The organism is Arthrobacter sp. A2-55 (assembly GCF_025548615.1).
GTDB lineage: Bacteria > Actinomycetota > Actinomycetes > Actinomycetales > Micrococcaceae > Specibacter > Specibacter silviterrae.
Genome location: NZ_JAJLOZ010000002.1, coordinates 1 through 56,085, shown reverse-complemented (window position 1 = coordinate 56,085; position 56,085 = coordinate 1). Strand labels below are relative to the sequence as shown.

Annotated in this window: 56 protein-coding genes and 1 pseudogene (1 of these 57 only partly in view); 36 read left to right on the top strand and 21 right to left on the bottom strand. The window is 67.1% G+C overall.

Features of this window, described 5'->3' with window-relative positions:
- Window positions 1-76: the 5' end (the start) of a bifunctional 3'-5' exonuclease/DNA polymerase gene (locus tag LPN03_RS00925; RefSeq protein ID WP_262452614.1), read on the bottom strand. Its footprint begins 1,589 nt before the window's first position; the window shows 76 of its 1,665 coding nt (coding positions 1-76); it begins with the start codon at window positions 74-76; its stop codon lies off the left edge, out of view.
- A 192-nt stretch (window positions 77-268) separates the two neighbouring features.
- Here LPN03_RS00925 and ssd point away from each other — a divergent pair, with 192 nt between their 5' ends.
- From ssd to LPN03_RS00890, 7 genes and pseudogenes are all read left to right on the top strand, one after another.
- Window positions 269-1,465 carry a septum site-determining protein Ssd gene (ssd, locus tag LPN03_RS00920; RefSeq protein ID WP_262452612.1) on the top strand — a complete coding sequence of 399 codons (1,197 nt, stop codon included), beginning with the start codon at window positions 269-271 and terminating at the stop codon, window positions 1,463-1,465.
- A gap of 95 nt (window positions 1,466-1,560) precedes the next feature.
- Window positions 1,561-2,781, top strand: a complete 1,221-nt coding sequence (locus LPN03_RS00915; protein WP_410468540.1) for a TadA family conjugal transfer-associated ATPase — start codon at window positions 1,561-1,563, stop codon at window positions 2,779-2,781.
- Window positions 2,782-3,401: 620 nt separating this feature from the next.
- Window positions 3,402-3,755, top strand: coding sequence for a hypothetical protein (locus tag LPN03_RS00910; RefSeq protein WP_262452608.1), 354 nt, complete (start codon window positions 3,402-3,404; stop codon window positions 3,753-3,755).
- Between the two features lie 128 nt (window positions 3,756-3,883).
- On the top strand, window positions 3,884-4,339 hold the full coding sequence (locus tag LPN03_RS00905) for a type II secretion system F family protein (protein WP_262452606.1): 456 nt from the start codon (window positions 3,884-3,886) through the stop codon (window positions 4,337-4,339).
- Between the two features lie 212 nt (window positions 4,340-4,551).
- Entirely contained in the window at window positions 4,552-4,842 is a 291-nt protein-coding gene (locus LPN03_RS00900; protein ID WP_262452605.1) for a DUF4244 domain-containing protein, read from the top strand.
- 150 nt (window positions 4,843-4,992) lie between these two features.
- Window positions 4,993-5,568: a TadE family type IV pilus minor pilin gene (locus LPN03_RS00895; protein WP_262452604.1), complete on the top strand. Its 576-nt coding sequence runs from the start codon at window positions 4,993-4,995 to the stop codon at window positions 5,566-5,568.
- Window positions 5,552-5,881 (top strand): annotated as a pseudogene (locus LPN03_RS00890) (Rv3654c family TadE-like protein); the annotation flags it as partial. The gene LPN03_RS00895 and the pseudogene LPN03_RS00890, both read left to right, overlap by 17 nt.
- Before the next feature lie 81 nt (window positions 5,882-5,962).
- Here LPN03_RS00890 and LPN03_RS00885 read toward each other — a convergent pair.
- On the bottom strand, window positions 5,963-8,284 hold the full coding sequence (locus tag LPN03_RS00885; protein WP_410468541.1) for a DEAD/DEAH box helicase: 2,322 nt from the start codon (window positions 8,282-8,284) through the stop codon (window positions 5,963-5,965).
- Window positions 8,285-8,422: 138 nt separating this feature from the next.
- On the bottom strand, window positions 8,423-9,118 hold the full coding sequence (locus tag LPN03_RS00880) for a GNAT family N-acetyltransferase (protein ID WP_262452602.1): 696 nt from the start codon (window positions 9,116-9,118) through the stop codon (window positions 8,423-8,425).
- Window positions 9,119-9,197: 79 nt separating this feature from the next.
- On the opposite strand from LPN03_RS00880, the gene LPN03_RS00875 reads away from it, so the two are divergent.
- On the top strand, window positions 9,198-10,091 hold the full coding sequence (locus tag LPN03_RS00875) for a rhodanese-related sulfurtransferase (RefSeq protein WP_262452601.1): 894 nt from the start codon (window positions 9,198-9,200) through the stop codon (window positions 10,089-10,091).
- Window positions 10,092-10,095: 4 nt separating this feature from the next.
- Here LPN03_RS00875 and LPN03_RS00870 read toward each other — a convergent pair whose 3' ends face one another.
- The gene (locus tag LPN03_RS00870) at window positions 10,096-11,226 is read right to left on the bottom strand and encodes a hypothetical protein (RefSeq protein ID WP_262452599.1); all 1,131 of its coding nucleotides are present in this window, start codon (window positions 11,224-11,226) and stop codon (window positions 10,096-10,098) included.
- A gap of 205 nt (window positions 11,227-11,431) precedes the next feature.
- On the opposite strand from LPN03_RS00870, the gene LPN03_RS00865 reads away from it, so the two are divergent.
- The 5 genes from LPN03_RS00865 (at window position 11,432) to proC (ending at window position 19,326) form a co-directional block, all read left to right on the top strand.
- A complete protein-coding gene (locus LPN03_RS00865; protein ID WP_262452597.1) occupies window positions 11,432-13,138 on the top strand; it encodes a methyltransferase in 1,707 nt (568 codons plus the stop codon).
- Between the two features lie 123 nt (window positions 13,139-13,261).
- Window positions 13,262-16,021: a type I DNA topoisomerase gene (gene topA, locus LPN03_RS00860; RefSeq protein ID WP_262452596.1), complete on the top strand. Its 2,760-nt coding sequence runs from the start codon at window positions 13,262-13,264 to the stop codon at window positions 16,019-16,021.
- A 66-nt stretch (window positions 16,022-16,087) separates the two neighbouring features.
- A complete protein-coding gene (locus LPN03_RS00855; protein ID WP_262452594.1) occupies window positions 16,088-17,074 on the top strand; it encodes a Ppx/GppA phosphatase family protein in 987 nt (328 codons plus the stop codon).
- Between the two features lie 6 nt (window positions 17,075-17,080).
- Window positions 17,081-17,905, top strand: a complete 825-nt coding sequence (locus LPN03_RS00850) for a sugar phosphate isomerase/epimerase family protein (RefSeq protein ID WP_165182964.1) — start codon at window positions 17,081-17,083, stop codon at window positions 17,903-17,905.
- Window positions 17,906-18,309: 404 nt separating this feature from the next.
- Window positions 18,310-19,326: a pyrroline-5-carboxylate reductase gene (gene proC / locus LPN03_RS00845; protein WP_306987530.1), complete on the top strand. Its 1,017-nt coding sequence runs from the start codon at window positions 18,310-18,312 to the stop codon at window positions 19,324-19,326.
- 81 nt (window positions 19,327-19,407) lie between these two features.
- Here proC and LPN03_RS00840 read toward each other — a convergent pair whose 3' ends face one another.
- The 5 genes from LPN03_RS00840 to LPN03_RS00820 all read right to left on the bottom strand — a co-directional run bounded on the left by LPN03_RS00840 (window position 19,408) and on the right by LPN03_RS00820 (window position 23,385).
- A complete protein-coding gene (locus LPN03_RS00840; protein WP_262452590.1) occupies window positions 19,408-20,028 on the bottom strand; it encodes a methylated-DNA--[protein]-cysteine S-methyltransferase in 621 nt (206 codons plus the stop codon).
- Entirely contained in the window at window positions 20,025-20,633 is a 609-nt protein-coding gene (locus LPN03_RS00835; RefSeq protein WP_316254870.1) for an RNA polymerase sigma factor, read from the bottom strand. The genes LPN03_RS00840 and LPN03_RS00835 overlap by 4 nt, the downstream gene beginning before the upstream one ends.
- Complete coding sequence (locus tag LPN03_RS00830) at window positions 20,630-21,139, bottom strand: methylated-DNA--[protein]-cysteine S-methyltransferase (RefSeq protein ID WP_262452588.1); 510 nt, start codon at window positions 21,137-21,139, stop codon at window positions 20,630-20,632. Before LPN03_RS00830 ends, LPN03_RS00835 begins: the two co-directional genes overlap by 4 nt.
- Window positions 21,140-21,203: 64 nt before the next feature.
- Entirely contained in the window at window positions 21,204-21,890 is a 687-nt protein-coding gene (locus LPN03_RS00825) for a potassium channel family protein (protein ID WP_262452587.1), read from the bottom strand.
- Window positions 21,883-23,385: a TrkH family potassium uptake protein gene (locus LPN03_RS00820; protein ID WP_240902234.1), complete on the bottom strand. Its 1,503-nt coding sequence runs from the start codon at window positions 23,383-23,385 to the stop codon at window positions 21,883-21,885. The genes LPN03_RS00825 and LPN03_RS00820 overlap by 8 nt, the downstream gene beginning before the upstream one ends.
- Between LPN03_RS00820 and LPN03_RS00815 the strand changes: the two genes are divergently transcribed.
- From LPN03_RS00815 to LPN03_RS00795, 5 genes are all read left to right on the top strand, one after another.
- Entirely contained in the window at window positions 23,376-24,587 is a 1,212-nt protein-coding gene (locus LPN03_RS00815; RefSeq protein WP_262452586.1) for an acetoin utilization protein AcuC, read from the top strand. The genes LPN03_RS00820 and LPN03_RS00815 overlap by 10 nt on opposite strands.
- Window positions 24,588-24,717: 130 nt before the next feature.
- Entirely contained in the window at window positions 24,718-25,314 is a 597-nt protein-coding gene (locus tag LPN03_RS00810) for an ArsR/SmtB family transcription factor (RefSeq protein WP_165182958.1), read from the top strand.
- Between the two features lie 175 nt (window positions 25,315-25,489).
- The gene (gdhA, locus tag LPN03_RS00805; RefSeq protein ID WP_165182957.1) at window positions 25,490-26,830 is read left to right on the top strand and encodes an NADP-specific glutamate dehydrogenase; all 1,341 of its coding nucleotides are present in this window, start codon (window positions 25,490-25,492) and stop codon (window positions 26,828-26,830) included.
- A 338-nt stretch (window positions 26,831-27,168) separates the two neighbouring features.
- A complete protein-coding gene (locus LPN03_RS00800; protein WP_240902361.1) occupies window positions 27,169-28,593 on the top strand; it encodes an amino acid permease in 1,425 nt (474 codons plus the stop codon).
- Window positions 28,594-28,690: 97 nt separating this feature from the next.
- Window positions 28,691-29,950: an NAD(P)/FAD-dependent oxidoreductase gene (locus tag LPN03_RS00795; protein ID WP_410468539.1), complete on the top strand. Its 1,260-nt coding sequence runs from the start codon at window positions 28,691-28,693 to the stop codon at window positions 29,948-29,950.
- Window positions 29,951-29,993: 43 nt separating this feature from the next.
- Here the strand turns inward: LPN03_RS00795 and LPN03_RS00790 are convergent, their stop codons facing one another.
- Window positions 29,994-31,031, bottom strand: a complete 1,038-nt coding sequence (locus LPN03_RS00790) for a LacI family DNA-binding transcriptional regulator (RefSeq protein WP_262452582.1) — start codon at window positions 31,029-31,031, stop codon at window positions 29,994-29,996.
- Between the two features lie 447 nt (window positions 31,032-31,478).
- Here LPN03_RS00790 and LPN03_RS00785 point away from each other — a divergent pair, with 447 nt between their 5' ends.
- The 3 genes from LPN03_RS00785 (at window position 31,479) to LPN03_RS00775 (ending at window position 33,173) form a co-directional block, all read left to right on the top strand.
- Window positions 31,479-32,603, top strand: coding sequence for a 3-deoxy-7-phosphoheptulonate synthase (locus LPN03_RS00785; RefSeq protein ID WP_262452580.1), 1,125 nt, complete (start codon window positions 31,479-31,481; stop codon window positions 32,601-32,603).
- A 122-nt stretch (window positions 32,604-32,725) separates the two neighbouring features.
- Window positions 32,726-32,962, top strand: a complete 237-nt coding sequence (locus LPN03_RS00780) for a helix-turn-helix domain-containing protein (protein WP_165183291.1) — start codon at window positions 32,726-32,728, stop codon at window positions 32,960-32,962.
- A 112-nt stretch (window positions 32,963-33,074) separates the two neighbouring features.
- Complete coding sequence (locus LPN03_RS00775) at window positions 33,075-33,173, top strand: 30S ribosomal protein bS22 (RefSeq protein WP_003792170.1); 99 nt, start codon at window positions 33,075-33,077, stop codon at window positions 33,171-33,173.
- Window positions 33,174-33,229: 56 nt separating this feature from the next.
- Here LPN03_RS00775 and LPN03_RS00770 read toward each other — a convergent pair whose 3' ends face one another.
- Window positions 33,230-34,042 (bottom strand): HAD family hydrolase, encoded by an 813-nt coding sequence (locus LPN03_RS00770; protein WP_262452465.1) that lies wholly within the window; start codon window positions 34,040-34,042, stop codon window positions 33,230-33,232.
- 128 nt (window positions 34,043-34,170) lie between these two features.
- Here LPN03_RS00770 and LPN03_RS00765 point away from each other — a divergent pair, with 128 nt between their 5' ends.
- Together LPN03_RS00765 and LPN03_RS00760 are read left to right on the top strand one after the other, a co-directional pair.
- A complete protein-coding gene (locus tag LPN03_RS00765; RefSeq protein ID WP_262452463.1) occupies window positions 34,171-34,461 on the top strand; it encodes a glutaredoxin family protein in 291 nt (96 codons plus the stop codon).
- A gap of 148 nt (window positions 34,462-34,609) precedes the next feature.
- Window positions 34,610-35,314: a redox-sensing transcriptional repressor Rex gene (locus LPN03_RS00760; RefSeq protein WP_165183294.1), complete on the top strand. Its 705-nt coding sequence runs from the start codon at window positions 34,610-34,612 to the stop codon at window positions 35,312-35,314.
- A 25-nt stretch (window positions 35,315-35,339) separates the two neighbouring features.
- Here the strand turns inward: LPN03_RS00760 and LPN03_RS00755 are convergent, their stop codons facing one another.
- The 3 genes from LPN03_RS00755 to LPN03_RS00745 form a co-directional block, all read right to left on the bottom strand.
- Window positions 35,340-36,089 carry a hypothetical protein gene (locus LPN03_RS00755; RefSeq protein ID WP_262452461.1) on the bottom strand — a complete coding sequence of 250 codons (750 nt, stop codon included), beginning with the start codon at window positions 36,087-36,089 and terminating at the stop codon, window positions 35,340-35,342.
- Between the two features lie 104 nt (window positions 36,090-36,193).
- On the bottom strand, window positions 36,194-36,943 hold the full coding sequence (locus LPN03_RS00750; protein WP_262452459.1) for a DUF3824 domain-containing protein: 750 nt from the start codon (window positions 36,941-36,943) through the stop codon (window positions 36,194-36,196).
- 121 nt (window positions 36,944-37,064) lie between these two features.
- A complete protein-coding gene (locus tag LPN03_RS00745) occupies window positions 37,065-37,622 on the bottom strand; it encodes a YceI family protein (protein WP_165182009.1) in 558 nt (185 codons plus the stop codon).
- A 196-nt stretch (window positions 37,623-37,818) separates the two neighbouring features.
- Here LPN03_RS00745 and LPN03_RS00740 point away from each other — a divergent pair, with 196 nt between their 5' ends.
- The 5 genes from LPN03_RS00740 to ccsB all read left to right on the top strand — a co-directional run bounded on the left by LPN03_RS00740 (window position 37,819) and on the right by ccsB (window position 42,755).
- A complete protein-coding gene (locus tag LPN03_RS00740) occupies window positions 37,819-38,481 on the top strand; it encodes a histidine phosphatase family protein (RefSeq protein ID WP_165182010.1) in 663 nt (220 codons plus the stop codon).
- Between the two features lie 125 nt (window positions 38,482-38,606).
- Window positions 38,607-39,200: a TlpA family protein disulfide reductase gene (locus tag LPN03_RS00735; protein WP_205678179.1), complete on the top strand. Its 594-nt coding sequence runs from the start codon at window positions 38,607-38,609 to the stop codon at window positions 39,198-39,200.
- 47 nt (window positions 39,201-39,247) lie between these two features.
- Window positions 39,248-39,964, top strand: coding sequence for a cytochrome c biogenesis CcdA family protein (locus LPN03_RS00730; protein WP_165182086.1), 717 nt, complete (start codon window positions 39,248-39,250; stop codon window positions 39,962-39,964).
- A complete protein-coding gene (locus tag LPN03_RS00725) occupies window positions 39,964-41,670 on the top strand; it encodes a cytochrome c biogenesis protein ResB (protein ID WP_165182012.1) in 1,707 nt (568 codons plus the stop codon). Before LPN03_RS00730 ends, LPN03_RS00725 begins: the two co-directional genes overlap by 1 nt.
- Window positions 41,670-42,755: a c-type cytochrome biogenesis protein CcsB gene (ccsB, locus tag LPN03_RS00720; protein ID WP_165182013.1), complete on the top strand. Its 1,086-nt coding sequence runs from the start codon at window positions 41,670-41,672 to the stop codon at window positions 42,753-42,755. The genes LPN03_RS00725 and ccsB overlap by 1 nt, the downstream gene beginning before the upstream one ends.
- A 134-nt stretch (window positions 42,756-42,889) precedes the next feature.
- Here the strand turns inward: ccsB and LPN03_RS00715 are convergent, their stop codons facing one another.
- A complete protein-coding gene (locus tag LPN03_RS00715) occupies window positions 42,890-43,831 on the bottom strand; it encodes an endonuclease domain-containing protein (RefSeq protein ID WP_262452454.1) in 942 nt (313 codons plus the stop codon).
- A 373-nt stretch (window positions 43,832-44,204) separates the two neighbouring features.
- Entirely contained in the window at window positions 44,205-44,624 is a 420-nt protein-coding gene (locus tag LPN03_RS00710) for a PLD nuclease N-terminal domain-containing protein (RefSeq protein WP_262452453.1), read from the bottom strand.
- A gap of 71 nt (window positions 44,625-44,695) precedes the next feature.
- On the opposite strand from LPN03_RS00710, the gene LPN03_RS00705 reads away from it, so the two are divergent.
- Together LPN03_RS00705 and LPN03_RS00700 are read left to right on the top strand one after the other, a co-directional pair.
- A complete protein-coding gene (locus tag LPN03_RS00705; RefSeq protein WP_165182015.1) occupies window positions 44,696-45,025 on the top strand; it encodes a DUF4229 domain-containing protein in 330 nt (109 codons plus the stop codon).
- A 15-nt stretch (window positions 45,026-45,040) separates the two neighbouring features.
- Window positions 45,041-45,685 carry a TIGR03085 family metal-binding protein gene (locus tag LPN03_RS00700; protein WP_262452662.1) on the top strand — a complete coding sequence of 215 codons (645 nt, stop codon included), beginning with the start codon at window positions 45,041-45,043 and terminating at the stop codon, window positions 45,683-45,685.
- A 38-nt stretch (window positions 45,686-45,723) separates the two neighbouring features.
- Here the strand turns inward: LPN03_RS00700 and LPN03_RS00695 are convergent, their stop codons facing one another.
- From LPN03_RS00695 to LPN03_RS00680, 4 genes are all read right to left on the bottom strand, one after another.
- Window positions 45,724-46,602: a 1,4-dihydroxy-2-naphthoate polyprenyltransferase gene (locus LPN03_RS00695; protein WP_262452450.1), complete on the bottom strand. Its 879-nt coding sequence runs from the start codon at window positions 46,600-46,602 to the stop codon at window positions 45,724-45,726.
- Between the two features lie 76 nt (window positions 46,603-46,678).
- A complete protein-coding gene (locus LPN03_RS00690) occupies window positions 46,679-47,833 on the bottom strand; it encodes an AMP-binding protein (protein WP_262452447.1) in 1,155 nt (384 codons plus the stop codon).
- 14 nt (window positions 47,834-47,847) lie between these two features.
- Window positions 47,848-48,801, bottom strand: coding sequence for a 1,4-dihydroxy-2-naphthoyl-CoA synthase (locus LPN03_RS00685; protein ID WP_262452446.1), 954 nt, complete (start codon window positions 48,799-48,801; stop codon window positions 47,848-47,850).
- A 25-nt stretch (window positions 48,802-48,826) separates the two neighbouring features.
- On the bottom strand, window positions 48,827-49,261 hold the full coding sequence (locus LPN03_RS00680) for a VOC family protein (RefSeq protein ID WP_262452445.1): 435 nt from the start codon (window positions 49,259-49,261) through the stop codon (window positions 48,827-48,829).
- Window positions 49,262-49,399: 138 nt separating this feature from the next.
- On the opposite strand from LPN03_RS00680, the gene LPN03_RS00675 reads away from it, so the two are divergent.
- From LPN03_RS00675 to LPN03_RS00650, 6 genes are all read left to right on the top strand, one after another.
- On the top strand, window positions 49,400-50,008 hold the full coding sequence (locus LPN03_RS00675) for a GNAT family N-acetyltransferase (RefSeq protein WP_262452444.1): 609 nt from the start codon (window positions 49,400-49,402) through the stop codon (window positions 50,006-50,008).
- Window positions 50,009-50,701, top strand: coding sequence for a tyrosine-protein phosphatase (locus LPN03_RS00670; RefSeq protein WP_262452443.1), 693 nt, complete (start codon window positions 50,009-50,011; stop codon window positions 50,699-50,701).
- Between the two features lie 61 nt (window positions 50,702-50,762).
- The gene (locus LPN03_RS00665) at window positions 50,763-51,374 is read left to right on the top strand and encodes an RNA polymerase sigma factor (protein WP_165182023.1); all 612 of its coding nucleotides are present in this window, start codon (window positions 50,763-50,765) and stop codon (window positions 51,372-51,374) included.
- Entirely contained in the window at window positions 51,371-52,117 is a 747-nt protein-coding gene (locus LPN03_RS00660; protein WP_165182024.1) for a peptidase M56 family protein, read from the top strand. Before LPN03_RS00665 ends, LPN03_RS00660 begins: the two co-directional genes overlap by 4 nt.
- 183 nt (window positions 52,118-52,300) lie before the next feature.
- Window positions 52,301-54,631 carry an accessory Sec system translocase SecA2 gene (secA2, locus tag LPN03_RS00655; protein WP_262452441.1) on the top strand — a complete coding sequence of 777 codons (2,331 nt, stop codon included), beginning with the start codon at window positions 52,301-52,303 and terminating at the stop codon, window positions 54,629-54,631.
- An 80-nt stretch (window positions 54,632-54,711) separates the two neighbouring features.
- Window positions 54,712-55,278, top strand: a complete 567-nt coding sequence (locus LPN03_RS00650; RefSeq protein ID WP_262452439.1) for a dihydrofolate reductase family protein — start codon at window positions 54,712-54,714, stop codon at window positions 55,276-55,278.
- Here the strand turns inward: LPN03_RS00650 and LPN03_RS00645 are convergent.
- On the bottom strand, window positions 55,275-56,066 hold the full coding sequence (locus LPN03_RS00645) for a M50 family metallopeptidase (protein WP_262452437.1): 792 nt from the start codon (window positions 56,064-56,066) through the stop codon (window positions 55,275-55,277). The genes LPN03_RS00650 and LPN03_RS00645 overlap by 4 nt on opposite strands.
- Between the last annotated feature and the right edge of the window lie 19 nt (window positions 56,067-56,085).

Genomic DNA, 56,085 nt, shown 5'->3' with positions numbered 1-56,085 from the left:
CCGGGGTTCCGTCGTCGGCCCACAGCTGGACGGAGGCGGCGTGGCCTTCCGGGGCCTGGGCCAATAGCGCATACATGCTTCCATTCTCCACTGTGCGAACAAAGATTCGAATATTTGGGGCTGTTTGTGCCTGAAAATCTTCGCCTGGCCGGCTCCAGCGGCGGCACCTGGGCTATTGCGTCCTCCACACGTGGCACCTACGCAGGGGTTGTCCACATTTTGGGTGCAGCGGCTGGCGGGGGCGCCCGCCGTCGCCAAGAGTGAATCCATGACTACGCGAAACAGTGCCCGGCACGTACCGAACGGCAGTCCCTTGCCGGACGTTGCTGGCGCGCCGGGCAGGGAAGCCGGCAGGGCGCCCTGGCTCCCCGGGCCTGGCACGTCGGTGATGGTAATCACCGCCTCCCCGGCACTGCAGGGTGAGGTGGGCCGGGTGAGCGCGGCAGCCGCCGTCGGCCTGGTCATGGCGGACTCCGTGGAGCAGAGCGGCGGGCGGTGGGACGATGTGGCAGCCATACTGATTGGCAGCGACGTTGCCGGGGGCCTGCCCGGCTGGCGCGGCCCAACCGTGGTGGTGGGCACCTCGCAGGACTCGGCCTCCATGTGGCAGCAGGCCTCCAGGCTGGGCGCAGACAGGGTTGCCGTGTTGCCGGACTCGGCGCAATGGCTGGCCAATTACCTGACCCGGCTGCGAGATCCCCGGGAGGGGGCGGGTGTCCTCGGCGTCATCGGCGGCTGTGGCGGGGCAGGGGCGTCGACCCTCGCCACGCTGGTTGCGGCAGGGTCGTCGCTGCGCACCACCCAGACTTTGCTGGTGGACGGGGACGAGTGGGGCGGCGGGCTGGACCTGGCCGTGGCCGGTGACGGCATTCCCGGACTGCGCTGGCCGGATCTGCTCAATGCATCGGGCGCCATCAATCCGGAGCAGCTGGCGGCTTCCCTGCCGCAAAGCGGCGGAATGTCCCTGCTGTCGTGGGGGAGGGAACACGGTGCCGGAAGTGCTTTTGCAAATCTGCGGGCGCTGGCGGCCGCAGCCGAGGTGCTGCGTGCAGCGCGGGATGCCTACGGGCTGGTGGTGGTTGATTTAGGCCGCTCAGCCGAGTCGGTGGCTGCCTTGGGTGCCCAATGCGACGGTTTTGTCGTGGTGGTGCCCGGGCGCCTCCGTGCGGCGGCAGCCGCTGAGTGCGTGCTTCGGGAGCTGCCGCCTGCACCCGTTGGCGTGGTGGCCAGGGGTCCGTTGGGGGACGGCGTGGACGCACGGCTGGTGGCGGACGCCGTGGGATTCCCGTGCCTGGGGGTCATGCCGCACGTGAAGGGCATTGCTGACACCCTGGAATCAGGAAGGGGTGCCGAGGTGGCACGCCGCCGAAAGGTCCGCGCCATTGTCGAACCGGTGCTCGGCTGGGTTTATGGTGCGGATGCCCCGGTCGGTCCCCGTGCCGACGGCCGCAGGCCCAGACCATGACCCGGCACGCGGCACGGCCTTTTCCGGCCCAGCCCGGTCAGGGTCCGACCGGCGTGGAGCGGTTTCGCGATGGGCGGCCGGGGCAGATGGACCCGGTGTTGCTGGATACCGTCCGCCGCTCCGTGCTGGCCGAATCCGGCCCGGTGACGGACCTGCGGGTGGCCACGGCTGTGCGGGACAGCGGGCGGCTGCTGGGTGCTGCCGGTTCCCTGGCGGCCATGGACAGGATTGCCGCCGAACTCAACGGGCTGGGTCCGCTGCAGCACCTGGCCCTTGACCCCGAGGTGACAGACATCTTCGTCAATGCACCCAACTCCGTCTGGCTGGACCGCGGAGCTGGCCCGGAACGGGCGGCCGTGGACTTTGACGGTGAAGGCTCCCTGCGGGCGCTGGCCGTGCGCCTCATCGCAGCCGGGGGGCGGCGCCTGGACGACAGTTCGCCGTGCGTGGACGTGAAGATTGCCCAGGGGTACCGGGTCCACGCCGTGCTTCCGCCGATCTCCTCCAGCGGCACGCTGCTCTCCATCCGGATCAAGCGGCGGCAAGTTTTCACCATTGACGAACTTCAGGCTGCCGGCTGTGTGCACCCCGTCATGGCCGTTGTGCTGCGCAAGGTCATCAGCGCCCGGCTGAGCTTTCTGGTCAGCGGCGCCACCGGTGCCGGCAAGACCACCCTGCTCTCCACGTTGCTGGGGCTGTGCGACCCCGCCGAACGACTGGTGCTGATTGAGGATGCGGCGGAGCTCGAACCGGACCACCCACACGTCCTGACCCTTGAAGCCCGCCACGCCAATACTGAAGGCGCCGGCGCCATTGACCTGGAGGAATTGGTCCGCCAGGCCCTGCGCATGAACCCAGGACGGCTGATCGTGGGCGAGTGCCGCGGGCTGGAGGTGCGGGAACTGCTCATGGCGCTGAACACAGGGCACAGCGGCGGCGGTGGCACCATCCATGCAAACAGTGCCACCGACGTCCCGGCAAGGCTTGCCGCGCTCGGAGTACTTGCCGGCATGTCCACGGATGCCGTTGCGTTGCAGGCGGCAAGCGCGCTTGACGCGGTCATCCACCTGGACAGGACGGCCTCGGGCCGGGTGGTATCTGAACTTGGCGTGGTGGAACTTCAAGGCGGCCGGCTGCAGGTGGTGCCGGCACTGCACGTGGGGGACGGAGCCGGCATGTCCGATGGCGGGCGGGCGCACAGCACCGGGAGACAGGGTGCCCGCCGTGCGGCGATGGTACTGGACGCGGGCCCAGCTTGGCCGGGGCTGGCCCGGCGCCTGGGTCTCGATCCCGGCCTGGTGGCGGTGGCAGCATGAACGCCGCAGTGGTTTTTCTGTTCACTGCCGGCGCGTGCATCCTGTACTTTCAGCGGAAACGCCCGTGGCCGGGACAACAGCACGGGGCTGCCGGGGTGTTTGACCGTCCGGCCCCGTGGTGGCGGCCTGCTCGCGGAAAGCCGGGGGCTGCCATGCCAAGGCTGGTGCGCCAACTCTCCGCCCTGATGTCCACAGGACGCAGTGGACCGCCCTTGTGGGCGGCGCTCGCAGGCGTTCTCGCGGCCGAATATGGCATGGCCGACAGCGGTGGGACGTCCCCACGCGCGGGTTCCGTGCGAGTTGCCCGGGGAACCCCGGCCCTGCGGCCGGATCGCGGTAGGCTGCCCGGGCAGGGAACTATCCAGGTGGTACTGGCCATACAACGTGCCGCCATACTGGGGCTGCCAGCGGCAGACGCCCTGAGATTGGCCTGCCATGAGGGTGGGGACCATCCGGGGACGGACCCGCCACATCCGAGGCCGGTGGCTCCAGCCCGGACGGGCGGTGACGATGCCAGCCGGGGCAGCTTTGGCAGGAACTCGGGGCTGACGAACGAAGAGCGGCAAACCTGGTTGGAATTGGCTGCCTGCCTGGAAATATGTGAGGCGAGCGGTGCGCCGGTGGCGGCAGTCCTGGCCCGGCTCGCCGACCGCCTGGATGCTGATGCTGACGCCGCTGCAATGCGGGAGACAGCCCTGGCAGGTCCGAGGGCCACCGTCCGCCTGTTGACGTGGCTGCCGTTCATCGGGCTTGGACTTGGCATGGCCATGGGGGTGGACCCGGTGGGTGTCCTGCTGGGTGGGCCCTTGGGCTGGGCCTGCCTGGTCAGTGGCCTGGCGCTGGTGGCGGTCGGGAAATGGTGGTCGACCCACTTGATCGCCACGGCAGCCCGGGAACCGGGTGCCGCACCACGTCGAGGCCGCGACTTGGCGCGCCGGGGTGGCACGAGAATCGGGGGAGGGGCAGCACGATGACCTCAGGGGCAATCTTCGTGCTGTTGATACTTGCCGTGACCATTTTGTTTGGCATCCCGGGCCGCAGCTCATGGCCCCGCGGTGGGCGCTTCGGTGGTCCCAGCCCGCGGGGCCCTTGGTTGGAGGCCGTGGCGTCAGCTGGCCGGCACGGCCAGGGACTGGCGGACGTGCCGCTGCTGCTTGAATTGCTGGCCGCAGCCCTTGACGCAGGTCTGCCCATTCCCTGGGCACTGAGGCTGGTCGCCGGTGTCGCTTCGGAACCCATTCGCGAGGCCTTGGACAAGGTCGTGGCGGGGCTTCAAATGGGGGCCTCGTGGGAGCACGCCTGGGAAGGCGCAGGCGATGTGCGTCAGGCAGAACAGATCCAGGGAGCATTGAGCTTTGCCGCGCTCACAGGCGCCCCGGCGGCACCATTGCTGTTCGCCGAAGCCAGGCAGCGCCGCCGGCAGCAACAGCGGGATGCGGAAAAGCGCGCGGCGGCCCTGGGCGTGAAACTTGTCGTGCCCCTGGGACTGTGCTCCCTCCCGGCCTTCGTCTGCCTTGGGATCGTGCCGGTCGTGGTGGCCATGGTCCCGTCATTATGAACCGGCCGCAGCGTGAAGCACGCGCCATTTGCGCCTTTGGCTCCTCCACAAGGGGAGCTGGACAGCCGAGCATCCACGGATCGCACGGAGGGGCTTTCATGCGTCCCCGGGAACGGCAAATGTGGAACCCAGCTGATGCGGCGGCAGTCCCCAAAACGGGGACACGCCTTCAACCAACCAATCAGAATCACTACGAAGCACCAGGAGTTGACATGTACAGCAACGGATATCTCGGTGGAACGGCGCCGGCAGGCCTGGAGGCGCCCGGGCAGGACAACGTGCGGGAGATCTTCCCCGGTGCCATGGAAATGGCCCCCGTCGCCAACCGGAGGCGCACCACCGCACTGCGGGGCCTGGGCCTGGAAGCAGGCATGGCCACTGCAGAGTACGCGATCGCAACACTCGCGGCCGTCGGCTTCGCCGGCCTGCTGGTGGTGATCCTCAAAAGTGACGAGGTGCGGGGATTCCTGCTGAACATCATCCGCACTGCCCTGAGCTTTTAGCCCAAGGGAATTCAGCGCCAGGTCGGGGCCAGGTCGAGACGGACGGAAGAGGACGTGCAAGCAATGGCACTGAGCACGCGTGGCCAACGCAGAGGGACAGGGGGCGCCGTTAGGGGGTGGTGTTCAGACGGCACGGTGCGGGTTCCCGCAGTGGGCTCCGCACGCGGTTCCGTGACGGCCGAGCTGGCCGTGGTGCTCCCCGCTGTCACGGCGCTGCTGGCGCTGCTGCTGCTCACGGCTGCGGCGGCCACCTTACAATTGCGCCTGGAGGAAGGCGCGCGGGCAGGTGCCAGGGCCCTTGCCCGGGGCGAGTCCTCGGCCCAGGCCGCCGATACCGCCACCCGGCTGGCGGGCGGCCGCGTGGCTGTGTCCGTCGACTTGTCCGGCGGATATGCCACCGTGACCCTTACGGGGCACGCCACCGGGGTGCTTTCCGGAATCGTCCCCTGGCAGCAAACTGCCCGGGCAACAGCCAGGATTGAAAACTACGACCCTGCGTCTGCGGCCACCCGGGTCCGGGCCGCCCCGCCTGCGTTCGACTGCGGCGGAGGAAGGAATGTCGCTGCCGTGGGACGTACCAAGACTGCACTTTGGCGGTGGGTCAACGCGCCCCGAACCATGGCATCCGCGGCGGGCAAGTACGCCATGGCCAGTCCGCGCGGCCAGGCTGACCAGGGGGCCATGCAGTGCCAGACTGAGAAGGCAAGCCATGGGCACACGGCGTGAACAAGGTGCAGGAACAGTGGTGGCGGCGGGACTTGCCCTGGCCATCCTGCTGCTCTTGGCGGGGCTGCTGTGGCTTGGCCAGGCGGCCGCAGGGGCCGCCAAGGCGGCGACCGCGGCTGATCTGGCAGCGCTGGCCGCAGCCGATGCCGCCCGCGGCCTTGCTCCGGGCGAACCATGCGCCGTAGCCGCAGAGCTGGCAGTCCGCCAGCACGCGGTACTGGTGTCGTGTTCTGTCACTGGGGCCATGGCCGACACAGTCCAGGTGGAGGTGTCGGTACATTCCGGGCTGCCCTGGCCCTCCCGCGGAAAAGCACGTGCGGGCCCTCCGCCGGACACTATTAAGCCGGAAAGCGGCCGGCTGGACAGCGGCAACCCCACGGCTGTGAAGACATACTTACTTCGGGGCGGGGCCAGCATGCCTGAGGAGGGTGTCCAGGAGCAGCAACGCTCCGGCCTTGTCCAGGGGGTTGTTCTTGTTGCCGCACTTGGGGGACTGCACGCAGGACGGGCAGCCGGATTCGCACTCGCAGGCACTGATGGCGTCCCGCGTGGCACGGAGCCACACGCGGGCCATGGCGAATCCCCGCTCGGCAAAACCCGCCCCGCCGGGGTGTCCGTCATACACAAAGATGGTGGGCTGGCCCGTGTCGGCGTGGATGGCCGTGGAAACCCCGCCCACATCCCACCTGTCGCTGGAGGCAACCAGCGGCAGCAGCCCGATGGCAGCATGTTCCGCGGCATGCAGGGCCCCCGGGAACTGGGGTTCCACCAGGCCGCCGTCCACAAGGGTGCGGTTGTCCATGGTGAACCAGACCGCCTTGGTGAACAGGTCCCGGGCCCCCAGCTCAAGCGGTTCCTCACCGAGCACTTCGTTGGAGATGAACGCCTTGCGCTGGAAGGACACCACTTGCGTGGTGACCTGGACCTCGCCAAAGTGCATCTCCACGGGCCCCCACAGTTCGTGGCGCTGCGACTCCAGCACCGCAATCTGGGTAACGTCCCGGGCCGTGGTGTAGTAGTCGGGGTTCCCACGGCGGACGAGGGCACAGTGGTCCTGCTCGTTGAGTTCCTGGACCACGTAGGGCTCGCCCTGGTGAACGTAGACGGCGCCCTGATGCGCCTGGTAGTGGGACTGGGGGGAATCCATGGTGCCCAGGAGTGCCCCGGTGTCCGCATCGATGATGTTGATGGGGCCGCCGCCGTCGGCCCTGAGGTTGACCATGGCCGCAGCGCTCTGGGGGTGCGTCCAGAACCAGCCGGAGGGCCTGCGGCGCAGGTAGCCGTCGGCGACCAGGCGGTCCAGCAGGGCCGCAGTGTTGTCCGGAAACAGTGCCAGTTCATCGACTGTGAGGGGCAGCTCGGCCGCCGCTGCGCACAGGTGCGGGCCCAGCACATACGGGTTGGAGGGGTCGAATACCGTGGCCTCCACGGGCACATCAAAGATGGCTTCGGGATGGTGGACCAGGTAGGTGTCGAGCGGGTCGTCGCTGGCCACGAACGCGGCAAGCGCGTCCTGCCCCGCACGCCCGGCCCGGCCGATTTGCTGGAACAGGGAGGCCCGCGTGCCCGGCCAGCCGGCCACCAGGACGGCGTCGAGACCGGAAATGTCAATGCCCAGTTCCAAGGCGGAGGTGCTGGAAACGCCCAGCAGTTCCCCGGACCTCAGCGCCTTTTCCAGGTTCCGGCGCTCCTCGGGAAGGTACCCGGACCTGTATGCGGCAACCCGGCCGGGCAGGCTGGGGTCCACATCGTCCAGCAGGCGGCGGGTCACGCTGGCAATGGTTTCGGCCCCGCGGCGGGACTTGATGAACGCAATGGTCCGCACCCTCGCCGAGACCAGGTTGGCCAGCAGGTCTGAGGTTTCGGCGATGGCCGTCCTGCGGGTCTTGGCGCCGTTTTCGCCCTTGAACTCCGTCAATTCGGGCTCCCAGAACGCCACCGTCGTGGCGCCGTGGGGCGAGGTGTCCTCCGCCACGGTGGTGGCTGGGGCGCCGATCAGCCTCGAGAAGGACAGCCCCGGGTCCGACGACGTGGCGGAGGCTCCGATGAAGACCGGCGTGGCGCCGTAGTGGGCGCAAATGCGGCGAAGGCGCCGCATCAGGACGGCTACGTGCGAGCCAAACACGCCGCGGTAACTGTGGGCCTCATCGATGACCACGTACTTCAGCCGCCGGAAAAACCTGGCCCACCATGGGTGGTTTGGCAGGATCCCAAAATGCAGCATGTCCGGGTTGCACAGGACAAAATTGGCGTGGTCGCGGATCCAGCGGCGGTCACCCGGCGGGGTGTCGCCGTCGTACGTGGCCGGCCGCAGTGTTGCCAGGTGAAGCGACGCAAGGGCGGCCAGCTGGTCGGCGGCCAGTGCCTTGGTGGGGGAGAGATAGAGAGCCACGGCACCGTCGTCCTGAAGCCTGCCCGGATGCTCAAGCACCTGCAGTTCCGCCCGGTGGACGGCGTCGACGGCGGGCAGCTGGTACGCCAGGGACTTGCCGGATGCCGTTCCCGTGGCGATGACCACATGGTGGCCGCCGTGCGCTGCGGAGGCTCCCTCGATCTGGTGCTGCCACGGGGTGCCGACGCCCAATCGCGAATAGGCGCTGACCAGGTCTGCATGGACCCATTCCGGCCACGCCACATTGACTGCCGAACGGGCCGGGATTCTCCGGACATGCTGCAGCTGGGCGGGATGGTCGCCCCGCCCCAGCATGGCAATCATGGATTCGTTGGCCGGCACCCCATCATTGTGCCACCGCCGGCTTCCGCCAACCCCCGGGGAGGCCCCGCCGGGCCGCGGCCGGGCCCCCGTGCCGGCCCCGCCGGAGCCCGCCGGGCCTGGTGGTGCCAGACAGCAGCCCTACAGTTTCGCCCGGGGCACCAGCACAGTCACGGGGCTGATGCTGCGCCAACCCATTTTGTAGTACAGCCGCTGGCCGTCGGTGCTGGCCAGCAGCAGGCCGGTGGTCACGGGGAATTCCTTGGCCCGTGCTGACAGCGACTGCATCAGCGCCCGCCCGTAGCCGCGCCGCCGGTGGGCGGCATGCGTCTCAATTTGGTCAAACACCGCATAGTCGCCATAGATTGCCACTTTGCCGCTGGCCACGGTGACGGTCCCCTGCACAATGGAGGCGGCAAACCGGGCCTGGCAAACGGACGCCACCCTCCGGCCGCCGATCCGCCGCACCTGGAGGTCAAGGTCGGGGTCGCCCAGAAAGGCGTCCTGGTTGTCCTGGGTCTCCATCCTGACCATCATCATTTGTTCCGAGACGGAAAGCATGCCCAGCCCCGCCTCGTGTGCCTGACGGACATAGCGGTGCACGTCGGATCCCAGGACGCTCAGTGCCCGCCTGTCCGACTGGACCACCTGGGCGGCCAGCATGGCAAAAGGGGCGGGTTCGGGATTGCAGATGAAATACTCCCAGTCACCGCTGCGGTCCATGCGCAGGGCTGCGGGGTAACCGGTGCCGAAATCGGTCCGGTAGCTTCGAAGCGCGGTCCAACCTGCAAACCAGGCGTCCAAAAGTTCCTCAAGCTCCGTGGAACCAGCTGTCATGGTCCCAGCCTATGTCAGCATGGCGGCTCCCAGCCATCGCACAGGAGGGCATTTGCCCCCACCCCGTACGCTTAAATACGTGGCTTTGAACAAAATTGTGCTCTTTTACGGCTTCGCCCCCGTCCCCGACCCGGAAGCGGTGCGGCTGTGGCAGCGCGCCCTATGCGAAAAACTCCAGCTCAAGGGCCGGATCCTGATCTCCAAGGACGGCATCAACGCCACGGTGGGCGGGGACATCAAGGACCTCAAGCAGTACCTGAAAACCACGCGCGAGTACGCCGGGTTCAAGGACATTGATGTCAAGTGGTCCGACGGCACCGGTGACGACTTCCCCCGCCTGAGCGTGAAGGCCCGCGAGGAAATCGTCAGCTTCGGCGCCCCCGGCGAGCTCAAGGTGGATGAAAACGGCGTGGTGGGCGGCGGCACGCACCTCAAGCCGGAGGAGCTCCATGAACTCGTCGCGGAGAAGGAATCCAAGGGCGAGGAGGTCGTGTTTTTTGACGGCCGCAACGCCTTCGAGGCCCAGATTGGCAAGTTCAAGAACGCCGTGGTCCCCGACGTCGCCACCACCCACGACTTCATTAAGGAACTGGACTCCGGAAAGTACGACAACCTCAAGGACAGGCCCGTCGTCACCTATTGCACCGGCGGCATCCGCTGCGAAGTCCTGAGCTCCCTCATGGTCAACCGCGGCTTCAAGGAGGTCTACCAAATGGACGGCGGCATCGTCCGCTACGGGGAAACCTTCAAGGACAAGGGCCTCTGGGAAGGCTCCCTCTACGTGTTCGACAAGCGCATGCACCTGGAATTCAGCGACGAGGCCAAGGAAATCGGCCGCTGCATCCGCTGCAACACCCCCAGCAACAAATTTGAAAACTGCTCCAACCCCAGCTGCCGCAACCTCAACCTCTACTGTGCCGCCTGCGCCAGCGAGCCGGAAACGCTCCAATGCCCGCAGGGCTGCACGGACTGACTCCTCACACGGCGATCAGCTCGAGTTCCGGCCCCTCGTGCAACGCCAGGTAAACCCGGTTGCGGAGCACATTGGCCTCCGCCGAGGTGAGGGTCCGCTCCAGTGACTGCAGCGTCAGCCGCACCAGCACGTTGGCCTGCCCGGCACCAAGGCCCGGAAGCAGGCCCAGCCGGGACACGGCCGACGGCGGCAGCTGGTCCACCGGGGTCACGCCCAGCACCTCCACCCCCGCCAGCACGTCCGCGTCGGGACCCAGAGCGGAACGCGCCGCATCCCCCAAAACCTCGGCATCGACGTCGTCCGCGCAGACCAGCGACAGGTCCCGCCGGATGGGCGGCATGGCGGAAACCGGGCGGTAGGGGGACAGGTCCGCCATCTGGGCGGCGACGCGCGGGTCCGTTGAGCGCAGCAGCCGGATGTCGTCAATGCCCTTGCGCAGCATCAGGGCGCGGTCCAGGCCCATGCCCAGCGCCAGCCCGCCCCACCGGCGCGGTTCCAGCCCGGCCGCGCGCAGCACCGGGGCAGCCACCAGCCCCGCCTCGGCCAGTTCCAGCCATTCCCCGCCCACCTGGACGTCCAGCTGCACGCCCGCCGTGGTGTATGGGTGGGCAGTGGGGACGGCCCGCCACTGCGCGCCCGGCAGGACGGCGTCGACGACGGCGCCCAGCATGTCCGTCAGCTCCGGCACGCCCAGCAGGCCGCGCGAGCGAAGCCGCCACAAATCCACCTGGTGCGGGGTGCCCACGTGCGTGCGGTCCACGGCGTCGCGGCGGTAGACGAGGCCGGGCAGCACATGGAGGGTGTCGTAGCGGCCAAGCTCGCCCCGGAGTGAATCCAACACGGCCGGAACGCCCGCGGAGGTGTGGCTGCGGAGCATGACGGTGGGGCTGACATGGCGGGAATAGCGCGAATCGCGGGTGACGTCGTCGGGGCTGAAGCCGAGGCGGTCGTAGTTGTCGCGCACCGAGACCAGCGGGTTGGGGCGGTGTTCGGCGACGGGAACGCCCCACCGCGAGGCCAGGGCGTCCGTGACGGCGGCCAGGAGGGCGGACAGGGCGTGGCCTGAGGAGGGATCGCTCAGGTCCGGGATGCCCAGGGCGGCATTGAGTTCGGAAACGGATATTTCGGTGTGCATGGGGAATCCTTGAAGTCCGGGAGGGCGGTGGGCAAAAACCCCTCAGCCGCCGCCGGATGGACTCAGCGCGTCAGCGAAGCAGCCCATGCGGCCGGATGCGGCCGAGGGCAGGTAAATCGCTGGTTGATGTGCATGAAGCCATTCTACGCCCCCGAATATCCCGGGCCCTGCCGTCCGGCAGGGCCCGGATCGCTAGGCTTGTCCAATGACAGATTTCGCCGCCATCCCCGATGCCCCGCGCAGTGACAACCCGGCCCTCCTGCACGCGCTCGCCGCCGACCTTGCCGCCCTGGACTACACGGTCGACGGCGTGGCGCGGCTCCTGGGTGCCGAGGCCTCCGAGGCGCTGGCCCGGGACCAGTGGGTCCCCGCCTCCCTGGTGCTCCGCGACAGCCATGAGCCGCTGGCCACCGTGGCCAAGTTGTGGCTCCTGGCCGAGGATGTCACGGGGGAGGCGCTGGCCCGGGCCCTGCCCGGCGTGGGCCTGGACGCGCTGGCAGCCCTCGGCCTGGTGGAGCCGGCTGAAACTGCGGCAGCCGGCGGGCCCGCCCTCCTGCGCGCCGCCGTCGACCTCCGCCCCTACGGCTGGCCCGGCGACACCCCCGACGGCGCAACACCCGACGGCGCAACACCCGACGGCGCCGAGACCCCCGAAGGCGCCGACACCAACCTCTGGGTGGCCAGCGACCTGGGCGCCCACCAGCGCCCCGGCGTCCTCAGGCATGACCACGTCCTCGGGATCGGACAGGCCTCCCTCACCCTCGCCCAGGCCACCATCCGCCGCCCCGTGGCCCGTGCACTGGACCTCGGCACCGGCTGCGGGATCCAGCTGTTCCACCTGCTCCAGCATGCCGCGACAGTGGTGGCCACCGACATTTCCGCCCGTGCGCTCGCCTTCACCCGCTTCAACCTCATGCTCAACGCGCCGGCACTGGGGCTCGCCCCGAAGGATTTTGACCCGGCCACCAAGGACGCCAGGGTGTCGCTGCGGCTCGGCAGCCTGCTGGACCCGGTGGCGGGTGAATGCTTCGACCTGGTGGTTTCCAACCCGCCGTTCGTCATCACCCCGCGCCACCGCGGCGAGCAGTCCGCTGACCAGTTCACCTATCGCGACGGCGGCCTGGCCGGGGACGCGATTGTCGAAAACCTGGTCCGCGGGCTTCCGGCGGTCCTGGCCCCCGGAGGCACCGCCCAGATGCTGGGCAACTGGGAGGTGGGAAGGGGCGACGGCGGCGAGTCCCTCGGATGGGACGCCCGGCCCAGGCAGTGGGTCCCGGACGGCGTGCAGGCCTGGTTCATCCAGCGTGAGCAGCTCAGTCCCGGCTCCTACGCGGAAACCTGGCTGCAGGATGCCTCTCAGGGGCGGGACCGGGAAGCGTACGCCCTGGCCTACGGGGACTATTTGCGCGACTTCGCGTCCCGCAATGTGGCGGGAATCGGCTTCGGCTACATCCTGCTGCGGAAGCCGGAGCCGGCCGCCCAGGCGGGCATGCCGGCGTCGAACTTCAGCACTGACACCCGCTGTGAGGAAATCCTGTACCCGATCGAACAGCCCGCGGGCCCGCATCTGGCCGCCACCTTGGACCGCGAAGCGTGGATCGACGCCCGCGCTGACATCTGGGATGAACGCCTGGACGTGGCGGGCGACGTCACCGAGGAGCGCCACCAAAAACCCGGCGCCGAGCATCCCGGCGTGATACTGCTCCGCCAGGGTGCCGGGCTGCGCCGCACCACGCTGCTGAGCACCGAACTGGCCGGATTTGTCTCCGCCAGCGACGGCGGGCTGACGGTGCGCCAGCTGATTGGGGCCCTCGCCGCCCTGCTGGAACGCGATGATGCCGACTTCGCCGACGTCCTCTATGGCAGGGTGTGCAACTTGCTCCGGGACGGCTTTCTGCTGCCCGCCGAATAGCTCCCCGCCGCGGCGCCAGGGGACCCCCGGTTTCCCTTGCAATACATGTTGGGGGTAAAAATATGGTGAACTAGGCTCATGGGTGCGCCGTTCGCGCAACCTTTCATTCCCTGTAGGAGTACCGTGCCCAGCAAGGCAGCCAGCAAGCCAAAGACCGGCAAAAAGCTCGTCATCGTGGAGTCCCCCGCCAAGAGCAAGACCATCGCCAAGTACCTGGGCGAGGGTTTCGTTGTCGAGGCTTCCATTGGCCACATCCGTGACCTGCCGCAACCGTCGGACCTCCCGGCTGAGCTGAAGAAGTCCTCCATCGGCAAGTTCGCCGTCGACCTGGAAAACGGCTTCAAGCCCTATTACGTCATCTCCCCGGACAAGAAGAAGAAGGTGGCGGAGCTCAAGGCGCAGCTCAAGGACGCCGACGAACTTTACCTCGCAACTGATGGGGACCGCGAAGGCGAGGCCATCGCGTGGCACCTGCTTGAGGTGCTCAAGCCCAAGGTGCCCGTGCACCGCATGACATTTGCCGAAATCACCAAGGAATCCCTGCAGCGCGCACTCACCAGCCTCCGGGACCTGGACACGGATTTGGTGGATGCCCAGGAAACCCGCCGCGTGCTGGACCGGCTCTACGGCTACGAAATTTCCCCCGTGCTGTGGCGCAAGGTCTCCCGCGGACTGTCCGCCGGCCGCGTCCAGTCCGTTGTCACCCGCATGGTGGTGGAGCGCGAACGCGAGCGCATGGCGTTCCGTTCCGCCGGCTACTGGGACCTGCTGGGCAGCTTCGCCCCCGTGGACGGCAAGGAAGCCTTCACCGCTAAGCTGTCCGCCCTCGATGGGAAGCGCGTGGCCTCCGGGCGCGACTTCAACGACAAGGGCCAGCTGACCGGCAAGAACGTGGCGCACCTGGACGAGGCCGCCGCGAAGGCGCTGGCGCTGGGCCTGGAACACGCAGACTTCGCCGTCCGCTCCGTGGAGCACAAGCCGTACACGCGCCGGCCCGCCCCGCCGTTTACGACGTCGACCCTCCAGCAGGAGGCCGGGCGGAAGCTGCGCTTCACCTCCAAGTCCACCATGTCCACCGCCCAGCGCCTGTATGAAAACGGCTACATCACCTATATGCGTACGGATTCCTCGTCCCTGAGCGACGAGGCCGTCAACGCCGCCCGCCGCCAGGCCTCGGAACTGTACGGCCCGGAGTTTGTGCCGGCCGCCAAGCGCGTCTACGCCAACAAGAGCTCCAATGCCCAGGAAGCCCATGAGGCCATCCGCCCCGCCGGCGACTCCTTCCGCACCCCCGCCCAGGTGGCCAGCGCCCTGCGCGGCGACGAGTTCAAGCTGTACGAACTCATCTGGAAGCGCACGGTTGCCTCCCAAATGGCGGACGCCAAGGGCTCGACGGCGACCATCAAGCTCGGCGCTGCCGCCACCGGGGGCCAGGATGCGGAATTCTCCGTCTCCGGCACCGTCATCACGTTCCGGGGCTTCCTGGCCGCCTACGAGGAAGGCCGGGACGAGTCCCGCAACGACGCCGACGAGGCGGACAAGCGCCTGCCCAACGTCCAGGAAAAGGACGCCCTGAAAGCCTCCGAAATCACGGCAACCGGGCATGAGACCTCCCCGCCGCCGCGGTTTACTGAAGCGTCGCTGACCAAGGAGATGGAGGAGCGCGACATCGGGCGCCCGTCCACGTACGCCTCCACCCTGTCCACCATCATGGACCGCGGTTACGTGCGCAAGCAGGGTTCGGCGCTGATCCCCACGTGGATTGCCTTCTCCGTGATCCGCCTGTTGGAGCAGCACTTCACGTCCTATGTGGACTACAAGTTCACGGCCGGCATGGAGACGGGCCTGGACCGCATCGCCAACGGCGACGACAAGGGCTCCGAATGGCTCAAGCACTTTTACTTCGGGGCCGACGGCGACGATTCCGACGACGGCCTGCTCGGCATTGTGAACAACCTGGGCGAAATTGACGCCCGGGACATCAACTCGATCGCCATCACCGACACCCTGGTGCTGCGCGTGGGCAAGTTCGGGCCGTACCTGGAATCGACTGTCCCCACCCTGGACCCCAAAACCGGGGAGATCATCGAATCCGCCCGGGCCAACGTCCCCGAGGATCTGGCCCCGGACGAGCTCACGCCCGCCAAGGCGCAGGAACTGATGGAAACGGCGGCGCCGGAGGAGCGGGTGCTGGGCGTGGATCCTGCCACCGGACTGACCGTGGTGGCCAAGAACGGACGCTACGGCGCCTACGTCACCGAGGTGATCCCGGAGCTCACCGAGGAAGACATTGCCAAGCTGCCCGTTGAGTACTACAAGAACGGCAAGCCCAAGCCTGCCAAGAAGCCCGTCAAGGCCAAGCCCCGCACCGGGTCCCTGTTCAAGACCATGACGGTTGACACCGTCACGCTGGAGCAGGCGCTGCAGATCATGAGCCTGCCCCGGGTGCTCGGTGCCGACGCGGAAGGGGTGGAGATCACGGTGCAGAACGGCCGCTTTGGGCCATACCTGAAAAAGGGCACCGACTCCCGTTCCATCGGCTCGGAGGAGGAAATCTTCACCTTCACGCTGGAGGCGGCCCTGGAGATTTACTCCCAGCCTAAGCAGCGGGGCGCCCGCGCCGCCGTGCCCCCGCTGGCGGAGTTTGGCGAGGATCCCGTGTCAGGGAAGAAGATCGTGGTGAAGGAGGGCCGCTTTGGCCCGTACATCACCGACGGCATCACCAACATCACCGTGCCCCGCGGCACCGACGTGGGCGAACTGACCCGTGAGGCCGCCGTCGAGCTCCTGGCCGACAAGCGCGAACGCGGCCCCGTCAAGCGCACGGCCAAGACGCCGGCGAAGAAGCCCGCAGCCAAGCGGAAGGCTCCGGCCAAGAAGTAGCCAGTCCCGCCGCCGCGGCGGCGGGACTGGCAACTATTCGCGGGCGGAACGCGCAATAATGGGCACATGAGATTAGGCGTGCTCGACATTGGCTCCAACACGGTCCACCTGCTGTTGGTTGACGCGCGTCCCGGGGCCAACCCGGTGCCCTATGCCTCGCACAAGCGCGCCCTGAGCCTGGTGCAATACCTCGACGGCGACGGGAACATCAACGACGAGGGCCAGACCGAGCTCATCGAGTTCATTCTGGAGGCGTGGGAATTCGCCGCCAAGCACCGGGCCAAGGACCTGCTGGCGTTCTGCACCTCGGCGATCCGCGAATCCACCAATGGTGCCGCGGTGCTGGCCCGGGTGCGGCACGAAACCACCATCAGCCTGACGGAGCTGACCGGTGCCGAGGAATCCGCCATGACGTTTTTTGCCGTCCGCCGCTGGCACGGGTGGGGCGCGGGGACCATCCTGAACCTGGACATTGGCGGTGGCTCCTTTGAAATCGCCCAGGGCAGCAACGAACTGCCGGAGCTGGCCCACTCGGTGCCGCTGGGCGCCGGCCGCCTGACCCGGGACTGGCTCACGGAGGACCCGCCCACGGCCAAGAGCGTGAAGGAACTGCGCAAGCACATCAGGGCAACGCTCAAGGAGCCCGTTGCCGAGGTCCAGGCTCTCGGTGCCCCGCACATCGTCACCGGCTCCTCCAAAACATTCCGGGCGCTGGCGCGCATTACCGGGGCGGCGCCGTCGTCCATGGGACCGTACGTCAGGCGCGAACTGCACCTGACCGACCTGGGGCTGTGGAGCCAGCGGCTGTCCGCCATGTCCTCGGCCGACCGGCTGCACCTGCCCGGCGTGTCCGTGGCCAGGGCCAAACAGGTCCTGGCGGGCGCGCTGGTGGCGCAGGCAGCCCTGGAACTGTTCCAGGTACAGACCATGGAAATCAGCCCGTGGGCGCTGCGTGAGGGGCTCATCCTGCGGCGGCTGGACCAACTGGTTTTTGACGGGCCGCTGGATCCCCCGGCACATGTTGGCAAGCTCAAAAATTCGGCACTCGACTAGGCGGACATGACAACCACAGCTGCTGATTCCCCCCAGCCACCGCGCCACATCCCGGTGGCCCTGTCCACGGCGTCGGTGTACCCGCTGTCCGTCCACGACGGCTTTGCGGTGGCCGCGGACCTCGGGTACGACGGCGTGGAGGTGCTGGTGACGCACAACGGCGACAGCCAGGACTCCTCCGCCCTGAACGCGCTGGCGGAACGGTACAACCAGCCGATCGTGGCCATCCACGCACCCACGCTTTTGCTGACGCAGCAGGTGTGGGGGAGTGCGTGGAACAAGGTGCAGCGCTCGGCCCAGATGGCTGTGGACGTCGGCGCCGACGTGGTGGTGGTGCACCCGCCGTTCCGCTGGCAAAACGACTACGCCGAAACGTTTGCCCACGGGGTGCGCGACATTGCGGACGCGTTCGGGGTCCGCATTGCCGTGGAGAACATGTACCCGTGGCGGGTCCGTGGGCGAGAGGCCATGGCGTACCTACCGCACTGGGACCCCGTCCCGCAGGACTACCAGGACGTCACGTGGGACTTCTCCCACGCGGCGTCCGCGGGCGCCTCCAGCCTGGCTGCCGCAAAGGCCCTCGGTTCCAGGCTGCGGCACATCCACCTGACGGACGGCATCTCGCCGTCCACCAAGGACCAGCACCTGATTCCGGGCCACGGCACGCAGGAATGCGTGGAGGTGCTCCAGCATATTGCCGGGAACGGCTTTGACGGCGCCGTGGTGGCCGAGATTTCCACGCGCAAGGCCAAGGGGGCAGGGCAGCGCGAGGAATGGTTGGCCGAAACCCTGGAGTTTGCCCGCGTGCACCTGGGCCAAACCCTCGACTAACACTCCCCCGACGCTCGGTTGCAATCGGGGCGGTTTTGGCCGACGCTCCCGCAGTTGGTGCGGGAGCGTTCTCAAAAAATGCCCCGATTGTGAGGGAGGGTTTGTGTTGGGCGGGAGGGTTTGTCTTCTTAAATGCGAAATCGCCGGAGAACATGGGGCCAGTGGATGGGGGATACACTGGCGAGTTCTCCGGCGATTTGACTGGTCTTCAGGACAAAACCAATCCGATCATCACTCGCACCCTTATGAGGTAGTTAAAACATTAGGCCGCCACTTTGGGAATAACCGGGGCGCAGGCTGTGCGTTTGCCGTTAAGAATTTTCCGGGCGGGACGGGCGCAGCCGCAGCCGCAGCCTTAAACGAGAAACGCCGGAAGCGGTGCCAGGCCTTGGGGGAATGCCTGACTGCTTCCGGCGCCTCCGGCCCAACAGCTGATAAATCAACCGCCGGTCCGTCATCACTCGCACCTTTATGAGGTACTTACGACAGTAGGCGGGCTGTCTGGGCAAAGGCCCCGGTGCGGCTGGGAAAAGTCTGGCAATCCATTTGTTGCACGCCGGGCCCGCGCCAAGAATGATGGGACCATGACCAAAAAAATAGTATTTCTAGGCTGCGGTTCAATGGGCGAAGCGATTTTGACGGGGCTGCTTGCCGCGGGCACCCCTCCGCAGGCAGTCACCGTGACGGTGCGCCGGCCCGAACGAGCCGAGGAACTGGCCCACTCCCACGGCGTCACGGCGCTGGCCTCCAATGAAGACAGCAGCGCGAACACACTGGCCGTGGCAGGGGCCGGGGTGGTGATTCTCGGCGTCAAGCCCGTGGGAACGGTGGCGTTGTGCCGGGAAATTGCTGCGGAGCTCGAACCCGGCGCGGTGGTCATCAGCGTCGCGGCCGCTGTCTCGCTGGCCCAGCTGGAGGGCGCCCTGCGTCCCGGCCAGCCGGTGGTGCGGTCCATGCCCAACACGCCGCTGCGGGTGGGCCGGGGCGTGGTGGCCCTGTCCGCCGGCTCCCACGCCGGGGAAGCGCAGCTGGCCGCCGCACATGAAATATTTGACGGTTCCGGCGTGGTCCTGGACATTCCGGAGGAACAGCAGGACGCCGTCTCGGCCATCAGCGGTTCCGGCCCGGCCTACGCTTTTTACCTGGCGGAGGCCATGGCCGCCGCTGCGGTGGATTTCGGCCTGGCACCCGCGGTTGCCCAGGTCCTGGCCCGCGAAACCGTGGCCGGGGCCGGGCTGATGCTCGCCGAACCCGGGGCCGATCCTGCCACCCTTCGCCGCGGCGTCACCAGCCCGAACGGCACCACGGAACAGGCCATCGCCACGTTTGACCGTGAAGGCCTGCCGGGCATAGTGCTGGCCGGCGCGCGGGCCGCTGCCGCCCGGGCGGCGCAGATCACCCAGGAGCTCAGCGCACAGTAGGGCCACGTGCGGCGGCGCCACGTGAAGCGGGCCGCACGCCCTCCGCCGACGTCCTCCGCCGTCGTCCTCCCGGGGCTCCCGTCAGGGCTGCGGGGCGGCCTCGAGGGCCAGGAGCAGCGCCTTGGCGTCCGGGCCGCCCAGATAGGCGCCCTGGCTGCCGTCGGAGCGGATCACGCGGTGGCAGGGCACCACCAGCGGCAGTGGATTCCGGGCGCACGCGGTCCCGACGGCGCGCACGGCCCGTGGGCTGGATGTCAGTGCGGCCACGGCGGCGTAGCTGGCCGTGTGGCCGTAGCCAATCTCCGGCAGGTGGGCCAGCACCTCCCGACGGAAGCCATTGGCCAGCCGGAAGTCCAGCGGCAGGTCAAAGGAGTGCCGCCGGCCGCCAAAATATTCGTCCAGTTCCCGCGCCGCAGCGTCCAGCCGGGAAGGGGCCCGGAGAATGCGGGGGCTGACGGTCGAAGCCAGCGCAGCCAGCACGGCATCGTGCCCCTCGCGGGAAAACGCCACGCGCACCAGCCCCACCTCCGTGCCCGCGAGTAGCAGCTGCCCCACGGGGGAATCCACCACCCGGTACGCCACATCAACCAGCCCGGCAGCAGCGGCGGCAGCCGGCAGGGCGGCCCTCAACCGGGCTACTGCACCGTCTTCATCCACGGCCAGCGGCAGCAATTCGGACGGCAGTACACGGTTTGCGATCATGGTTGTTCCCTTTCTCGTCCAAGCAGCTGCACACGCAGCGCCTTCAGGCCGTCCGCCGCCGCACGCCTGGCCGCGGCCTCGGAATTTCCCAGCAGCCCGGCCACCTCGGCATGCCGCAGCCCGGCCAGGTGGTGGTACACCACGGCCAGGCGTTGCTTTTCCGGCAGCAGCGCCACCGCCGACCACACCATGGCGGCGTCCTCGCCGGCTTCCAGGGCACGCACGACGTCGTCTCCCCCTGCCGCCGCCGCGACGGCTCCCGCCGTGGCCGTCCAGGCAACGGCAAGCGGGGCTTGGGGGTCGCCCGAGGGGACCGGCAGGCGCCCGGCCCTGCGGTGGTGGTCCATTGACTTGTTGCGCGCGATCGTGACCAGCCAGGCCTCGCGGTTGCGGATTCCGCCGGATTCCGGATAGGCGCGGAGTGCGGCCAGGAACGTTTCCTGCCACACGTCGTCGGCATCCTGGACGCCCACCAGGGCGCGGCACACCCTCAGCACCACGGTTCCGTGGGCCGCCACGACGGCCTCAAACGGGGGCAGTCCGGCACCGCCGCGCGGAACGGGACCGCTCCCGTGAGCAGGACCGTCCTCCGCACGACTGCTCAAAACAGCGCTTCGGTGTGGGTTCGGGATGGAATTTCCAGCTCCAGCAGGAACTGCTTGCGGTCTAGCCCGCCGGCGTAGCCCACCAGGGAACCGTCGGCGCCCACTACGCGGTGGCACGGGACAATGATGCTGATGGGATTGCGGCCGTTGGCAGAACCCACGGCCTGGGCCATGGAACGGTCGCCCAGCATTTCCGCCAGCTCGCCATACGTGCGCAGCTCGCCGTAGGGAATCAGGCGCAGCGCATCCCACACGCGGTGCTGGAACGGATTCCCAGCCGGGGCCAGGGGGATGGAAAACTCGCGGCGCTGGCCGGCAAAGTATTCGCCCAGCTGTTCCCGCGTTGCCGCCAGGACGGGCGAAGCGGCGGCAGGCACCAGCGGGCCAAACGTCTCCCCACCCGGCCGACGCTTGTGCTCCGCCATGTACACGGCCGCCAGCCCGTCGTCGTTCGCCACGGCCGTGAGCAGCCCGATCGGTGAATCAAACACAGTGTGCACGCTCATCGTGTTACCTCCTTGCCCTGTAGACGCGGTCCGGCCAAAAAACGTGAGACGGGCCCAAAAAAACTCAGGGCCGCGCGGCGAAGCGTTCGAGCAGGTCGACGTAGCCGGAGACAATGAGCATGTCGCGCCCGGAAACGCGGGTGTGCGGCTGGGCGTAGGTGAAGTCCTCGCCCGGTGACTTCACACCAACGATGGTCACGCCGTACTTGGAGCGCACCTTGGATTCCTCCAGCGTGAAGCCCTGGGTCTCCTTTGGCGGGTACATCTTGACGATGGCGAAATCGTCGTCAAACTCGATGAAGTCCAGCATCCGCCCGCCCACCAGGTGCGCGGCGCGGACACCGGCGTCCGCCTCCGGGTAGATGACGTGGTTGGCGCCGATCCGGGTCAGGATCTTCCCGTGCGACTGCGTGATCGCCTTGACCCACAGGTGCGCGATGCCCAGGTCCACCAGGTTCACCGTGATGAGCACGCTGGACTCGATGGACGTGCCCACACCCACGACGGCGGAACTGAAGTCCTGTGCCCCCAGCTGGCGCAGCGCGTCGATGTTCGTGGCGTCGGCCTCCACCACATGGGTGAGCACGCCGGCCCACTTCTGCACCAGGGCGGGGTCCCGTTCAATGGCGAGCACTTCCCGGCCCTGCTTGACCAGCTGGTGTGCCGTGGCCGCGCCAAAGCGCCCCAGGCCAATGACCAGGACCGGTGCATTGTGCGGCGGGCGGTTGCTGGAATTTACCTTGTCAGCCAATGATCGGCCTCTCTTCCGGGTAGTGGTACAGCTGGCGGCGCTGGCGCAGGGCCAGGGCCGCGGCCAGGGTGATGGAACCGACGCGGCCGAAGAACATCATGGCGCACAGGACATAGACGCCCGACGGCGGCAGCTCGCTGGAGAGCCCCGTGCTGAGCCCCACGGTGGCAAAGGCGGAGATGGTTTCAAACAGCACCCGGTCCAGGCTCTGGCCGGAGATGGCCAGCAGGAGGCCGCAGGCAACCATGACCAGCGTGGCACCCATCATGATCACGGAGATGGCCACGCGCATGGTGCCCTGGGGGATGGTGCGCCCGTAGATCTTGACGTCGTTGTCGCCGCGGGCTTCGGCCACAATGGCCAGAAACATGACGGCCAGTGTGGTGACCTTGATGCCGCCGGCCGTGGAGGCGGAGCCGCCGCCCACAAACATGAGGGCGTCGGTGAGCAGCATGGTGGAGGGGTGCATGGAATTCATGTCCACCAGGTTGAAGCCCAGGGAACGGGTCATGACCGACGCGAAAATCGAGTGCGTGATCTTGTCGCCCAGGCTCATGTTGCCGATGGTGGCCGGATTGGTCCATTCCATGGCCCCCCACAGCACCGCACCGGCCACCAGCAGCATGAGGGAGACCTGGATGGTGAGCTTGGCGTGCAGCGTCCACTTCTTGAACCGGAATCCGGTGGCCAGCAGCACCATGAGCACGGGGAAGCCCAGGCTGCCCACAAAGCCGCCAATCATCAACGGAACCAGGATCCACAGGTCCGCCTCGTACGGCACCACGCCGTCGGAATGGGGGGTGAAACCGGCGTTGTTAAAGGAGGAGATTGAATAAAATGTGGCGTGCCAGATGGCCTGCGGGAGGGACTCGCCCAGGACCAGGAACCGTGGCGCCATGGCCAGCGCCAGCACCACTTCAATGGCCACGGAGGTGCTGATGACGATCCGCAGCAGCGTGCCCACCTCGCCCAGGCGTCCGGCGTTCATGGCCTCCTGGGCGATGAGCTTGCCGCGCACGCCCAGGCGCTTGCTGACCATCAGCGACATGAGCGAGGCCAGGGTCAGGATGCCCAGGCCGCCCACAAAGATGCCGATCAGGATTACCAGCTGGCCGAAGAAGGACCAGTGGAGGGCGGTGGAAACCGTGGTCAGGCCCGTGACGCACACGGCGGAGACGGCTGTGAAGAGCGCGTCGTGGAAGGCAGTGGCGTGCCCGTCGCGGGCCGCGGCCGGCAGGGACAGGGCAAGGGTGAAGGCCAGTATGACCAGGGCAAAGACGATGAGGGCAAGCCTGGCGGGGGAGCTGTTGGCAACCTTGTCCACAAAGTCGCGCACCGTGACAACTGCGGCCAGCGGCCACCGGTGGCCGGTTGCGGGGAGGGTGCTTTTAGTGGCCAATGCCGTGCTGCCCTTCCTGCCCGAGGTGATTCCCTGTGTCCTTGCCGATACGGCAAAGCCGTGCCCGGTTGGGTAGCCTGTGATGGATGTCATCATTTGCCAGCCCAGGGCCAGCGGCCATCCCGACAAGCATAGTCTGCGATGCAGCCATGTCTGCGTACAATTTTGGCCCCAATCACCCCATGTCGCCAAAGCGCCTGGACCTGACGGCTCGCCTGGCCAGGGAGCTGGGCATCCTGGACCTGCCGCAAGTGAGGGTGGAGCACGCCCGGGTGGCCTCCGACGACGAACTGGCCACCGTGCACAGCCGCGGCTACATTGCCGCGGTGCGGCACGTGGGGGAGGACCCCTCCCGCAGCGATCCGGACCGCGGGCTGGGCACCGAGGACGACCCGGCCTTCGCCGGAATGCACGAGGCCGGCGCCCGGCTGGCCGGGGGATCCCTCGTGGCTGCCGACGCCATCATCTCAGGTGCCGCCGTGCGGGCCGTGAACTTTGGCGGGGGCATGCACCACGCCTCGAGGGAGAAGGCAAGCGGCTTTTGCATCTACAACGACGCCGCCATGGCTGTGGTGCGTCTGCTGGAGGCAGGTGTTGCCAAGGTGGCCTACATCGACATTGACGCCCACCACGGCGACGGGACCCAGGGCATCTTTTGGGACGATCCCCGGGTGCTGACCATCTCCCTCCACGAGTCCGGCATGACCTTGTTCCCCGGCACAGGGTTCGCCAATGAAATCGGCGGCCCGCAGGCGCTGGGTTCCGCCGTGAACGTCGCCCTGCCTGCCCACACGGGCGACGGCGGCTGGCTGAGGGCGTTCCACGCCGTGGTCCCGCAGCTGGTCAAGGCCTTCGCGCCGGAGGTCATTGTCAGCCAGCACGGCTGCGACTCCCACCGCAGCGACGCGCTGTCCCACCTGAACACCAGTGTTGACGCCCAGCGAGAGGCCGCCCTGAGCATTGCGGACCTGGCGCAGAGCACGTGCGGGGGCCGGTGGCTTGCCGTGGGCGGCGGCGGGTACAACATTGTCGACGTCGTCCCGCGGGTGTGGTCGCACCTCATGGCCATCGCCACAGGACAGCCCGTCCCGTTGCGCACGCCCGTGCCTGAACCGTGGCGCGAACATGTCCGCGAACGGTACGGGAGGGACGCACCGCAGCTGATGGGTGAGGACGCGGACACGTGGTGGCGTTCCTGGGAGGTTGGCTACAACCCTTCCGATGCCCTGGACAGGACCGTCATGGCCACGCGGAAGGCAGTGTTTCCGCTGTACGGGCTGGACCCGTGGTTCGACTGAAGTGGCGGTTCGATCTCCCGGATTGTCGGCACCAGCCAAGCGGACGCCCGCACCGCCTCCGGGCAGCAGGTGGTCGCGGGAGAGGCGTTCCCAAGATGCTGGATTCGGCATATGTCGCTAGGGTGGTGGAATGCCAGTAGAAGAATTGTTTTCCGTTATTGCCGAACGTACCCGCCGGGACATTCTTGAAGCGCTGGCCAAAGAGCACAAGGCCGTGGGCGAGCTGGTGGAGGAACTGGGCGTCTCCCAGCCCACCGTTTCGAAGCATCTGCGCGTGCTCCGGGAAGCCGGCGTGGTGACCATGCAGGCCCAGGGCCAGAAGCGGTTCTACAGCATCAACACCAAACCCCTCTCCCTCGTCTCCGCGTGGCTGGACGGGCTGGGGGCGGGCATCACAGCCGCCCCCCACGCCACTGCCACACACGCCACCGCCCAGCGCAGTGGAACTCCCCGCATTGCCGCCACGCCGGCTGCAACGGCTGGTGTTCCAAGCGTGCCGACTCCGGCCGCGCCCACTCCGGCCGCCCCGGCGGTGACGGCAGCCCCCACCACCCCAGCCACTCCGGCGGTGACAGGCGCGCCAGCAGCGGCGGCCGCCGTCGTGCTTGTTGGCGGCGAACACGAAGGCACCGTGCAGCAGCAGATCACCCGTAGTGTGGGCCGCGCGGCGAACAAGGCGGCGGACCTGCTGGCCAACCTGCCCACTTTCAGGCGGCGCAAGGACTAACAGGACCGGCAGGGCGATCGGCCCCAGCACCTCGCTGCACGCCACATATCTGCAGGATCTTGCATGCCGTATCAGCATGCAAGAGGAATTGGATTTAGTCATGGGACGACTGGAAGATTGCCAGTGAGCATACTTATGCGTCACCAGGTGGCGCCAAACCCGTTGTAGGAGACTCATGGACATCCGGCTAGAAGCCATCCGGGAGCAGGTTCTGGCCCGCAATCCCGGGGAAAAAGAATTCCACCAGGCAGTGCACGAGGTGTTCGAGAGTCTTGGGCCGGTACTGGATAAACATCCAGAATTCGTCGATGCCGCCGTGCTCCAGCGCCTGTGCGAGCCTGAGCGCCAGATCATCTTCCGGGTGCCGTGGGTGGACGATTCCGGCCACGTGCAGATCAACCGCGGCTTCCGCGTGGAATTCAACTCGGCGCTGGGCCCGTACAAGGGCGGGCTGCGCTTCCACCCCTCCGTCTACTTGGGGATTGTGAAGTTCCTCGGCTTCGAGCAGATCTTCAAGAACGCACTGACGGGCATGCCCATTGGCGGCGGCAAGGGCGGCTCCGACTTTGACCCCCGCGGCAAGTCCGACGGCGAAGTGATGCGTTTCTGCCAGAGCTTCATGACGGAGCTGTACCGCCACATCGGCGAATACACCGACGTTCCGGCCGGCGACATCGGCGTGGGCGGGCGGGAGATTGGCTACCTGTTTGGCCAGTACAAGCGCATCACCAACCGCTATGAATCCGGTGTCCTGACGGGCAAGGGCATCGGCTGGGGCGGTTCACTGGTCCGCCCGGAAGCCACCGGTTACGGCACCGTGCTGTTTACCCAGGAAATGCTCAAGACCCGCGGCACCACCTTCGACGGCCAGCGCGTGGTGGTCTCCGGTTCAGGCAACGTGGCCACCTTCGCCATCTCCAAGGCCCAGCAGCTCGGCGCCACCGTGGTGGCCTGCTCGGATTCCTCCGGCTACATTGTGGACGAGGCCGGCATTGACGTGGCCCTGTTGCGCCAGATCAAGGAAAAGGAGCGCGGCCGGCTCAAGGAGTACGCCGTCCGCCGCGGCGCCTCCGTCAGCTATGTTGACGGCGGCTCCGTTTGGGATGTCAACGCCTCCGTGGCCCTGCCCTGCGCCACGCAGAACGAAATCAACACCGAAGCAGCCGCCCGCATGGTCAAGAACGGACTCATCGCCGTTGCAGAAGGCGCCAACATGCCTTCCACCAGCGGTGCCGTGGCAGTCTTCCAGGAGGCCGGCGTGCTGTTCGGCCCGGGCAAGGCAGCCAACGCCGGCGGTGTGGCCACCTCCGCGCTGGAAATGCAGCAAAATGCCAGCCGCGACGCCTGGTCCTTCGAGCACACCGAGCAGCGCCTCACCCAAATCATGATCGGCATCCACGACCGCTGCGCCGAGACCGCCGAAACCTACGGCTCTCCCGGAAACTATGTGGTGGGCGCCAACATCGCCGGCTTCGTGAAGGTGGCCCACGCCATGCTTGCACAGGGCTTGATCTAGCCTCAATCCTGCAACGCACTTTCGGCGCGTCCCCGGCCCAGGCCGGGGACGCGCCGAAAGTGCGTTCTGTCATTTCTGGTCACCTGCGGCCGGCCTTTGAGGCGCGATGCCACAGCTGTTTGGCTGAATTACGCCATCATGTTTCCTAATAGAAAACAAAAAGGTCCGATTTGAGCACTTTAAGTGCGCTTGCCCAAAATTCGCTGATGGATTCTGGGGAAATGGCCAACCGACACCCTGTACGCACCGCCATAGGCTGAAGCGTCCCCGTGAGCCAGCTCACGGAAGCCCCGCGGCAGGGTTGCCGCGGCGGGGCAGTCCAACAGGAAGTAACGCCATTGCACACAGATCAACTTTCCAAGACGCTTAAACCGCGGCACCTGTCCATGATTGCCATTGCCGGCGTGATCGGCGCCGGCCTGTTTGTGGGTTCCGGTGCCGCCATCCAGCAGGCGGGCCCCGGAATCCTGGTGGCCTACGCAGCCGCCGGAATTGTGGTCATCCTGGTCATGCGGATGCTGGGGGAAATGGCTGCGGCCAACCCCGAGACGGGCTCCTTCTCCACCTACGCCGACAAGGCGCTGGGCCGCTGGGCCGGATTCAGCATCGGCTGGCTGTACGCCTGGTTCTGGATCATTGTGCTGGGGGTGGAGGCCACCGCTGGCGCGGCCATCATGCACCGCTGGGTGCCCGGGGTGGACCAGTGGGTCTGGGCGCTGATCCTCATGGTCCTGCTGACCCTGACCAATGTGGCGTCCGTGAAGTCCTATGGCGAGTTTGAATTCTGGTTTGCCTCCATCAAGGTGGCCGCCATCATCTTGTTCCTGCTCCTGGGCGTGGTGGCCATCCTTGGATTCATGCCCGGCGTCGCAGCTCCGGGCCTGCACAACCTGACGGGCAACGGCGGCTTCTTCCCGAACGGGCCCGGCGCCGTCCTAGCGGGCATCCTGGTGGTGGTGTTTTCCTTCTTCGGCGCGGAAATTGCCACCATTGCTGCCGGCGAGTCTGAGGATCCAGTGGACGCCGTCAAGAAGGCCGTGAAGTCCACTGTGTGGCGGATCCTCATCTTCTACATCGGCTCCATCGGCATCGTGGTGACCCTGCTGCCCTGGAATGACGCCTCGGTGGCCAAGAGCCCCTACGTTGCTGTCATTGAACTGTTCGGCATCCCCGGCGCCGGCACCATCATGGACATCGTGGTCCTGACCTCCGTGCTGTCCTGCCTCAACTCCGGCCTGTACACCGCCAGCCGCATGCTGTTCTCCCTGTCCACTCGGGGCGATGCGCCCAAGTCATGGCGCAAGATTTCCAAGCGCGGCGTCCCCGCCTCAGCCGTGCTGGCCTCCACCGTTGTTGGCTTTATCACCGTGGGCCTGAACTACCTGGCACCGGATTCGGTGTTCCTGTTCCTGGTGAACACCTCGGGCGCCATCGCCTTGTTTGTGTGGCTGGTGATTGCCATCTCGCAACTGATCCTGCGCCGCCGGATGGGAGCCGCGGCCAAGGACCTGGCCCTGAAGATGTGGCTGTTCCCGTACCTGACGTGGCTGTCCATCATCACCATTTCGGTGCTGCTGGTGGGCATGGTGATTGTGGCGGACACCCGCGAGGCGCTGCTGCTCTCCACCGGGCTGGCCGCCGTCGTGGTTGCCATCGGCGTGTACCGCTACCGCAAGGGCGGCAGCGCGCATGACGGTGCCGCGCCTGCGGCCGCAGGGGAGCCGACGGCGGAACTCGTGGAGGATGCCCAGTCCCGCGCCTGAGCCGCCACGCACGGATTCCTGTCCCGGCGGCACGGGCGATACGCTGGGACCAGCGCCGGCGCCAAAGATGCCGGCCGAGCCAATAGGAGTGTGAGTCGTGGTCAGTGCAATGGCGCCTGGGCATGTGGTTGTTGTCGGTGCGGGGATCATCGGATTGTCCACCGCCTGGTACCTGCAGGAGCAGGGCATTGAAGTGACCGTGGTGGACCGCGGCGGCGTTGCCAGCGGCTCCTCCTGGGGCAACGCCGGCTGGCTGACCCCCGCACTGACGCTGCCCCTCAGCGAGCCGTCCGTGCTCACCTACGGGCTCAAGGCCATGCTGGACCCGGCCTCCCCGCTGTACATTCCCTTCTCCGCGGACCCGTCGCTGCTGAAGTTCCTGGCCGGCTTTGCCCGCAACTGCACGCCCGGCAAGTGGCGTGCCGCCATGGGGGTCTTTGCCGAAGTGGGCCACACGGGCCTGGACGCCTTTGATGAAATTGCGCAGGCTTCGGGGCCGGGGGCCGAGCCAACGCACCCGGCCAACCCTTTCCTGACGGGCTTCGCAAGCCTCGCCGACCGCGACGCGCTCGTTAAGGAATTCAACGTGATCCGTGAAACCGGCGGCAGCGTGGACTACACGCTCATCTCCGGTGAGCAGCTGCGCGAACTGGAGCCCACCCTGGGCCCCGGCGTGGCGGCCGGCATTGAAATCAGCGGCCAGCGCTACATCAACCCGCCGGCGTTCATGGATTCGCTGGCCGAATCCGTCACGTCGCGCGGTGCCACCATCACGGGCGCCTTCAACGTAGTGGACATCCGCGACACGGGCACCGGCGTTGAGGTGATTGGCTCCGAGGGCCGCTCCCTGAAGGCCGACGCCGTTGTCCTCGCCACGGGTGCGTGGCTGGGTACGCTCGCCCGCAAGTTTGGAGTCAAGCGCGTGGTCCAGGCCGGCCGCGGGTACAGCTTCACGGTGGTGCCGGAGGCCATGCCCAGCCACCCGATTTACTTCCCCACGCAGCGAGTGGCCTGCACCCCGCTGGGGGACAGGTTCCGGGTGGCCGGCATGATGGAATTCCGCGACGCCGACGCGCCCCTGGACCCGCGCCGCATCAAGGCCATCGTGGAGGCCGCCTCACCCATGTTCACGGGCATCAACTGGGAGGACCGTGCCGAGGAATGGGTGGGCGCCCGCCCCTGCACCACGGACGGCTTCCCGTTGATTGGCGCCTCCCGGTCGCCGCGGGTGCATGTGGCCGGCGGCCACGGCATGTGGGGCATCGCCCTGGGCCCGCTGACCGGCAAAATGGTCGCCGCGGGATTGACGGGCACCGAGGCGCCGGCCATCATGCGCCACTTCAACCCGCTTCGTTGACCCGTTGCGTTGACCCGGGCGGCGGCGCCGCGTTCCGGCTAGCTTAGCCCTTGCCGGGCGGCGGCGCCGTGCTGCCGCGCACCGTCAGCGTGGGCGTAAAGGTGGTGCTGGCCGGCTCCCCTGCCTCCGCAGCGGCATTGGGCGCGCGGTTGAGCAGTTCCTTCATCTGCGCCCAGGCCTGCTCGCCAACATCCTGGATGGGCACGGTTGCCGTGGTAAGCGGCGGGGTGGTGTAGCGGGCAAAGGGGATGTCATCGAAGCCGGTGACGGACAGGTCCTCCGGCACCCTGATGCCGCGTTCATTCATGGCGCTGAGCAGGCCCATGGCCGTGAGGTCGTTGAACGCCATGATGCCCGTGGCCCCGGAGGCCAGCACGTCGCCGGCAGAACTGTGCCCGTCTTCAAACGTTGAGCCGTTGGAGAAAACCTGCACTTCAATGCCGCTGTGTGAGGCCTTGAATGCATCCAGCCCGGCCAGGCGGAGGCGGTGGGAGGAACTGCTGGCTGGTCCCGCAACGTAGGCGAGCCGAGTGTGCCCCAGCCCCACCAGGTGGGCAGCCAGGTCCTGGATGCCCCGGCCGTAGTCCACAATCACGCTGGGGCTGCCCGTGGCGTTGGTGGCCCGGTTGACCAGCACCAGCGGGTGCAGCGACGGTGCCAGCTCCTCCAATTCGGCAGCGCCCATGCGAGGCGCGCACAGCACCACGCCGTCACACCGCCGTCGTGCCTCCCCGGCGAGGATGGCTTCCTCGCTGGAGACTTCGGAGGAGTCCGCGATCAGCACGCGATAGCCGTCCTGTGCCGCAGCCCGGCTGACACCGCGCAGCACGCCCTGGAAGGTGGGGTTGCCCAGGTCCGGCACCACCACGCCAATGGTGTCCGTCTTGCCGCGCGCCAGGTTGCGCCCCGTGGGGTTCGGCTGGTACTTCAGCTCGCTGGCTGCGATCCTCACGCGCTCGGCAATCTGGGCGTCCACGGTCTGGTTGCCATTCATGACCCGGGAAACCGTGGCGAGGGAAACCCCCGCCCTGGCCGCAACATCGGAGATGCCTGTGCGGGTGGTCCGTACTCGCTTGGCCAATGGGTCTCCTTGGGATTGAGGGCGCCGGGACAGGGAGCCCCGTTGAAAAGGGGCGCTCCTTGACTCCGTGCCCAGAGTGTTGATACAAAGCATATAACGGATTGAGAAAACGCTTTCTCAATCATTCCCCAAAATATCTCTCCCGCAAGGAACACGGACCCGCGGCTGAAGTAGCACGGTTCGCCGTGGCGGTGCCTGCGTCCGCAATGTGACGCAGGCGCCGCCACGGCGATTTGTCGCCGGGGCTGGGCGCGGTTTACAGTATTGCCATGACAAAGCGTTGGTATGCGTATTTTTCGTTGGCTCTGGAGGGGCCCGCGTCTAACTGACACGCATCCAACTTTCCTTCAGAGCCAACAGGACAGAGAAATTTTTCTCTGTCCTTCGCCATTTCCAGGCGGGTTTCTGAAAAGGGGCCCGCTGCCGCCAGCACAAAGGACCCGCCCCGTGAGCATCACAGCAACAGCAGCCAAATCCACCACCGCAAACCTGCGCGTCAGCCACTTCACCGCGCTCCCGTCTCCTGCCGAACTGGAAGCGGCGCTGCCGCTGGACGCAGTGGCCGGGACCGCCGTCGAACGCGGCCGCGACCAGGTCAGGGCCGTCATGGACGGTGTCGATGACAGGCTCCTGGTGATCGTGGGCCCCTGCTCCATCCACGACCCCGCGGCCGGCCTGGACTACGCCCGCCGCCTGGCCGCGACCGCGAAGGAGCACGAAGAGGACCTGCTGATTGTCATGCGGGCCTACTTCGAAAAGCCGCGGACCACCGTTGGCTGGAAGGGCCTGATCAACGATCCGCTGCTGGACGGCAGCCACGACGTGGCAACCGGGCTGGGCCTGGCGCGCAAGTTCCTGCTCGACGTTGCCGCCCTGGGGCTGCCCACCGGCACTGAATTCCTCGAGCCCATCAGCCCCCAGTACACGGCGGACCTGATCTCCTGGGGCGCCATCGGTGCCCGCACCACCGAGAGCCAGATCCACCGCCAGCTCACGTCTGGGCTGTCCATGCCCGTCGGCTTCAAGAACGGGACCGACGGCGGCCTCCAGGTGGCGCTCGACGCGTGCCAGGCGGCCAGCGCACCGCAGTCGTTCCTCGGCATTGACGGCGGCGGCCGGGCGTCACTGGTCAGCACGGCCGGCAACCAGGACACCCACATCATCCTCCGCGGCGGGCGGAAGGGCCCCAACTACTCCGCCGCCGACGTCGAAACCGCCTCCAACGCCGCCGCGGACGCCGGCATCAACCCGCGCCTGATCGTCGACGCCAGCCACGCCAACTCCGGCAAGAGCCACCACCGCCAGGCCGAGGTGGCGCTGGCCATCGGCGCCCAGCTGGAGGCCGGCGGCGCCTCCTCCAACGCCATTGCCGGCATCATGCTGGAGAGCTTCCTGGTGGGCGGGGCGCAAAATCTGGACGTGGACCAGGTGGCCGCCGGCACCGCCTCCCTGACGTACGGGCAGAGCGTGACGGACGCTTGCATGGAGTGGGATGTCACGGCCGATGTCCTGGCAAACTTGGCCCGCAGCTCCCGCACCCGCCGCCTCCGCGGCGCGCAGGACGCGGCCTGAGCCGGCCGGGGAAAATATCCCAACCACAACTACCACTTTGGCCCCATCTGCCCTTAGAGTTAGCGCATGGGGTGGCGGGTGCCGCCGGCGGCACCGGACAGTGAAATGGAAACCAAGAGGCTATGGCGCAGGGGCAAAATTTCTCCAACGTGAACTTCCTGACGGTTCAGGAAGTGGCGGAGCTGATGCGCGTCTCCAAGATGACCGTCTACCGCATGGTCCATGCCGGTGAACTTCCCGCCGTCCGCTTTGGCAGGAGCTACCGCGTGCCGCAGAATGCCGTGGAGGCAATCCTGAAGTCGACCGTGGCGGACAGGGCGGAGTCCGAAGGGAACCCCGGTTCGGCGCATACCGGCTAGAGGCGGTACCCTAGGAAAGATCCATTTTCGGCTTTGACCGATTCCTGCGATCGGTCAACCTAATCGTTTCTGGCCCCAATCGGGGCCAACTATGTAGTTTGTGAGGACTTCCATGGGTTCAGTTATTAAGAAGCGCCGCAAGCGGATGGCGAAGAAGAAGCACCGCAAGCTGCTTCGCAAGACTCGTCACCAGCGCCGCAACAAGAAGTAGATCTTCTTTGCAGCAAGCGCCCGTTCACCCAAGGTGGACGGGCGTTTTTGTTGGTGCTACTTGCGCCGCATGGACGCAATGCCCTTCCACAGGCCATACACAATGCCGGCGCCCGTGGCCGCCTGCAGGCCCATGGTGGCCGCGCGGCGCCCGGAACGGTAGTCGTAAATGGGCCAGTTGTGGTCACGCGCATGACGGCGGAGCCGGGCGTCAGGGTTGATCGCCACCGGATTCCCCACGGCCGTCAGCAACGGGATGTCGTTGTAGGAGTCGCTGTATGCCCAGCAGCGCGAAAGGTCCAGGCCCTGCGCCAGCGCCAAATCCCGCACCGCGCGGCCCTTGGCGGCCCCGTGCAGAACCTCCCCCACCAGCCTGCCGGTGTACACGCCGTCCTGGATTTCAGCCACCGTGCCGAGCGCCCCGGTCAGCTTGAGCCGTGCGGCAATGACGCCGGCCACCTCCACGGGCGTTGCCGTCACCAGCCAGACCTGCCGGCCCTTTTTGAGGTGCTCCTGGGCCAGCGCCTTGGTGCCGGGCCAGATCTTCGAGACGATCATCTCGTCGTAGACTTCCTCGCCCAGCTGCTGGACAAACTCGGCGCTGATGCCGGCTGCCAGCTTTTGGGCCGAGTCCTGCACGGAGTGGACGTCGTTCATGTTTTCCCCGCGCAGGATGAACTTGGCCTGCTTCCACGCGAAGCCCGCGGCGTCCCGGAGCGTGAATGCCTTTTTCTGGTACATCTTCCGGGCCACATGGAACAGGCTGGCGCCCTTCATCATGGTGTTGTCCACGTCGAAGAATGCGGCCTCGCCCTGGCGTTGCACAGTTGTCGAGGCGGCCTCGGCACTGTCGGTAGTCACGTCGGGCATGGAACGAGTCTAGTCAATCCTGCCAGCACCTGCCCGCCCCGCCGCACGGCCCGCGGTTAACAGTGGGGGAATTCTCGTTCCGGACTCCGCAAGTGGAACCCCGCCGCCACCCTGCGTACGGTTGGACCATGAATCCCGTACCCGAAGGCGCACCGGCCCCGGCACCCCGGCTTGAACTGCTGACCCGCGAAGGTTGCCACCTGTGCACCGCGGCCCGGGAGGTGGTCGCCGCCGTGGCGGACGACGTCGGCCTCCCGTGGCAGGAAACCACCATCGACGGCGACCCCGCCCTCACCGCCCGCTACGGGGAGGAAGTGCCGGTGGTGCTGGTCGACGGCGTCCCGCGGGACTTTTGGCAGATCGACCCCGTGCGCCTGCGCTCGGTCCTGCGCCGCGCCATGGGCGGAGCCGGGGCGTAGCACCAGCCGGGGCGTAGCACCTGGCCCCGGGGCTGGGCGGCTTTGGCGAAGCACCGGCCACGTCATACAGTGGATGGAGGCTGTTCCGTGGATCAAGGCGACACGAGTCCTCCCGTCCAGGGGCGGCCATTGCAACAGAACTTGGAGCATGACCGTGACACCAGTGCAGATTCCGGACCAGCCGGCGGCCGAACCGGCCCGCCAGCTGCCGCCCGCCACGGTGTCACGGCTGACCCTGTACCTGCGCACCCTCAACGGCCTGCTTGCCGAAGGCGTGGACCAGGTCTCCTCCGAATCCCTGGCCGAGTCCGCCGGCGTCGGCTCCGCCAATGTCCGCAAGGACCTCTCCTACCTGGGCTCCTACGGCACCCGCGGCGTGGGCTACGAGGTGGCCAACCTCAGCCGGAAGATCGCCCAGGCCCTCGGCCTGACGCATGAATGGCGCGTGGCCATCGTCGGCGCCGGAAACCTGGGCCGGGCACTGGCCCGGTACGCGGGCTTTGAAACGCGCGGCTTTGACGTGGTGGCACTGCTGGATGCCGACCAAATGGTGATTGGCAATGAGATCGGCTGGCTGCGCGTCAGCGACGTCGCGGAGCTGGAGCCGGTGCTGGAAAAAACCCGCGCCAACATGGTGGTGCTGGCGCTGCCGGCCGGCGTGGCACAGTCAGTGTGCGACCGCGTGGTGACAGCAGGCGTCCACAGCATACTCAGCTTTGCCCCCGTGGCGCTGTCCGTGCCTGATTTTGTCAACCTGCGCAAGGTGGATATGGCCACCGAACTGCAGATCCTGGCCTACCACGCCCAGCGCCTGCAGGTGCCCGGGCTGGAAGAGGACCGGCCAAGCGCTTGAGGTCCTTTTGGCTGGACCGGCCGGCTCAGGCCCCGCTGCCGCGCTGGGGCCCCTTGGCAAAATAGTCCCTGGCCGGCGGGCGGAACAAAATGACGACGGCGACTATCCCCAGCAGGATGCGCGCGATGGAGTAGTACGAATACGCCACACCCTCGGGCACCATCACGACGGAGAGCGCGGCCAGGACCAGGGACAGGGTGCGTGCCCAACGCCTGCCCTTGCGAACGGCCCAGGCCATCCAAAAGTAGAACCCCACCGCAACGGCCTGGAACACGGCCAGCATGGCGGCAACAACATTGATCAGGGTTTGTGCGGGGATGCCGGCGGCGGCCTGCGGGTTGCTGGCCAGCGACTGCTCCACCACGCTGCGGATCATGTCCTGTCCCGACGGCAGGCCCATGGCCACCAACCACAACACAAGGGCCAGCGCCTGGAGTGCACCGGCAGCCATGATCAGCCGGCTGGCCAGGACCACGCGGCGGGGCGGTGCATAGTGGGATCCCGTGGGCAGGGGGCCGGAGCCGCGGTGCGTGAAATCGGTGTTCTGGTAGCCGGTGCCCTGCGGGGAACCCTGGTAGCCGGGGTACGCGGAGGCGGGCGGCAGCGCGGAGGAGGTGCCGGCGTCGTGCGGGGGAGCGGCCGGATCTGTAGGCTGCGGCGGCTGCCACCCGGCGGGGGCGTACTGGCCGTACCGGGGGACGCCCGGGGCAATCTCGCCGTAGTGGCCGGGACCGGGGGTGGGCCGCTCTTGAGGCTGTTCGTCAGGAGTGGTCATGGGAGGGGTCCTTTTCAGTGGCTGCCGGCGGCAGGCGAAGAGGCCGCGCCGGGTATGTTTTAACCCTACGCGACCTCTTGCTTGGGAACTACCTCCAAGGCAATTCAGGCGGTGCCGCGCGCCCTGGCGTTGAGCCACACGGAGGATTCCGGCAGCCACATCAACACCGTGGCGACAATGCCGAGCAGGCCGGATCCGCCGCCCAGGAATGCCAGGACGATGCTCAGCACGGCAATCACGGACAGGGCCATGCGGGCCCACTGCATTCCTTCCTTGAGCTTCATGATGCAGACCAGCACCGCGGCGATGAGGACCAGCGCAATGATGGAGACGATGATTCCCTTGACCCCGCCGGCGCGCATGGCCGCCCCGGAGCCGGGAATCGTGATGCCAAAAAGGCTGTTGTCCTGTGCGCCGAGGGCAATGAGGGAGAAAATGAGCCCGAGGACAGTGAACAGCAGCCAGATCCCGGCCGTGACCAGCCAGATGATGTACGAGACCTTCAGCAACTGAGGCAGCTGCCCGGTGCTGAACAGTCCGGCGAAGCCGTTGGCCGGCATGACACCCTTCATGTCCTTGGGCCAGTCGGCGGGCATTTGGAAGGACGTGTCGCCAGCCGGCTTTTGCGGCTGCTGCTGGTACGGCGCCTGCTGTTGGTAGGGCTGCTGCTGGTAACCGGGCGGAGGGGCCTGGTAGCCCGGCTGCTGGTAACCCGGCTGCTGGTAGCCGGGAGGCGGCGCCTGGTAGCCGGGATTGGGGGTTTGTGGAGCATTTTCAGGCTGTGAACCGGAACCGCCAACGGGCGGTTGCGAGCCGGATTGCTCGGGACCTGGATACTCATTAGGGGTGCTCATAGCAGACACACTAGCCCGGTGCAGGTACCTTGCATAGCGTGTTCAGGAGAACGGCAGACAAAATGAAATGTGCCGGCCTGCCCCGTGGGGCGGACCGGCACATTAATGGTGCAAAAGGGGCTCAGGCAGCCTTGACGAAAGCCACGTCAAGGGTGATGGTGACCTTGTCGGAGACCAGCACGCCGCCGGCTTCCAGGGCTGCATTCCAGGTCAGGCCGAACTCCTTGCGGCTGATGACGGTCTTGGCCTCGAAGCCTGCCCGGGTGGCACCGAACGGGTCCACGGCAACGCCGTTGAATTCACCGGAGAACGTCACGGTCTTGGAGATGCCGCGGATGGTCAGCTCGCCCGTCAGCTCAAAGTCGCCTTCGTCACCGGAGACGCTGGTGGAGGTGAAGGCAAGCGTGGGGTGGGCTTCCACGTCGAAGAAGTCGGCGCTGCGCACGTGTCCGTCGCGGTTGTCATCGCCAGAGCTGAAGCTGGCGGCCTGGATGGTGGCGGTCACGGCAGCGTCGCCCAGCGTGGGGCCGAGTTCCAGCGTGGCGGCGACGTCGGTGAACTTGCCGCGGACCTTCGAGATGCCGGCGTGGCGGACGGAAAAGCCAACTTCGCTGTGGGCCGGGTCAAAGTTCCAGGTCCCCTGGCTCAGGCCTACGGTTTCAACGGTGGTTGCAGTCATGTGTTGCTCCTTGAAGAGGGTTTGTGTGCAGCTTGTCAGGTTCCCGATCGGGATGCCTTCACGCTGTATAAGCATGCGTTTGCATCTAATATTCCCGGCCCGGGAACTTTTTCCCAAACTTTTTTCCAGCTTGCCCGCGCAGCCTGTGAATTCCCTGATTAACCCCTTGTTGCGTAACTTTGAGAAACTTGGACACATGCCCCGAGTCACTGTTCATCTTCTGCGCCATGGTGAGGTATTTAACCCCGACGGCGTGCTCTACGGCCGGTTGCCGAATTTCCACCTGTCCGAGCGCGGCCATGCCATGGCCGAGCTGGTGGCCGGGCACTTCAAGGACCAGGCCGACGCCGGCAACGCCCCCGTCTACCTGGTGGCCTCGCCCCTGACCCGGGCCCAGGAGACGGCACAGCCCACGGCCTCCGCACTGGGGCTGGACATTGTCACCGATCCGCGCATCATTGAGGCCAGGAACCACTTTGAGGGCATGAAGGTCAGCAAGGGCGAGCTGCTCAAGCCCAAGCACTGGCGCTACTTCGTCAACCCACTGCGCCCCTCCTGGGGCGAGCCTTACCAGGCCCAGGCGGAACGCATGCTGGCAGCGGCACGGGATGCCCGCCGTCGTGCCTTTGAATTGGGAGGGGACGGCGCGCAGGCCATCATGGTCAGCCACCAGCTGCCGATCTGGGCCACGCGGCGCAGCGCGGAGGGGCGCCGGCTCTGGCACGATCCCCGCAACCGTGAATGCACCCTGGCCTCCCTGACGTCCCTGACGTTCGACGGCGACGACGTGGTGGGCGTGAGCTACAGCGAACCGGCGGCGGCCCTTTTGCCCGGCGCCGCCACCACCCCGGGAGCCTGAATGTCCGGCTTCGGGTAGGCAAAAAGACCATTTTCGACGTACTGTAGAAGTTCCAAGCGCAAAAATCCGGGGTGACGCGCCTTCCGGAAACCAAAAAAACGAAAGACTTCCTCGTGACTTCCTCCATGAGCAGGCGTTCCTTGTTCGCCGCCACCGGTGCCGTGCTGTCCGTGGCCCTCGCCGCGTGCACGGCCAACGACCCCCTGGCCCAGCAGGCCGCGGCCGGGGACAACAAGGGGTTCGTGGCCGGGGACGGCTCCGTCACCGAGTATGCGCTGGCCAAGCGCTCGGACCCGGTGGAATTTTCCGGCAAGCTTTTTGACGGCACCACCATTACCGCAGCCTCAGTGCGCGGGAAGGTCACCATCCTCAACTTTTGGTACGCCGCATGCTCCCCCTGCCGCCTGGAAGCGCCCAGCCTGCAGTCGCTGTACTCCGAGTTCAAGGCCCAGGGCGTTGACTTTTTCGGCGTGAACATCCGTGACGAGGTGGCCACGGCGGAGGCCTTCGAGCGCACCTTCAAGATCGGCTACCCGAGCATCATGGACAAGGACGGCGGCGTGCTGTTGGCCCTGTCCCGGCGCAACCTGGTGCCGCCGGCCGCAGTGCCCACCACCTTGGTCCTGGACCGGCAGGGCCGAGTCTCGGCCCGCATTCTGGGGACCGCGGACAAGAGCACGCTCAAGGCCTTGATCACGTCCACGCTGGCCGAGAAGTAGGGACGTTGGTCAACAACCCATTTGCCGAAACGATCTTCAGCGGCTCCATGCTGCTGGCCATCCCGGTTGCCCTGCTGGCCGGGCTGGTGTCGTTTCTCTCCCCCTGCGTGCTGCCGCTGGTCCCCGGCTACCTGGGCTATGTCAGCGGCCTGACCGGCGCTGACCTGCAGAACCAGCGGCGCGGGCGCATGCTGGCCGGCATTGGGCTGTTTGTCCTGGGATTTTCCCTCGTGTTCATGCTCATTGGCGCTGTTTTCGGCCAACTGGGTGCGTGGCTGAAGGGCTCCGACGCCGCGTGGGTCACCCAGGTGCTGGGCCTGGTGGTCATTGTCATGGGAATTGTGTTCCTGGGCGGGCTGGGTTGGTTCCAGCGGGAGGCCAAGGTGCACGCGAAGCCGCCGGCCGGGCTGTGGGGGGCCCCGCTCCTGGGCATCACCTTCGGGCTGGGCTGGGCGCCGTGCATCGGGCCGACATTCAGCGCCGTGCAGACGCTGGCGTTCTCCGACGGCACGTCCGCGACCAAGGGCGCCTTCCTGACTTTTGTGTACTGCCTGGGCCTCGGGGTGCCGTTCCTGCTGATCGCCCTGGGCGTGCGGCGCGGCCTGGGCGCACTCGCCTTCTTCCGCACCCACCGCCGAGGGCTGCAGTGGTTCGGCGGCGGGATGCTGATTGTCCTGGGGCTGCTGATGGTTACGGGGCTGTGGGGAACATGGATCAACAACCTGCAGTTCTGGTTTGCCGGTGAAGTGAGATTGCCAATCTGATGAGGAATGACTCGGTGCAAGACGTGCAAAGCAAGAAGCCGGCCAAGGATGACATTGCGCTGCCCCGGCTGGGGTTCCTCGGCATGCTCAGGTGGGCCTGGCGGCAGCTGACCAGCATGCGGACGGCCTTGTTCCTGCTCCTGCTGCTGGCCGTGGCGGCCGTTCCGGGTTCGCTGTTCCCCCAGCGCCCCTCCAACCCCTCAAACGTGACCCAGTATTTGGCGGACCACCCCACCTCGGGGCCCATCCTGGACTGGTTCAAGCTCTTTGACGTCTACTCCTCACCCTGGTTTGCCGCCATCTACCTGTTGCTGTTCACGTCCCTGGTGGGCTGTGTGCTGCCCCGGGCCAAAATCCACTGGAAGGCCATGCGCTCCGCGCCGCCGCGCACGCCCAAGCGCCTGTCCCGCCTGGCTGAGTACGGCACCGTGGAGATCCCCGCCGGCAGCGGCGTCGATGCCGCGCAGGCCGTCAAGGACGCCGCTGCAGTCCTCAAGGCCCGCCGCTACCGGGTTGACGTCCGGGACCTGGACACGGACAGGCCCTCCGTGGGGGCGGAAATCGGCTTCCTGAAGGAAGTGGGAAACCTGGTCTTCCACATCTCCATTCTTGGCGTGCTCGCCTCCGTGGCATACAGCGGACTTGCCGGGTACAGTGGCCAGCGGATCGTGGTCGAGGGTGAAACCTTCGTCAACACCCTGGTGGGCTATGACACCTTCACCCCCGGGGCCTACTTCAACAGCGACCGACTGAGCCCCTACTCCGTGCAGCTGGACAAGCTGGCCGTCACCTACGACAGGGAGTCCCCGGGCCACTACGGCCAGCCGATCGACTTCACGGCCAGCCTGACCACCAAGTCCGGCCCCGACGCGCCCGCCAAGAAGCAGGTCCTGAAGGTCAATGACCCCGTGGCCCTGGGTGGCACCAACATCTACCTGGTCGGTAACGGCTATGCGCCGGTGGTCACGGTCAAGGACAGCAAGGGCAACATTGCGTTCCAGGGCCCGGTTGTCACCATCCCCACCGACGGCGCCTACACCTCGCTGATGGTCATCAAGGTCCCCGACGCCAAGCCCAACCAGCTCGGCTTTGTCGGCTTTTTCCTGCCCACAGCGCTGCTCGACAAGACCACGGGCGTCACCTACGGCTCCGACCCGGATCCCATCAACCCGCAGCTGAACCTCAACGCCTACACGGGCGACCTGGGACTGGACAACGGCATCCCCCGCAACGTCTACACGCTCGACACCTCCAAGCTGAAGCAGATCAATGGCCGCGACATGAAGGCCGGCGGCATCGTGCTGGCTCCCGGGCAGAGCTACTCGCTGCCGGAACACAATGGCACCATCAGCTTTGACGGGATCAAGCGCTACGCAGCCCTGGACATCCGGCACGACCCCGGACAGAACTTCGTGCTCATCTTTGCCGTCCTGGCCCTGGCCGGACTCATGGCGTCACTGTTTATGAACCGCCGCCGCGTGTGGATCCGCACGGGCAACCACCCGGACGGGCGCACCATGGTCGAATTCGGCCTGCTGGCCCGCGGCGAGGACCACCGCCTGGCGGGGGAATCGGCGGCCATCGACAAGGCCCTCCACGCAAAGTGGCTGGTGCCAGTGGACACACCGGTGCAAGATGGTAAGCAGACACCCACTATCCAACCCGACGCCGGCCAGCGCGTCACCGTGTCAAGTAAGGACCAGTAATGCCAGGAATCAATGCAGGATTCGCACTGCTCAGCCAGCAGTTCATGTTCATGGCCGGCGTGGCCTATGCCGTGGCGTTTGGTGCCTACGCCTGGGACCTGGTGGCCTACAGCAAGCTGATGCGCCGCGGCCTGGCGCTGGAATCCGCCGCTGCGGCGGACTCCGTGGCCGCCGCCAGGCTGGTGGGCGTCGGTTCCGCCGGCAGCATTGGCCAGGACCTCGGCGCGGGTCCCGAAGACCGCGGAGTACGGCCCAGCAGCAAGGTTCATGCCGGCTCGGACGGCATTACGGCCGGCGATTCCATGAAGTACGGCCCGGAAAAGCGCCGCGCCGCCAGGGTGGCCGTGGCACTGACTGTGCTGGCCGCCGTCGTCCACGGCCTGGCAGTGGTCTTCCGCGGGATCGGTGCAGGCCGCGCCCCGTGGGGCAATATGTACGAATTCTGCACCACCGGCGGGTTCACCGTCACACTGATATTCCTGCTGGTCCTCACCCGCCGCGACCTGCGCTTCCTCGGCACGTTCATCATCGGCCTGGTGCTGATCATGATCACCTACGCGTCCCTTGAGGCCTGGACCCCGGCCGGCCACCTGGTGCCGGCCCTGCAGAGCTACTGGTTGATCATCCACGTCTCCATCGCCGTCATGTCCTCGGCCCTGTTCACCATGACGTTTGCCATGTCCGTGCTGCAGCTGTTCCAATCCCGCCGCGAGGCGTCCCTTGCCTCCGGGAAGCGGGACAAGGCCCTGGTCATGCGGCTGGTCCCGAATGCGCTGAGCCTGGAGAACATGTCCTACCGCATCAACGGCATTGCGTTTGTGGGCTGGACCCTGACCCTGATGTTTGGTTCCATTTGGGCGGAAAAGGCGTGGGGCCGCTTCTGGGGCTGGGATACCAAGGAAGTCTGGACGTTCGTGATCTGGGTGGTCTACGCCGGCTACCTGCACGCCCGTGCCACCCGCGGCTGGACCGGCACCCGTGCCGCCTGGCTGTCCATCGCGGGCTACCTGTGCGTGGTATTCAACTTCACCATTGTCAACGTCTTCTTCTCCGGCCTGCACTCCTACGCGGGCGTGGGCAGCTAGAAGTTTCCTCCGCGGCCTGGTCCGCGCGCCGCCGAGAGTACACTTCTGGCGACCTCCGATGTACGGAGGTCGCCAGAAGTGTACACTCGACGAAATTTCGGGCAGACTGCCCGCCAGAACTGTCCCTTCGCGGCTCAGGCCACATCTTTTCGCGTGCCCAGCAGGCCCAGCAGCGACGTCCCCGCGATGTTTTTCGGGTCCGGCCAGCCTGCTTGAACCAACATCCGTGCCACCTTGGTGACGGCTGCCTGCCCACCGAAGCGCATGTCCTCCCTGTTGACCAGCACCTGGCGCCAGCCAAGCGACGCCGTGATGAAATCCCTGTCGTGGTCCTTGCCGTGCTGTTCGGGCGTGAAGTGGTGGTCGCCGTCGTACTCCACGCATGTCCGGTACTCCTCGCAGCTGAGGTCCGGGGCGACCAGCGCGTTTCCTTCGTCGTCGAGAAGTTCACAATTGGGCACAAACAATGGCAGGCCCGCCCTGACGATGAGCAGCCTCAATCTTGTTTCGGGAGGCGAGTCAGAGCCGACGCGGACCAGGCCCATCGCCTCGCGCAACCGGCGGATGCTTCGTGCGCCCTGGTGGCCGGCGAGGTAGGCATTCAGCTCATCCAGTTCCACCATGGCGACTTTGGGCGGGCCAAAGCTGCGGCGGTGCTCGCACACGATCTGGTCGCCCACGGCAACCAGCTCATCCAGGGAGAGCAGCTGTGCGAGGTCCAGGAACGTACGCTGCACAGTCGTGACCGGGACTCCGGCCACCTCGAGGACGTCCGCGGCGCCAAGTTCCATCCGATGGCCGCGTACCCGACGCCGGCGCGGCGTCCCCATGCGTGCGGGCCGCGCCAGGTCCAGGAATCGGTCATCCTCGAGTCGCCGGGGCAGGTAGAGGCCGTGGATTTTCGCGGCCGTAAGATGGCTGACGACCGCTGAAACAGTGCTGTCCGTGTAGGGCCGGCAGGCGTCGAGGACGTCAAATGGCACATTCTTGTGCACCCGAATGCCCCGGCTGGGCATCCACAGGTCCGAGGCCCGGGTTCTGGACCGGGTGACGCCGGCTTCGCGGGCCTGTTCCACGGTGAAAGGACGCGTGGCGAGGTGCGGGGGGGAGCGGTGATGGCTTCGTCATGAATCCATTAGGGACCCTGACGGGACGCTTAAAGCCGGATTTTGGGGGCCCGCGAGAAATCTGTGGATAACGGCCGCCGAGAGGACATGTGGGGAGGGCTGGCGGTTGCTGCAGTCCGCCGAATGTACACGAATGGCGGCCCGCATCGGGTGCGGGACCGCCGAGCGTACACATCCGGCGACCCGACTCGGGCGGACCCCGCCAGATGTGTACTATGGGCGCACTTGGGGGTTGTTCAGCGCGCCAGAGCTGTACACTCGGCGCCGCAGCAATGGCACCGTAATGGCGCCCAGCTAGCTCCGGACCGGGCGCCGTTGTGCGCTAGTGCTTCGTTTCGTCGTTGGGGTGCGGGTTCGGCTGGCCGTCGCGGAGCCTGGCCTCCCGGGCGTCGAGTTCGGCCTTGAGCTTGCGGAGGCGCTCGGCCTCGGCCTTCTGCGCGCGGTTGACCTCAAGGTTGCGCAGGAACGCCGGGTCGTCGTCGGGCGCGGTGAACTGGGTGGGGCGCCCGGAAGGGGACTGGCCGCGGGGCCCGGAGGTCCACGGGGCCGCAGGGGCGGAAGTGCTGTAGCGCGGGCGGCCCAGGAAGAACCAGAGGAGCACGCCGATCACGGGCATCAGCACGATGACGATGATCCAGGCGGGCTTGGGAATGCTCCGGACATCCGCCGGCTCACTGCGAAGGCAGTCGATCAGCCCGTAAATGAAGAGAACCACACCGAAGACCACTGGGATATAACGCATAACCCAATTCTACCGTTGCAGGACAAATTGCCACTGGGCGGGCTTTCAGGAACAGCCGCTAAACTTGGGCCGTGGCTTTCTTCAAATACTCACTGATCCGTGGCGTGCTTTTTTTGGCATTTTTCCTGCTGGCGTACCTGGTCCTCCAGTTCAGCCCCCTCACGTCCACCCTGATTGCCGCCCTCTGCGCTTTTGTCGTGAGCTTCTTCCTGTTGCGCAAACAGCGGGACGGTGCCACCGCGGTCATTGCCAGGCGGCTGGCCCCCAACGCAGACACCACGCAATCCGCCCAGGCCCTTGCAGACGCCGACGCCGAAGACGCCCTGGTCGATGCCAACCCCGACGTGTGGGTTGATGCGGACCGCAAGAACGGCACCCCCCGCATCCAGCCGGAAGGCTGAGCCCCGGTGCGCTGGATGGAGACGGAGCGGCTGGCCCTCGTGGCGACGTTCCGCCAGGCCGATCCGGATGCACCAACGCTGTGTGAGGGCTGGACTGTCCGCACGCTGCTGGGCCACCTGGTCCAGCGCGAACACAATCCGTGGGCGCGAATGCTGGACACCACAGCCCGCCCGGTCCCGGGCCAGGAAAGGCGCCTCGGCGCCCTCGTCGCGACAGCCCGGACGGCGGCCGGATATGAGGCCCTCGTGCAGCAATTTGCCGCCGGCACCGGTCCCCTGAACCCCATGACGTGGCTGGGGGACGGGGGCCAGCTGCTCGAATACGTGGTCCACCACGAGGACGTGCGGCGCGGCACCGGCAACAAGGACCCCCGGACCCTTCCGGCGGGCCAGCTCGACGCGCTATGGAAGAATCTGCCCCTCATGGCCCGCTTCACCTATCGCCGCTGCCCCGTCGGTGTCAGCATCGCCTCGCCCGGCCGCGGCACCACCGCCGTCCACAAGGCGCCCAGCGGCAGCCGGCCGGCCGCCGTCGTGCTGGCCGGGGACCCTGTGGAAGTGGCACTCTGCGTGTCCGGCCGGCAGCGTGCCGCAAATATCGAGGTCACTGGCAGCCCGGAAAACACGGCGGCATTCCAGGCCTGGGCCGCCGGCAAATAGCCGCCGGGTCCAGCCCGGTCCAGCCCGGAGGACGCCGGCTACAGGCCCGTCAGCACCATCGCCGCGGCAAACAGCACGCTGAACCCCAAATTGAGCAGGCCCGTCTGCTTCAACACGGGGATGAGGCTCTTGCGCTGCTTGCCCTGAAGCATCAGCCAGCTGGGCATGAGCATGAACGGGATAAGCAGCAGCACCAGCAGGATCCACGGCCTGGCGGGCACCAGCGGCATCATGAGTGCCAGGGCCAGCCCCAGCATCACCACGTAGCTCAGCCGCGCCTTCCTGTCGCCCAGCCGCACCGCAAGGGTCCGCTTCCCAACCTCCCGGTCTGTGGGGATGTCGCGGACATTGTTGGCCATGAGAAGTGCGACGGCGATCAGTCCCGTTGCGACGGAACCCAGGACTGCCGCCGTGCTCACCTGGCCGGCCTGGGTGAACGTGGTGCCCAGGGTGGCCACGGGGCCGAAGAAGACAAAGACAAAGACGTCGCCCAGGCCCAGGTAGCCGTACGGGTTCTTGCCTCCCGTGTACCCCCAGGCGGCCAGCACGGCACCGGCGCCCACCAGCAGCAGCCACCACGCCTGGGACAGGACCACCAGGGCAAGCCCGGCCAGCATGGCCAGGCCCAGCGCGGCAAAGGCCGCCATTTTCACGTGGCGGGGGCGCGCCGCACCCGATCCGACCAGGCGCAGCGGCCCCACCCGGACCTCGTCGGTGCCACGGATGCCGTCGGAGTAGTCGTTGGCGTAGTTGACGCCCACCTGCATCAGGAGCGCCACGAGCGCGGACAGCACCGCCCGGCCCCAGTGCAGGCCGTGGAGGTCGTAGGCCGCCGAGGTGCCAATGATCACGGGGGCGATTGCCATCGGAAGCGTCCTCAGGCGGGCGCCTTCAATCCATTGCCCAACAGTGGCCACGGCTTTGCTCCTTGTTTGCGGTTGCGTTGTGAACAGGCGGCAAAAACTTGCCAGCTTCCATTGTGCCTGTTCGCCGCTACTTCGCGGCGGACGCAGCCTCTGCCAGCAGCGCCAAAATGGCCGCCCTGTCAGGCTTTCCGGTGGAGAGCACGGGCAGTTCCGAGACGAACAGCACAGTGCGCGGCACCATGTGGGCCTCCAACTCCGCCGCCGCGCCGGCCTTCAGCTCCTCGGCCGAGCAGCTTCCCACCACCAATGCCGCCACCTGCTGGCCCCATTCCGCCGAGGGCACGGGCCCCACAAACGCCTCCCGGACACCCTGCACACGGTGCAGCCCGTCCACCACGGCGCCCGCGGAAATCTTCAGCCCGCCGCTGATGATGACGTCGTCCACGCGGCCCAGCACGCGGAGCCGTCCCTCCCCGTCCACCTCGCCCAGGTCGCCGGTTTCATACCAGCGCGAGCCGCCGCCGTCGTCCTCGGTAAAGGCGGCGGCGGTCAGGGCGGGGTCGCCCAGGTAGCCGGTGGCGAGCACGTCCCCGCCCAGCCACACCCGGCCGTCGCGGATGGCGAGCTCCACGCCGTCGAGCGGGACGCCGTCGTACACGCAGCCGCCGCAGGTTTCGCTCATGCCGTAGGTGGTGACCACGTTGATGCCGGCCCCGCGCGCAGCCTCGAGCAGCACGGGGCTCGCCGGCGCGCCGCCCAGCAGGACCGCGTTGAAGCGCCGCAGCACGGTGAGCGTCTCCGCGGTGGGGTTGGTCAGCAGGCGCGTGAGCTGCGTGGGGACCAGCGAGGTGTAGCGCAGCTTGTCGGTGAGTTCCTCCGCGGCCGCCGTGAACGCCTCCGCCGTGAAGCCGCCGGAGAGGTCCATGGCCCAGGGGCGGGTGCCGGCAAACAGGCTGCGCACCAGCACCTGCAACCCCGCCACGTAGTGCAGCGGCAGGGCCAGCAGCCACTGCCCCTCGCCGCGCAGCGCCATGGCGGTGCCCACGCTCGACGCCGCCAGTGCGTCCACGCTGAGCATGGTCCGCTTCGGAGTCCCGGTGCTCCCCGAGGTGCGCACGACGGCGGCAATGTCAGTTTCGCTGCCGGCCGGCAGCCCCAGCTCGGCCTGGGGGATGAGGGTGAACGCGGGTGGTTCGCCGGGTGCGGAGGGGGCGAGTTCGACGGCGGGGCCTTCGCCGTGCAGCGCGTCGGAGAGGGCCTTGAGCAGGGGTTCGATGTTCATGTATCAGTTCCGGATCAGAAGTAGTACGGGAAGTTGGACCAGTCGGGGTCGCGCTTTTCCAGGAACGCTTCCTTGCCTTCCACGGCTTCGTCCGTCATGTAGGCCAGGCGGGTGGCCTCGCCGGCGAAGACCTGCTGGCCGGCCAGGCCGTCGTCGGCCAGGTTGAAGGCGAACTTGAGCATGCGGATGGCCTGGGGGGACTGGCGGGCGATGTCCGCCGCATACGCCAGGGCCGTGTTTTCCAGCTCCGCATGGTCCACGGCCTCGTTGACGGCCCCCATGGCGACCATGTCCTCGGCGGAATATTCGCGGGCCAGGAAGAAGATCTCCCGTGCCTTCTTTTGGCCGATCTGGCGGGCCAGCAGCGCCGAGCCGTAGCCGGCGTCGAAGGAGCCCACGGTGGCGTCGGTCTGCTTGAATTTCCCGTGCTGGCGGGAGGCGATTGTGAGGTCGGCGACCACGTGCAGGGAGTGCCCACCGCCGGCGGCCCAGCCGTTCACGACGGCGATGACCACCTTGGGCATGGTGCGCATCAGGCGCTGGACTTCCAGGATGTGGAGCCGCCCGGCCCGGGCGGGGTCGATGGTTTCCTTCGTTTCACCTTCCGCGTACCGGTAGCCGTCGCGGCCGCGGATGCGCTGGTCGCCGCCGGAGCAGAAGGAGTGGCCGCCGTCCTTGGGGGAGGGGCCGTTGCCGCTGAGCAGCACGGTGGCCACGTCCGGCGTCATGCGGGCGTGGTCCATGGCGCGGTAGAGCTCATCGACGGTGCCGGGACGGAAAGCGTTGCGGACTTCCGGGCGGTTGAAGGCGATCCGGACGGTGGGGAGGTCCTTCGTAATGTGGCCTGCCGCGTCCCGCTCCACCTGGCGGTGGTAGGTCATGTCCTGGAAGTCGAAGCCTTCCACCACGCGCCAACGGGTGGGGTCGAAAATGTCGGAAACCTGCTCGGGAAGATTGTCTGCGCTCACCCTCACGATCTTAGCGGGCGGGCAGTCAGCTGATGCAGAACTCGTTGCCTTCGGGGTCTGCCATGGTGAACCAGGCGTGCGGGCCCTGGCTGGCCTCCCATAGGAAGGTGGCGCCGCGGGCTTCCAACTTTTCCCGGACCGCAGCCTTGTCGTCACCGCCCAGCCGCACGTCCCAGTGGATGCGGTTCTTGCCGGCTTTTTCGCGGGCCCCGGACTGGAAAAGGATTCGCGGCTGCCCGCTGCCTTCATTCGGGCCGGCGGTGATTGCCTGGCCGTCTTTCCAGACCAGCACGCCCAAGTGGCGCATGGTTTGGTCCACGGTGGCGAAACCCTGCTCCACCATGGAGCGGATGAACGCCTCATCCGACGGCTCCACCTCCCAGCCCATGGTTTCCGCCCACCAGTCGGCGAGTTCGTGGGGCTGGAGGGCGTCGACAACGATCTGCAGTGAATAGGCCATGGGAAAAGTCTGCCGCTGCCCGGCCCGCCCGTCCAGCACTTCTCTGTGGGGCAAAACCCGCACCGAGTTTCGCCCCGGGTGCACCCGGGGCAGAAGTCAGGCTGAGTTTTGCCCCACGGTATCCGCTACTGTTTTTTCATGACAGCAATTGCACCGATAACACTGGGCGGAAAATACGTCACCCTTGAGCCGTTGAGCCAGGACCACCATGACGGCCTGGTTGAAGCAGCGTCCGACGGCGAACTCTGGAACCTCTGGTACACCTCCGTTCCGCGTCCCGAGGGCATGCGGGAGGAGATCGAGCGCAGACTGGCCCTGCAGGAATCCGGCATGATGCTGCCGTTCACCACACGCCTGAACGATCCGGCCACGGGGGAACCCGGCAAGATCATCGGCATGACCACGTACTGCAACATTGTCCCCGAGCTGCCCCGGCTGGAGATCGGCTACACCTGGAACGCCGCCAGTGTGCAGGGGACGGGCACCAACCCGGACAGCAAGCGCCTGCTCCTGGGGCATGCCTTTGAAACCCTCGGATGCGTGGCAGTTGAATTCAACACCCACTGGATGAACATGCAGTCGCGCACGGCCATTGCCCGGCTCGGTGCCAAGCAGGACGGCGTGCTGCGCTCCCACCGCCGCATGGCCGATGGCTCCCTGCGCGACACGGTTGTCTTCTCCATCCTGGCGAATGAATGGCCGCAGGTGCGCAGCGGCCTGGACCTGCGCGTGGCCAAGAAGCGCTAAATGACCGCACCGGAGGTTCCCCACTGGGAAGGCGCCGTCAACGCCCGCCTGCTCACCGGGGACATTTACCGGATGGGGCGCAGCGAGTGGCTCACCGAGCGCGGCTGGCGGCAGGTGTTCGACGACGGCGTCCGCACAGTCATCGACCTGCGGAACCCGGGCGAGCGGAAGCGCAGGCCAACGGACCCGGTGGTGGGTGAAGGTGCGATGGCCGGATTTGACGTGGTCAATGCCCCCACGGAGGACCCCGACGACGACGAATACCGTGCGCTGGTCCAGCCGTATATGAACCACCCGCGGCTGTATGCCGACATCCTGCGGCTGTTTCCAGCGCAGGTGGCGGGCGTGTTCAAGGTGCTGGCCGCCGCGCGGGGCAAGGTGGTGATCCACTGTTCCGCTGGCCGGGACAGGACCGGGCTGGTGGCGTCGCTATTGCTGGCTCTCGCCGGACAGGCGGACCGGGCCGCCGGCCAGGACGAGCTCGCGTCACGCGGGATCAACAGCTGGCACCTGGTGGCGCCCGTGAAGCACCCCTACGAGCACTACCTGGCGGAGACCGAGCTGGCCGGCGTGGTGGCGGACCGCGAGCAGGCGTTGGCCCGGTTTGTGGACGGGCTGGACGTCCGCGCGTTCCTCCTGGCCAACGGCGTCACGACCGCGGAAATCGACGCCATCGTTGCGAGGTGCCGCTGAGCGGAGCCGGCGGGTGCCGCGGTGCGTGAAACCTTTCGCCACGTCGCGGACAATACAGTGCATGGGGAACATGGAGAGCACCGGCGAAGCTGCCGACTGGGAGCGCAGCCTGAGGGGCGACGGCGAGGCATTTGGCCTGGTCTTTGACCGCCACAACGCGCGCGTCTTTCGCCACGCCTATGGCTTCCTGCACAACCGGCACGACGCCGAGGACGCCACCGCGGCTGCCTTCCTGGAGTTGTGGCGCAGGCGCTCAATAGTCCGGCTAGTCAATGGATCGGTGCTGCCGTGGCTGCTGGTGACCACCACGAATTTGGTGCGGAACCACCAGCGGGCCGCACGGAGGTACCGCGCCTTCCTGGCCGCCCTGTCCCGGGAGGCTGAATCGCCTGACGCTGCCGATGAGGCCCTGGACCTCAACCCCCTTGACGCCATGGAACCCGAGCTGGCCGCGGCCGTGCTGGGGCTGAAACCGGCTGATCGTCAGCTCGTGGCACTCATCGTCGTGGCGGGGTACAGCATCGGCGACGCTGCCGCCCTTCTGGACATCACGCCATCGGCCGCCAAAACCCGGCTGCACAGGGCGCGGCTGAAGCTGCGGGAGGCGATGGCGCCGGAGCCGCCCGACCATGCACTGCCGGGACCGCGCGAACTCGAGGGAGAACTGCCATGAACCAGATCGAAATGGACCGCACATTCCAGGGCGCGTTGCGGGCCGCGCTGGTGGCGCGCGTCGAGTCCTCTCCGGCCCGGGCCAGGCGCCGCCGCGTGTGGACGGGGGCGGGCCTGCTCAGCGGCGTGGGCGTGCTGGGCGGGGTGGCCGCCGCGGCGTCGGGGCTCTGGGTGCCGCCGGGCGCGGACGTGGTCTCCCCGCTCGCGAATCCCGTCACGGTGACGCGGACGGGCCCGGCCACGGTGGAATTGGGTGCGGTGCCTGGCGGGGCAACGGGAGTCTCGCTTTCGCTGACCTGCCTGACGCCCGGCAATTTCATGTTCGACGACGGTGCCTCCGCGCGCTGTTCCGCCGCCGACATTGGCACCCCGTCCGCGACGACCGCGTACCGGCAGGAGCTGGCGCGCGGGCAGCACACCGTGACCATCAAATCCGGCCCCGACGATCAGTGGCGGCTGGAAGCCACGTACGTGAATGCGGCGAGCAGTTCCTGGGGCGTCAATGCCAAGGGAGAAACGTACGGCGTGCAGAACGCCAACGGGTCCCCTGTGCTGATCGCCGTGGTGGCCACCAACGGGGCGGAAGGGTATGTGTACGGCAGGGAGCTGTCCGTGCAGCCGGACTTCAAGTCCCCTGAAGAGGCGTTGGCGTGGCAGTCTGCGCACGCCGGGACGTCCGTGGAAATCCCCGTGTACCGCAGCGACGGCGAGACCAAGGTGGGCGTATTCCGGGTCGGCGGGTAGGAATTGCCGGGCGAGCTTTGGCTGCGATTTGAGCCCTAACTACGAATTGCGGGACCAAATAAGAAGATAGGCCTCTTTCTTCTTCGTTAACTGGATACCGGGGCACTGTGTTGCCGCCCGCTTGGCGCCGCGGGTACGTTGGAAGGACCACCGGCCGGCCAGGCCCCAACGACTCGAGGCACCTTGCGTTTCCCCCAGCAATTCAAGAACTGGCTTTTCAACACCCCTGGTATCGCCGACACTGCGAGGTTCGGCACGCTGGCTGAAAAAGCCGCCGCCCGTGCCGACGCGGCGGCCCCCGAAGCCGGCCTGGCGGAGGCGGGGAACATCCTCCGGCAGATGCGCGGTGACGATTCCCCGAACTGGTCCGGGCAGCCCCTGGAGGACTACCTCTTCGCCGCCCGCATCCTGGCCGAGGAGTCGCTGGGAATGACACTCTTCAATACCCAGCTGCTCGCGGCGGCCACCATGCTCCAGGGCACGGTGGTGGAGATGGACACTGGTGAAGGAAAAACACTGGTGGGCGCGCTGGTGGCGGGCGCCCATGCCCTCACGGGCCGGCGTGTGCACGTGCTGACCGTCAACGATTACTTGGCACAGCGCGACGCCGCCTGGATGGGCCCCTATTTCGACAAGCTGGGTGTCACCGCGGCTTCCGTGACGGCAAACAGCACCCGAGAGGAGAAAAAGCTCGCCTACGGTGCCGACGTGGTGTACGTGTCTGTCAACGAGCTCGGCTTCGACGTGCTCCGGGACCGCAGCCGCACCTCACCGGACCAGGCCGTGCTGCAACCCTTCGACGTGTGCATTGTTGACGAGATCGACTCCGTGCTGGTGGATGAGGCCGTGGTGCCGCTGGTCCTGGCCGGCCGGGCCCGCACCGAACTGCAGGGCGTGGACGTGGCGGACTTTGTCCGAAGCCTGGACCCGGACGCCGACTACACGGTGGAACCGGACCGGCGCAACGTCTCGCTCAGCGACTCCGGCATCAACAAGGCGGAGGCGAGGTGGCCCGGCGTCGAGCTTTATTCGGCGGCAGGCACGCCGCTGTTCTCCTCCATCAACGTGGCCCTGCATGCCCAGGTGCTCCTGGAGCGCGACGTCGACTACATTGTGCGTGACGGACAGGCGCAGATTGTTTCCGATTCACGCGGCCGCGTGGCGCACACCCAGCGCTGGCCGGACGGGCTCCAGGCCGCCGTGGAAACGAAGGAGGGCCTGCACAAAACGGAGCAGGGGGAGGTGCTGGACCAGCTGCTGGTGCGCGACCTCATCAAGCAGTTCGCCACCGTCACGGGCATGAGCGGGACCGCCGTGGCCGTGGCCGAGTACCTGCGTACCCATTACCTGCTCGACGCCGGACGCATCCCGCCGCATGTGCCCTCCATCCGGCGCGACCTGCCTGAGCACATCTATGCGACGGCGGAACAACGCGACGCCGCCGTCGTCGAGGCCGTGGCGGCCGCCCACGCCACGGGCCAGCCCGTGCTGCTGGGCACCCACAGTGTCTCCGCCTCCGAACGCTTTGCCGCCGCGCTCACGGCCAGGGACGTGGAATGCCAGGTCCTCAATGCCCGGAATGACGCGCTGGAGGCGGAGGTCATTGCGCAGGCGGGCCGGAAGAACGCCGTCACGGTTTCAACGCAAATGGCCGGCCGCGGCACCGACATCCTGCTGGGCGGCAAGGGCGCTGGCGCCGACGAACACCAGGAGGTGGCCGAGCTGGGCGGGCTGCTGGTGGTTATTGCGGGCCGCTTCTATTCGGCCCGGCTGGACGGACAGCTCAGGGGCCGGGCCGGGCGGCAGGGTGATCCGGGCGCCAGTGTGATCTACTCCAGCGTGGAGGATCCGGCCGCCAACGGGCAGGAGGCGCACGGCCTTCAGCTGTCGGCCTCGGTTGCCGGGGACGCTGACGACGACGGCCTGCTCACCCGGGCGGGCACGGCCGGGCTCCTGGACCGGGCCCAGCGCCTCGCCGAGCAGGAGAGGTTCACCACGCAGGAAAATTCGTGGAAGTACAACGAACTCATCGCCTACCAGCGCCGGGTGGTGCTGGCCGAGCGGGACAGGGTGCTGGCGGAGGACGCCGCCGCGCTGGCCCCTTTTGACGGGGCGGAGCGTTGGGACGATTTCCGCGCCGTCCTCGGTGACGGTGAGCTGGTTCGTGTTTGCCGCCAGCTCATGCTGTTCCACCTGGATGCGCACTGGAGCGACCACCTGGCGCTGCTCTCCGAACAGCGTGCCGCCATCCACTTGCGGGCCCTGGGCCGGCAAAACCCGCTGGATGAATTCAGGCGCGAAACCATCCTGGCCTTTGAGGGGTTTCTGGACCGGGCTGCCGACAGCGCAAGGGAATCCTTCGGCAGCCTGGAACTGGCCGGCGGCACGGTGGACCTGGAGGCGGCGGGCATCCGCCGGGCGTCCTCAACCTGGACCTACGTAGTGAACGAGGACCCCTTTGGCAGCCAGTCGGACGCCATTGTGAAGTGGCTGCTGAAAAAGATGGGCAAATAGGCTCCCGCCCCACGCCGCGAAAGCGAATACTGGAGGGGCGGGCAGGCACTCTGCAACGCCAATGTGAGGGGATGATCGCCGTGGCACAACTCATTTACGCCGCAATCACGTCGCTGGACGGCTACGTCAACGATTCAAGCGGCAACTTTGATTGGAGCGAGCCGGACGAGCAGGTCCACGCCTTCGTCAACGATTTGCAACGCCCCATGGGCACGTACCTGTACGGGCGCCGCCTGTACCAGACCATGAAAGTCTGGGAAACCATGTACGGGCAAACAGACCTGCCCCGCGTGGTGCGCGACTATGCGGAGCTGTGGCACCAGGCGGACAAGGTGGTCTATTCCCGGTCGTTGCACAAGGCGGAAACGGCCAGGACGCGGATCGAGGCCAACTTTGACCCGGCCGCCGTCCGCCGCATGAAGACGGAGGCGACGGCGGACCTCGCCGTGGGCGGTGCCGAGCTTGCCGGCCAGGCGCTGGCAGCCAGGTTGGTGGACCAGGTCCACCTGTTTCTCTCGCCGGTCATCGTTGGCGGCGGCACCCGTGCACTGCCCCACGACGTCCGGACCGGGCTGGAACTGCTGGACGAGCACACGTTCGGCAACGGCGTGGTCCACGTTCACTACAGGGTTCACAACGGGACTTAACCCAGCAACCCCCACAACAGCCAGGCGGAAAGCGCTGCGCAGCCGGCGATGACCACGGCGAAGCCCGCCAGCCACGCGGCTGACGGGACGCCGGTGGACTGCGCCAGGATCCAGGCATCCGAGGTGGCCAGCTGCCGGCGCCGGGTGGTGTGGACGGCGGCGACCTTGAAGAAGTCGCGCACCGAGCCCACGCCCAGTGCGATGCCCAGGGCCAGCACCACGTAGCTGACACCAAGGGGATCCACCAGCATCACCAGCGCCTGGGCAACAGCGGCGCTGGCCAGCGCCACCAGAATCCCCGTGAAATTGCGCAGGAAAACCAGCGCCGCCAAAAGCACCAGCGCACCCACCGACATGGCCGCCCCGGCCCAGCCTGCCGACACGGACCAGACCAGCACGGCCCCCACCACGGCGGGGGCCGGGTAACCCCAAAAGCCGGACCACGTGGCACTGAAGCCGCGCCGCCCGCTGCTGACCAGCTGGCCGGAATGGTCCAGGCCGATCTTCAGCCCGTGAACGAAGCGGCCGGTCATGAGCGCGGCAAAGGCGTGGCCCAGCTCGTGCACAAACGTCACATACAGCCCGAACCACCGCCACGTGGCGCGCGGAATGCTCAGCACTATGGCCACTGCCACGATCCCCAGCAGCACGACGGCGGGGACCACGGGCGTGCCGGTCCGGATGAATCCGGCCAGCACGGCCTGCCACCATTCGGAGACGGCACCTCCCAGCTGGCCTGCGGTTCCCTGTAGTCCTGCAGTTCCCAGCTGTCCGGAGGCAAAAGTCATGATTGCAGACTAAACGATC

Excerpts from the sequence above, each read along its gene's own strand:
- ssd (WP_262452612.1), top strand. The coding sequence starts at position 269 with ATGACTACGCGAAACAGTGCCCGGCACGTACCGAACGGCAGTCCCTTG.
- LPN03_RS00900 (WP_262452605.1), top strand. The coding sequence starts at position 4,552 with ATGTACAGCAACGGATATCTCGGTGGAACGGCGCCGGCAGGCCTGGAG.
- LPN03_RS00885 (WP_410468541.1), bottom strand. The coding sequence starts at position 8,284 with ATGATTGCCATGCTGGGGCGGGGCGACCATCCCGCCCAGCTGCAGCAT.
- LPN03_RS00880 (WP_262452602.1), bottom strand. The coding sequence starts at position 9,118 with ATGACAGCTGGTTCCACGGAGCTTGAGGAACTTTTGGACGCCTGGTTT.
- LPN03_RS00870 (WP_262452599.1), bottom strand. The coding sequence starts at position 11,226 with ATGCACACCGAAATATCCGTTTCCGAACTCAATGCCGCCCTGGGCATC.
- LPN03_RS00865 (WP_262452597.1), top strand. The coding sequence starts at position 11,432 with ATGACAGATTTCGCCGCCATCCCCGATGCCCCGCGCAGTGACAACCCG.
- LPN03_RS00855 (WP_262452594.1), top strand. The coding sequence starts at position 16,088 with ATGAGATTAGGCGTGCTCGACATTGGCTCCAACACGGTCCACCTGCTG.
- LPN03_RS00850 (WP_165182964.1), top strand. The coding sequence starts at position 17,081 with ATGACAACCACAGCTGCTGATTCCCCCCAGCCACCGCGCCACATCCCG.
- LPN03_RS00840 (WP_262452590.1), bottom strand. The coding sequence starts at position 20,028 with ATGATCGCAAACCGTGTACTGCCGTCCGAATTGCTGCCGCTGGCCGTG.
- LPN03_RS00830 (WP_262452588.1), bottom strand. The coding sequence starts at position 21,139 with ATGAGCGTGCACACTGTGTTTGATTCACCGATCGGGCTGCTCACGGCC.
- LPN03_RS00815 (WP_262452586.1), top strand. The coding sequence starts at position 23,376 with ATGTCATCATTTGCCAGCCCAGGGCCAGCGGCCATCCCGACAAGCATA.
- LPN03_RS00820 (WP_240902234.1), bottom strand. The coding sequence starts at position 23,385 with ATGATGACATCCATCACAGGCTACCCAACCGGGCACGGCTTTGCCGTA.
- LPN03_RS00810 (WP_165182958.1), top strand. The coding sequence starts at position 24,718 with ATGCCAGTAGAAGAATTGTTTTCCGTTATTGCCGAACGTACCCGCCGG.
- gdhA (WP_165182957.1), top strand. The coding sequence starts at position 25,490 with ATGGACATCCGGCTAGAAGCCATCCGGGAGCAGGTTCTGGCCCGCAAT.
- LPN03_RS00780 (WP_165183291.1), top strand. The coding sequence starts at position 32,726 with ATGGCGCAGGGGCAAAATTTCTCCAACGTGAACTTCCTGACGGTTCAG.
- LPN03_RS00775 (WP_003792170.1), top strand. The coding sequence starts at position 33,075 with ATGGGTTCAGTTATTAAGAAGCGCCGCAAGCGGATGGCGAAGAAGAAG.
- LPN03_RS00770 (WP_262452465.1), bottom strand. The coding sequence starts at position 34,042 with ATGCCCGACGTGACTACCGACAGTGCCGAGGCCGCCTCGACAACTGTG.
- LPN03_RS00765 (WP_262452463.1), top strand. The coding sequence starts at position 34,171 with ATGAATCCCGTACCCGAAGGCGCACCGGCCCCGGCACCCCGGCTTGAA.
- LPN03_RS00760 (WP_165183294.1), top strand. The coding sequence starts at position 34,610 with ATGACCGTGACACCAGTGCAGATTCCGGACCAGCCGGCGGCCGAACCG.
- LPN03_RS00755 (WP_262452461.1), bottom strand. The coding sequence starts at position 36,089 with ATGACCACTCCTGACGAACAGCCTCAAGAGCGGCCCACCCCCGGTCCC.
- LPN03_RS00750 (WP_262452459.1), bottom strand. The coding sequence starts at position 36,943 with ATGAGCACCCCTAATGAGTATCCAGGTCCCGAGCAATCCGGCTCGCAA.
- LPN03_RS00745 (WP_165182009.1), bottom strand. The coding sequence starts at position 37,622 with ATGACTGCAACCACCGTTGAAACCGTAGGCCTGAGCCAGGGGACCTGG.
- LPN03_RS00740 (WP_165182010.1), top strand. The coding sequence starts at position 37,819 with ATGCCCCGAGTCACTGTTCATCTTCTGCGCCATGGTGAGGTATTTAAC.
- LPN03_RS00735 (WP_205678179.1), top strand. The coding sequence starts at position 38,607 with ATGAGCAGGCGTTCCTTGTTCGCCGCCACCGGTGCCGTGCTGTCCGTG.
- LPN03_RS00730 (WP_165182086.1), top strand. The coding sequence starts at position 39,248 with ATGCTGCTGGCCATCCCGGTTGCCCTGCTGGCCGGGCTGGTGTCGTTT.
- LPN03_RS00725 (WP_165182012.1), top strand. The coding sequence starts at position 39,964 with ATGAGGAATGACTCGGTGCAAGACGTGCAAAGCAAGAAGCCGGCCAAG.
- ccsB (WP_165182013.1), top strand. The coding sequence starts at position 41,670 with ATGCCAGGAATCAATGCAGGATTCGCACTGCTCAGCCAGCAGTTCATG.
- LPN03_RS00710 (WP_262452453.1), bottom strand. The coding sequence starts at position 44,624 with ATGCGTTATATCCCAGTGGTCTTCGGTGTGGTTCTCTTCATTTACGGG.
- LPN03_RS00700 (WP_262452662.1), top strand. The coding sequence starts at position 45,041 with ATGGAGACGGAGCGGCTGGCCCTCGTGGCGACGTTCCGCCAGGCCGAT.
- LPN03_RS00690 (WP_262452447.1), bottom strand. The coding sequence starts at position 47,833 with ATGAACATCGAACCCCTGCTCAAGGCCCTCTCCGACGCGCTGCACGGC.
- LPN03_RS00680 (WP_262452445.1), bottom strand. The coding sequence starts at position 49,261 with ATGGCCTATTCACTGCAGATCGTTGTCGACGCCCTCCAGCCCCACGAA.
- LPN03_RS00675 (WP_262452444.1), top strand. The coding sequence starts at position 49,400 with ATGACAGCAATTGCACCGATAACACTGGGCGGAAAATACGTCACCCTT.
- LPN03_RS00670 (WP_262452443.1), top strand. The coding sequence starts at position 50,009 with ATGACCGCACCGGAGGTTCCCCACTGGGAAGGCGCCGTCAACGCCCGC.
- LPN03_RS00665 (WP_165182023.1), top strand. The coding sequence starts at position 50,763 with ATGGGGAACATGGAGAGCACCGGCGAAGCTGCCGACTGGGAGCGCAGC.
- LPN03_RS00660 (WP_165182024.1), top strand. The coding sequence starts at position 51,371 with ATGAACCAGATCGAAATGGACCGCACATTCCAGGGCGCGTTGCGGGCC.
- LPN03_RS00645 (WP_262452437.1), bottom strand. The coding sequence starts at position 56,066 with ATGACTTTTGCCTCCGGACAGCTGGGAACTGCAGGACTACAGGGAACC.